This window comes from Peptoniphilus koenoeneniae, assembly GCF_030812875.1.
In the GTDB taxonomy this organism is placed as follows: Bacteria; Bacillota; Clostridia; order Tissierellales; family Peptoniphilaceae; genus Peptoniphilus_B; species Peptoniphilus_B koenoeneniae.
The window spans coordinates 115,343-159,448 of sequence record NZ_JAUSTN010000006.1 but is presented as its reverse complement, the minus strand read 5'-3'; the positions used below and the strand labels follow the sequence as shown (position 1 = coordinate 159,448).

Here is a 44,106-nt window from a genome sequence, read left to right as displayed (position 1 = left end):
ACAACACCAGACACAACAGCACCAGGAGCACCAAAAGTAGAAGCAAAAGATGATGGAAGCGTAACAGTAACACCACCAAAAGATGAAGATACAAAGACAGTAACTGTAAAATACAAAGACAACAATGGAAACGACAAGACAGTTACAGCAACAAAAGATGACGATGGCAAGTGGTCAGTACCAGACGGATCAGACGCAACAGTAGATACAAACACAGGAGTAATTACAATTCCAGCAGACAAAGTTAAAGATGGCACAGAAGTAAGTGCAAAAGCAACCGATAAATCTGGAAACGCATCAACAGAAGAAGGTAAAGACACAGCAAAGACTCCAGGTGAAGATAAAATCAAAGCACCAACTACACCAGTTGAAGTAGCTGACCCATCTAAGTTAACATCAGAAGAAAAGAAGGCTGTTGAAGACGCAGTTAAGAAAGCAAATCCAAATCTACCACAAGGTGCAAACATTGACGTAGCAGATGACGGAACAGTAACAGTAACGGATGCAAATGGCAATAAAATTGGTACAATTCCAGCAGACAAGACTGTTAAGCCAGCACTAAACGCTCCAACTACACCAGTTGAAGTAAAAGACCCATCTAACTTAACACCAGAAGAAAAGAAAGCTGTTGAAGATGCAGTTAAGAAAGCAAATCCAGACTTACCAGCAGATGCAACAATTGAAGTAGGTAATGACGGAACAGTAACTGTAAAAGATGCAAATGGAAAAGTTATTGGAAAATTAAGTCCGGATAAGACCGTTAAGGATATTAATTCCGGTGGACAAACTCCTTATCCAGGAAATACAGACAGAGATATATCTGGATGGTTCTCCTACAAGGATATAGAAGTTAAGAAAGAAGAACAAGAAGTTCACGAAAGAGGATACCACGAAGTTTATATGTACGGTTATCCTGATGGAACATTCCGTCCAAACAATAACATTACTAGAGCTGAAGCAGCTGCTATGATTTCAAGACTTAAAGGCTACAGCTTAAACGACACAAGTGCACCTATGTTTAATGATTCAAAGACCGGTTGGTTCACATCTGCAATCAATGCAGTATTTAAAAATGGAATCATGAAAGGTTACAAGGATGGAAACTTCAGACCTAATGCTAAGATAACAAGGGCAGAGTTTGCACAAATGATCATGAATATAGATAAACCTAATTCAGCAGTTGCAACCTTTAAAGATGTTAAGGGTCATTGGGCAGAAGCTGCTATCAACCAAGCTTTTAGAAATGGCAGAATAAACGGATATCCTGATGGAACATTTAGACCAGATGCTCCTATCACAAGAGCTGAAGCAGTTAAGATTGCAAACAGTCTAATGGAAAGATCAGTTGATATTGTAGGACTTAAAGAAAAATTGGCAAATCCGACTATGATTTCTAGATTCAGTGACTTAGATAGTACTCATTGGGCTTACTATGAAATCATGGAAGCAACTAATGACCATCAATTCGAAAGAAGAGTAAATGGTTTAGTAGATGAAGATTGGCTTCAAATTTATAAAGAAAAATAAGATTTCTAATAAGTTTATAAAATAATTTTTCACCGGAGACATTGATGTCTCCGGTTTTTTATTTTTATTACTTTACTTAAAAATTTAAATAGAAGGGGTATTTTTAAAAGATGAACTTATATTAATTCTTAATGGAAATAGGAAAAAAATTCAGGGTTTTTAAAATGGGTTAATAAAAAATAAAAAGTAATAATAATCTTTCACAGCCTTAAATCTATTGTAAATGTAGATAAATTTGTAAAAGATAAGAAATGCATAAGAAATTTAAATATTAAAAAAACACAGATCTTAAAATCTGTGTTTTTATGTAGCCGTGCACCTTATATCGAATAAAATTCATACACGGTACCCATAGAGTTAGCTCCAACCAGGCACTCCCACGGCACACGAAACTTCTCACTTAGTGCTGCTTCCGTCAAGACCTGACACGGTTCATGAGCATTCGTTGCGTAGGACCCAATCTTCAACACCACTTTTATGGGGCTGACTATACAAAAATTTATCCTCCATAAGGCTTCAATCCTGCTACAGCGAATTGCAGGTTACAAGGCATCGCTAATTCCCCATTTAGCACGGCAAATTTAAAACTGGCGGAGAGAAGGGGATTTGAACCCCTGATACGATTTCTCGTATACACGCTTTCCAGGCGTGCACCTTCAGCCGCTCGGTCATCTCTCCAAACTTCAGAAAACTATTATAACATAAAAAAACTTTATTGACAAAAGCAAAAATAAAAATGCAAAACTTTATAATTTAACATTTTAGTTTTGCATTTTTTAATAAAAAATATTTTATTTAATTTTTTTAAGACCTATACGATTTCTATCTTTATCAATTTCAACAACTTCTACATCAATTATGTCTCCAACACTTACAACTTGGGAAGGATGCCTTATAAATTTTTCAGATAAGTTGGAAATATGAACAAGTCCGTCATCGTGTAAACCTATATCTACAAAACAACCGAAGTCAACTACATTTCTTACAGTACCCTTTAGTTTGTCTCCAATTTTTAAATCTTCAATACTTAAAAGACCACTTTTTAAAAATACTGGCTCAAGTTCATCTCTAGGATCACGGCCTGGTTTTTTAAGCTCCTCTAAAATGTCTCTTAGGGTGTATAAGCCCACGTTTAAACTTTGGGCAAGGTCTTGGTTGGCTTTTTCATTTCCCTTAAGTTTACGGGCAATCTCGTAGCTCTCAGGATGGACTGCGGTCATATCTAAAGGTTCATCTCCACCTAAGATTCTTAAAAAGCCTGCGGACTGTTCATAGGCTTTTGGACCGAGACCTTTTATATTTTTAAGTTCTTTTCTATTTTTAAAAGAACCAAAATCATCTCTGTAAGCAACTATATTTTTAGCTATACTTTTGCTTATGCCGGAAACATATGAAAGAAGGGAAACTGAGGCTGTATTTAAATTTACTCCTACAGTGTTTACACAATCTTCAACAACTCCTGAAAGTTTTTCGTTTAATTTTTTTTGGTTGAGGTCATGTTGATATTGACCGACTCCTATATGTTTGGGTTCAATTTTTACAAGTTCTGCAAGGGGATCTTGAAGTCTTCTTCCTATGCTTATTGCCCCTCTTACAGTTACATCAAGGTCAGGAAATTCTTCAGTCCCTTCTTTGGAAGCTGAATAAATTGAAGCACCTGCTTCATTTACAAAAGTTCTTTTTACATCTGAATTATTTTTTTTAAGTACATCTGCCACAAAACTTTCAACTTCTCTTGAAGCTGTTCCATTTCCTATGGCAATTACTTGAACTTTATATTTTTCAAGGTAGGATAATATTTTATTCTCTTCATTTTTACCTTGATGACCGGCAATATAAAAAACATCATTATCTAAAAATTTTCCATTTTTATCTAAGATTGCCATTTTCGTTCCCGTACGAATACCTGGGTCAAGAGCCATTAGGACTTTATCTTTAAGGGGTCTTATCATAAGTAGATTTTTAAGATTAAGTCCGAATAATTCTATAGATTCATTTTCGGCACTTTCTGTTAAATCGCTTCTAAGCTCTCTTTCTACAGAGGGAAGGATCAATCTTTTTAAAGCATCTTTTAGGATTTCACTTTTAAGATCAGTAAGCTTTCCGTCTAAGAAATCCATGGCTATATTATTAAAGATAAGTTCTTCAGGAAAGACTATATTTACTTTTAAGGCTTCTTCTTTTTCGCCTCTATTTAAGGCAAGGATTCTATGACTTGGGATATTTCTTATAAGTTCTGAAAAATCTTCATACATTTTGTAAATGTCGTTAGGATTTTTGCCTATTTGAGATACTATAGAAGCAAATCTTTTTGATAGAGTTTTTATAGTTTTTCTATACATGGGATTATCAGAAATGTCTTCAGCTATAATATCACAGGCGCCCCGTAAAATTTCATTAGGGTTTTCTATGGAGTTATTTTTTTCAATAAAAGCATCTATTTCTTTAAAGATTTCTTCAAGGTCAAGGCCCTTATAGATCATATCTGAAAAAATTTCATAGCCTTTTTCCTTAGCGATACTTGCACGAGTATTTTTCTTTTTCTTAAAGGGTCTATATATATCTTCAAGACTTGAAAGAACATCTGCATTTTCTATATCATTTTTTATTTCTTGTGTTAATTTTCCCTGCTCATCAATGAGTCTTAAAATTTCTTCTTTTCTGCTGTTTAAATTTCTTAAATAATTTAATCTTTCTTCAAGTTTTCTAAGCTCTTCATCATTTAATCCGCCGGTTATTTCTTTCCTATATCTTGCAATAAAGGGAACACTATTACCTTCATCCAAAAGTTTTATAGTGTCTTCTATTTTTTTCAAATCTATATTCAGTTCTTTTGATAACTGATTTGTTATTTCCATATTTCACCTCAAGTGTTATTATAGCATAAGAGCATAAATCAAATTAAGGAGAAGATATGAAAGATAAAAGAAATATACTATTTTCGGGCTTCGCATTATTTTCAATGTTTTTCGGAGCAGGCAACTTATTGTTTCCACCGGTTTTAGGCAGAAATGTGGGATACCAATTTATCCCGGCAAGTTTGGGTTTTTTAACAACAGGAGTAGGTCTTGTAATGCTTGGAGTAATTGCAACAGTAAGAGCAGGTGGAACTATTGATAACATTGCAAATAAAATAGGAGAAAAATTTTCTTCTGTTTTCGGAACAATTATTTTAATTGCCATAGGACCAGGCCTTGCCATTCCAAGAACTGCAGCAACAACGTATGAGATATTTCAAGGTTCGATTTTAGAAGACTTAAATCCCTTAATTTCATCTCTTATATTTTTTGCAATAGTCTTATTTTTTGTACTAAGACCTAAAAAAATAGTAAATAGTTTGGGCAAATTTTTAACTCCCATTCTGTTAATAGTTTTAGGACTTATAATATTTAAAGCTATTTCAAGCCCTCTTGGACCTTTAAAAAACTTTGAACTTAAATCTGTTTTTACCTCAAGTTTTATTGAAGGCTATCAAACAATGGACGCTCTTGCAGCTTTAGTTTTTACAAAAATAATCATTGACGGATATAGAAACGAAGGTATTAAAGATGAAAAAATAATTTTATCTTCCACAGTTAAATCTGCAATTATTGCAGCAATAGGTCTATCTATAATTTATAGTGGACTTTTATATATGGGAGCAACTGCATCTTCATTGAACCTTGCAGAGATGGGTAGAAGTGAATTTTTAATTTATACAACAAGAGAGCTTCTTGGATATTGGGGTAACTTAATTCTTGCTATTGCTATGAGTTTAGCTTGTCTTACAACGGCAATAGGTCTTACTGCAACAGTTGGAGAATTTTTTAATAATCTTACAAAAGGAAAGCTGCCTTACAGTTTAGTTGTAATAATTTCAAGTTTATTTTCAGGATTTTTTGCAGTAACGGGAGTAGATAGTATTGTGGCTGTTTCAGCTCCAATATTAAGTTCTCTTTATCCTGTAGTAATTGTTTTAATTTTTTCAAGTATTTTTAAAGAAGTTTTAGGAAAAAGATCAACACAAATAGGTGCTGTTATAGGAGCAATAATTCCTTCCTTGGGAATTATTTCAGGAATTTTTGGAAAAGAAATAGAACCTTACTTTTTTATAAGAAGGTTACTACCAGAAAGTTTTGGACCTTTTGTTTGGGTTATACCTTCAATTATCTTGGCAATAATATTTACGATTTTTAAAATTGGAGAAAAAGACATAAAAAAAGAGACGATCTAAAAAGATCGTCTTTTTTTATTTTTTATTACGCTTCAGGTTGAGCTGCTCCTGTTGGGCAAACTGCTGCACAAGCGCCACAATCGATGCATTGATCTTGATCAATTACATAGATGTCGCCTTCAGAAATACATCCTACTGGACATTCAGGTTGGCAAGCGCCACAAGCTATACAAGCGTCTGTAATAATATGAGCCATAAAATACCTCCATTAATTATTTTTTATTTACTTACGGACTAATTATAACATTGCATTATCAAATTTACAATAATTTAAGAATTATTTCAATAATTGATAACAATTACAAATTAGATAAATGGCGATAAATAGAGCTTTAATAAATTAAATGTGATTATTATCACAAATAATGATAATGATATTACCGTACTAGTAATTGTTTTCTTTAAAAAGAATTTGCCTGATGATAAAATGTATTTATGTGTGATAATAATTTATTAAGTTTAGATATTGTGCCAGGGAGCAAATATTTTATATATCAAGGAAAAAATGCCTTTAGATATTGTACAGATTCCATTATTTTGTCAAGTTTTGCTAATGTAAAGGGACTTATCTTAGATGCAGGATGCGGAAATGGAATTTTATCCCTTAGAATTATAGATAGGGTTGAAGAGGTTTACGGAGTTGATAAAGATGAAAATGCCTTGGACTTATTTAAAAAATCAATTTTAAAAAATAAAATAGAAAAAATAAAAATAATTAATTGTGATTTAAAAGACCTGTGGGAAAAATATAATGAGAAATTTGATGCAATTATATTTAATCCTCCATATTTTAGTAAATCTTTAAAATCAAAAGACTCAACTAAAGATGCAAGGCACTCAGATGATCTAAACATGATAGTAGCTTCTCTTGTAAAAACTTTAAAATTTAAGGGTTCAATAAATATGGTATTTCCAGCAAATAGATTAGCTGAACTTATAAGTATTTTAAGGGCAAATAAACTTGAACCTAAGAGGCTTAAACTTGTGAGAAATACTGAAAATGCAGATGCAAAAATATTTTTAATAGAGGCCAAAAAGGGAGCAAATATTTCCTTAAAAATCGAAAGAGATTTAATTTTATATAGAGATGGAAAGATGACTGAAGATTTAATTAGTATTTATGGTGATGAAAGATGATTTATTTTTGTCCTAGCCCAATAGGAAATTTGAAAGATATAACTTTAAGAACATTGGAAGTTTTAAAAAGCGTGGATTATGTTGCCTGTGAAGATACGAGAATAGGCGGCAAACTTTTAAAACATTTTGAAATTGAAAAAAAACTTATACAATATCAAAAATTTAATGAAATAAAACAGTCGGAAAAATTAGTAGAGCTGGCAAAAAAAAGCGACATAGCTTTAATAACAGATGCGGGTATGCCGGGCATAAGTGATCCAGGAGCTATACTTGTTAAAAGACTTATTGAAGAAAATATTGAATTTACAGTTTTACCAGGGCCAAATGCTGCTCTTACAGCTCTTGTTGCTTCAGGTCTTGATACGGAACATTTTTATTTTTATGGTTTTTTAGATTCAAGAGAGGGAAAAAGAGAAAAGGAACTTGAAAGTTTAAAAAGTTTAAGGTCAAGTATTATTTTTTATGAAGCTCCTCACAGAATTATAAAAACTTTAAAATCCATTGAAAAAATTTTAGGGGACAGAAAAATTTCCCTTTCAAGGGAACTTACAAAAATTTATGAGGAAACTTTAAGAGGAAAGGTTTCAGAAATTTTAGAAGGACAAATAAAAGAAAAGGGAGAATTTGTTATAGTAGTTGAAGGCTCTAAGGAAGAAGAGGTTTTTACCCTTGATATAAAAGAAGAGCTTAGAAAATTAATAGATGAGGGAATGACAAATTCTCAAGCAGTAAAAGAAGTTGCTGACAAGTTTAATTTAAAGAAAAATGCAGTTTATAAAGAGAGTTTAGACTTATGACTTATGAAAATTTAAGAGATCAGGTAAAAAATATAAATAGGTCCATTAAAGAAAAATATTCTGCAATTTTTTCAATGGAAAATTTAGAATTTAGAAATTTAATTATTGATAAGGTGGGCCAAATTTTAGATCTTGAAAAAATGAAAGAAGACCAACTTAAAAACTTTGGGAAATTAATTACAGTAGATGGTTCAGTAAACAGGGCAGGGGGCAATTATCCTCATTACATTGAACTTTATAGGGCATTAGGTCTTGGAACGGATAATTCAAGGCTTATAAAAAATATGGTTTATACCCCTATTCTTTCAGAAGAAAAAAATCAAAATGAAGATAAATCCAAAAAGCTTCTTGCAGAGATTGAACTTGAAACTGCAAGGGAAGCTGTGGAAAAATTTAAACCTCAAATCCTTATGATGGATGGAGGTCTTGTAAGATATTATATCTATGGGAAAGAAAAGCTTGAGCTTTTAATAAGTACAGCAAGGGAAAATAATACAGAGGTTTTCGGTCTTATTAAGGATATTAAAACGGATATTATATCTAAAGCCTTAAAATTTTCAAAAGATTTTTATGACAGGGAAATTCTTTTCGGTAGACTAAAGGTTGGAGAGGGAATTTTTATTAAAAATACTGTTAATGAAAAATTTAAAGATTATGGCTTCAGCTCTTGTTTTTTAAGGACTTCAAATTATCCTGGAGCTGTGGGAATAGATTTAGTTGATGGAACTGAAGAAAAGCTTAAAAAAATTGCAAACCTTGTTTATACTTTAACTCCAAAAGATTCAAGGGGAGTCCCTCTTTTAATAGATATAGTGGATAAGGAAGTTAAAATTACAGATGATATTTTAAATAAAATCTTGGAAAGCGAATTGGACAGACAATATTACGAAAGATTTTTTATTTCAGAAAGGGATAAGAGAAATTGAAAGATACTATGAAAGTTCTTGGAACCACCAGTAATACAAGTGTATTTATAGGTTCAAAAGACAGAAATTTTAGAATGAATGAATTTTTAATTGTTGATGATAAGGCTCAAGGACCTTTAATAGGAGAAATTATAGAAGCTCAAACTTACAACAAATTTATTCCCCTTGAAATAGGGGGAGATTTTGTAGATTCTTCAGTTATAGCATCTTTAACCGCCATGGGCTACGATCTTTCAAAAGATACAATTTATATTGGAAGGCTTAGACTTTTAAAAGAAGCCCTCTATCCAATTTTGGCGGGAAGTAGTGTTAGAATTCCTGAATTTGATGAAGTTAAAAATTTACTTACGCCTATCGATGAGGAAAAGGGACTTACTTTAGGAATTATAAAAAATACTGATGACCTATATCTTGGAAGCCCAGATAAATTTAAAAATTTACTTAAAACTTTTGAAGATGGAGAAATACATGAACAAAGGGACCTGCCCTTTATTTTTAATTTCAGATCCATGCATGAATATCCTCACATTGGAATTTTTGGAGGATCAGGCTCTGGAAAGAGTTTCGGTTTAAGAGTTTTACTGGAAGAATTTATGAAAAAATCAATTCCCGGCCTTGTTCTTGATCCCCATTATGAAATGGATTTTTCAAATTTAACTGGAGAAGATTCCTTTGAAGATAAATTTATTTGTCTTACAGTTGGGGTTAATACAGGAATAAAATTTGAAGATTTAAGCCAGGGAGATTTAAAAATTTTACTTTCCAGCGTTTCAGAGCTTTCAGAATCCATGAACAATGCAGTTGATGTTTTGTTTAAAAGGGGAGAAAATATTGAAACTTTTAGAAAGAGACTTGAGTATCTTATAGAAGCTCAAGATTTAGGAAAGGAAAAAATTGAAAAACTTCTTTCTACTGAAAAAGATCCGGACCAATACAACAAATATAACAAAATGCTGGACCTTTTTAATACCTATGATAAAAAAGTAAACAACGCTTCCTTGAGGGGGGTATCTTGGAGACTTAACAGTTTAATTTATTCAGGAATTTTTAACAGAGATATTTCTGAAATTGAAAAGGGTATTAAAAAGGGAAAACTTGTAGTAGTTCAAGGCTCAACAAAGATGATTTCAATTTTTAGCTCCTATGTTTTAAATAAACTTTACAGCCTTAGAAGGGATTATAGAGATTCATTAAATTTTGGAGAGGAAAAAAATTATTTTCCGCCCTTTATTATAGTTACAGATGAAGCTCACAACTTTGCTCCAAAAGCATGGAATCCGCCTTCTAAATCAATTTTAAGGGAAATATCCCAAGAGGGAAGAAAATACGGAGTATTTTTAATTCTTGCAAGCCAAAGGCCAACCCTTCTTGATGAAACTATAACAGCTCAATTAAATTCAAAATTTATTTTTAGAACCGTAAGGGCTTCAGACATTGATACCATAAGAGAAGAAACGGACATTTCTTCAGAAGAAGCAAAAAGACTTCCATATCTTACTAGTGGCGATGTATTTATTTCATCATCGCAACTGGGAAGGACTTCTTATGTGAGAATAAGGTATGCAAATACTGAAAGTCCTCACAAGGAAAATCCTTTTGATGAGTTAAATAAAATGAAAAATAAAGAAGTTGAAGATTTAATGGAAAAGATAAAAAATTATTTTCCAATAGATCTTAATAATATTTCAAATATTTTGGATAATTTGGAAAAACATTATAATTTGACTTTTTCAGAAAAGGATTTTAGAGATAAATTAAATGATTTAGTTGAAAAAGATATTTTGACAAAAGAAACAACTATTTTAGGGGACAGGTACAATCTTAAATAAAATGAATTTTTTTAGGCACCTATGTGCCTTTTTTTTTATAAAAAATTAAAAAAAATAAAAAATTACAGTAACACTTTAAATTGATTTGTGGTAAAATTACTTATAAATTTTTATTGGAGCTATTTTATGTCATATATTTTAAAAATTAACAGTTTTTTAAACTCCCTAGTTTGGGGTTATCCTTCACAAATATTACTTTTGGGAACGGGGATTTTTCTCATGTTTTCCAGTCATTTTATTGTTTTTAGAAAATTTCCTTTTATATTAAAAAATACTTTTGGAAAAATTTTTGAAAAAGTTGATAAAAAAGAGGGCTATATGACTCCCTTTCAAGCCGTTTCAACAGCCCTTGCTGCCACAGTGGGAACAGGTAATATTGCAGGAGTAACCCTTGCTATTACAACTGGAGGACCGGGAGCGATTTTTTGGATGTGGATTGCAGCTCTTGTAGGCATGACAACAAAAATGGCTGAGGTTAGTCTTGCTCTTGCAAGCTCAACAAGAAATTCAAAAAATGAAAAAGTTGGCGGACCTATGTATTATATTGAAAGGGGCCTTGGAAATAAATTTTTGGCAAAAACTTTTGCTTTTTTCGGCATGACTGCATGTTTTGGAATTGGATGCATGACTCAGGCAAACTCCATTGCATGTAACATAAATTCCTATCTTAAGATTAACAAAAGCATAATAGGAATGGTCATTTGTTTTTTGTTAGGCCTTGTTCTTATTGGAGGAGTAAAAAGAATAGGAGAAATTGCTGAAAAAATTGTTCCCTTAATGGCTTTTATTTATATTTTAGGAGGTCTGGTTGTCCTATTTTTTTTAAGAGATAATATTTTAAATTCTTTTAAACTTATTTTTTCATCAGCCTTTACACCTCAAGCAGCTAGTGGAGGTTTTTTGGGATCTAACTTAAAACTTGCCATGAAGTCTGGAATTGCCAGGGGAGTATTTACAAATGAAGCAGGCCTTGGTTCAGCCCCTATTGCTCATGCAACTTCAAGTGCAGATCATCCTATTAAACAAGGTATGTGGGCTGTTTTTGAAGTTTTTATGGATACTATTGTAGTTTGTTCCATAACAGGCCTTGTAGTTATTTCATCTGGACTTTGGAAAACAAGTCAATATGAAGGAGCAGTCCTTACAGCTCAAGCTTTTAACTTAGGGTTTAATGGAGGCCACTATATAGTTAGTTTAGGTCTTATTCTTTTTGCTTTTACAACAATTATTGGTTGGTCTTATTATGGAGAAAAATGCAGCGAATATTTATTTAAGAAAGATATAGCAATACCCTTTAGGATTATATACATCTCAGCGGCTTTTATAGGCTCTGTGGGAGGCTTAAAAGAGATATGGACACTTACGGATACCCTAAATGGAATGATGGCAATACCGAACCTTTTAGGCCTTATATTGTTAAGACGACCTTTTGAAAAATTAGTTAAGGATTTTTTTGATAGCCCAGACAAAAAAAGGGAAGAAAATTTTGACTATATGAAATTTTTTAAATAGTTTTTATAAAAAAAGTCTGTTGAATTTCAACAGACTTTTTTAATTTGTTTTTAAAATTATTTTGCTTCAAAAGGAAGTGGTTTTTCAGCTGTAAGTTCTATGTTATTCCATCCCCAGTGACTTCCGTCATCAGATACTAAGAATTTATATTGTTTAACCCTGTTATTAACAGGAAGATAAACATAAGAGAATAGCATTGGAATCATAGGTGCTTCATCGTTTAAAGCTTTTTCAAATTCATGATAAGCTTCAAGTCTTACCTTATCATCAAGAGATTCATTAGATGCAATTTTCTTTAAAGCACTTTCAAGTTTTTCAGAAGTGTATCTTTGCATATTGAAAGGTGCCTCTGCTCCGTATAAGCTTGAAGGATCTGGGTTTGAAGCCATACCAAAAGCTGCAAAGAATACATCAATTCCTGGATCATCAGCTTCAACTCTGTCATAGAAATTATTTATATCTAAAAGTCTTCCATCAACAAGTTTTGCGTCTAAACCTATTTCTTTAAATTGTTGCAAGTAATATTGAGCAAGAGGTTCAGAAAGTTCATTTCCACTCATAGAAGCTACATTAATTGTAAGTTTTTCTCCCTTTGGATTTTCTCTTAAACCGTCATTGTCAGTATCTTTATATCCTGCATCATCAAGTAATTTTTTAGCCTTATCAAGATCATATTCATATCCTTTTATACTTTCATCATGAAGTTTTCCATATAGAGGAATAACAGGTCCTGTAGCTCTCCCTCTTAATCCATAATAGAATTTTTCGCCTATAGAATCTTTATCGATTGCATAACCCATAGCTTGTCTTAAATTAACATCAGCCATTTTAGCATTAGGATCAACTACAACTTTATTTGCTGCTGAATCCCATTTACCAAGCTTAAAGCCCATGTATGACATATAAAGATCTTGGTGACCTGCAAGCTTAATGTTGGTTAAATCTTTAAGGTCGTTATATACATCTGCGCCTATGTTTAGATATATATCAAAGTCTCCAGCTTTTATTGAAGCTACAGTTTGAGAAACTGGTAAAATTTTAATTTCAAGATTTTTAACTTTAGGAGCACCGTAGATATAGTGTTCATTTGCTACATAAGTAACACTTTCACCAGGAACTACTTTTGTTATTTGATATGGACCGTAAGAAAGTGGTTTTTTTCTTATAGCATCAGATTCAAATAATTTTGCCATAGGAATTCCTTCAACTTGTTTAGCGTTTGAGAATTCACTTATAATTCCACCGCCCCAAAGGATAGATGGAGTAAATTCTTTAAAGTGAATAATAAGCTTTGAATCGCTTACTTTTTCAAGTCCTGAAATTTTATCAGCTTTCTTTTGGTTATATTCTACTATTCCTTCGACATTTTTAAGGTCAGAATCAAATCTTGTTGCTTTTGATGCAATAATAAAATCTTGGTTAGCAGTGATTTCATAAGTTTTAATTATGTCATCAGTTGTTACTGTATCACCATTTGACCATTTGAAATCAGGATTAATTTCAAGAGTGGCAGTTTTTGCTTTTTCATCAAATGAAAGATTAATTGGAGTAGTTTTATCATTTGTTATAAGTTTTAATTCATCATCAATAGGAAATGCTCCTGCCATAGTATTTTGCATAAGCATCCAGTCATTATTATCAGAATATAAGAATGGGTGCAAAATACCCTTAAATGGTGAGTCACTTATTGAAGCAACTTTTAGAGTTTGAGTTGAGCCATCAATAGCATCTCCTTCATTTTCTATAACTTCCGGGAATTTACTTGTGTCTGCAGATTTGCCTTCGCTTGAAGCGGGACCGCAGGCAGTCAGTAACATGGCAAGTCCAAGAAAAAGAGATACTTTCTTTAGGATTTTTTTCATAATATACCTCCTGTTATCCTAATCTTTGTCTTGCATCAGAAGCACGACGCAGTGCTTGACCGATGTAATTTATACACAGCATCATAAACAATATAAGTAAAGATGCGGGTACCCATACAAATAATTTACTTTGAATAATTTCAGGTCTTCTTGCAAGAGCAATAAGAGTTCCAAGTGAAGGAACATTGGCAGGAAGCCCGAAACCTAAAAAGGAAAGTGTTGTTTCTATACCGATATTGCCTGCAAGGGCAAGAGTTGAATCAACAATTATGATTGAAGAAATATTTGGAAGTATTCCATTAAACATAATTTTTAAATCACTTGTTCCCAAAGTCTTTGAAGCATTTACATAATCACGTTTAGCTTCTGAAAGAGCTTTTGATCTTACAAGCCTTGCAGTGCCTATCCAATAGAAGACACTCATAATAAATACAAAAGTAACAACGTTATAAGTTGGAACTATTGTTACAAATACAATAATTATCATTAAAATCGGAAGAAGTGAAATAAAATCTACAATTCTCATAATTATAGAATCTACAATTCCTCCTTTGTAGCCTACAAAAAGACCTACAAAAAGACCTACGATTGTAGTTATTATTGTTACGGCAAATCCTATTAAAATGGAGTTTCTTGCACCAACAATAGTAAGGGCAAGAACACTACGACCGCCGGCTTCTTTTCCGAATATATTCCATATGCTTTGGAAATTTGGATAAGCATATTTTTCAAAAATATCAACCTTAGTTGTTGTTTCCGAATTAATAAAAGCTGATGTGATGAAAATAAAAGCAAAGAATATTACAAATATCCAAAAAGAAAACATGGCAACTTTATCTTTTTTAAATTCTTTTACTATTACTTTAAAACCCATAGGGTTTTCAACTTTATCATCTTTTTCCATTTTTTCACCCGCATTATTAGAAGCAGGAGTTTTTAAAATTTCATCTTTTTGTTTTTTCATGATGTCCTCCTATTCTATTCTTATTCTCGGGTCAACTATGCTCATAATAATATCGGATAATAAAGAACCTAAGAGGTTCAACAAGCCGAAGAGCATAATTAAAGCATTAACTGTAGGAAAATCTCTTGTAACTATGGAATCTATAAAAAGATTGCCCATTCCTGGATAATTAAAAATTGATTCCGCAATTATAGATCCTCCAAGAAGACCTGTTATTTGAAAACCGAAGAAGGCTGCAATAGGTAAAAGGGAGTTTCTGAAAATGTGATGAGTGTAAACCTTATTCATAGGAACACCCTTTGAACGAGCAGTTTTTACATAATCTTCAGTTTTAGCATCTATAATTTCATTTCTCAAATATTGAATGGTTCCTGTTGTAGATAAAATTGCTATACAGGAAGCAGGCATAATTAAGTGATAAAATTTACTTAAAACATAACTTAAAGTTCCCGGATTTAAAGATGAATCAACACTACCCATGGTAGGGAACCATTTTAAAGTATATCCGAAAAATAAAATGGCAAATAAATAAAGTACAAAAGATGGCATAGCGTAGGAAATAAAATTGTAAAGAACAACTCCCTTATCAAATTTTGAACCTTGATATTTTCCTGAAAATATGCCAAGGGGAAGAGCAATTATATACATTAAGATCAAGGCAAATAAAGAAAGATTAAAAGTATTTATAGCTCTTGAACCTATTACTCTTGTTACAGGTTGTTTATACTGAGTACTTATTCCAAAATCACCCTTAAAAGCATTTGTAATCCACCTTCCATATTGAACATGCCAAGGATCATACCAACCGGAATCTCTTCTTAATTGTTCAATTACACTTGCATCAGTGTTTGGACCTATAGATCCTGTAAGGGCATCTCCAGGCATAAACTTTGCAAGAATAAAAATTAAAACGCTTAAAATAAAAAGTTGAGGTATCATTAGCAGAATTCTACGAAGAACTGTTTTCCACATTATTTTTCCCCTCCCTTTCTAAGTGCAACATAATGAGTATCCGTAATTTGCTTTAAGGGATAAACTCTGTTGTTTTCATCATAATATAGGTTGTACTGTTCACTGTATTCTTTTTCAACTTCAGCTCTTTTTTCCTTTAATTCCTCTTTTAGAGTGGGATCTGTTTCTGGAATTGAGGCTATAAGTTTTCTTGTGTAAATATGTTTCGGATTATTATAAATATCTTCACGAGTGCCTGCTTCTACAAATCTTCCTCTGTGCATAATATAAATGTAATCGCACATATGTCTTACAACACCAAGGTCGTGAGAAATAAAAATATAAGTTAAATTAAAATCCTTTTGAATTTTTTTCATGTAATTTAAAACTTGAGCTTGAACTGAAAGGTCAAGGGCACTTACAGGCTCATCTGCAACAATCAATCTGGGATAGCAAGCTATACTTCTTGCAACTCCGATTCTTTGTCTTTGACCGCCTGAAAATTCATGGGGATACTTATAGATAGATTCAGCAGGCATACCTACTATGTGAAGAAGTTCAATTATTCTGTCATACTCTTCTTCTTTTGAAAGATCTTCAAAATTACGAATAGGTTCACCAATAATATCTATAACTCTTTTTTTAGGATCAAGACTGCTCATAGAATCTTGAAAGATCATTTGAACATCTTTATTGTAATTTATACTTTTTCTAACACTTTTTTTTGTTACGTCATTATTTTCATAAATAATTTCACCGCTTGTTACAGGTTCAAGACCTACAATAGCTTTTCCTATAGTAGATTTACCTGAGCCGCTTTCTCCAATAAGACCTATTGTCTTACCTTCATCGATAACCATATTTACACCGTCAACGGCGTAGACGTAATCTATTATTTTATTAAAAAATCCGCCCTTAATGGGGTAGTGAATTTTTAAATCTTTTACTTCAATTAAACTCATATTAGACCTCATAATCAAACTTAAAATGTTTATAGCAAGTGCATCTTACAAAATGTCCTTCACTTACTTCATGTAAGCTTGTATTTTCTTCGTGAGCTTCTTTTGGAATCCAAGGAATACGAGGAGCAAATCTGCAACCATTTCTTGGTAAATTTTTAAGAGTAGGAACCATTCCTTGAATAACATGAAGATCTTCAGACTCAGAATCTTTTTGGGGAATTGAATTTAAAAGAGATCTTGTGTAAGGATGTAAAGGATTTTTAAAAAGTTCTTTAACTTCTGCAAGCTCAACAATTTCGCCAGCATACATAACAGCTACACGATCTGCCATTTGTGCAACAACACCAAGGTCGTGAGTGATTAAAATAATACCTGCATGAATTTCATTTTGAATATCAAGCATAAGGTCCAATATTTGCGCTTGAATCGTTACATCAAGAGCAGTGGTTGGCTCATCAGCAATCATGATCTTAGGTTTACAAGCAAGAGCAATAGAAATAATAACTCTTTGTCTCATACCTCCTGAAAGCTGGTGGGGAAACTGCCTCATAATTCTTTTAGGATTTTCAATTCCTACACGAGTCAGCAACTCTTCAACTCTTTCTAAACGTTGTTTTTCATCTAAATCAGTATGATAAATAAGTGCTTCTTCAATTTGAGCACCTATTCTTTGAAGAGGATTAAGAGCTGAAAGAGGATCTTGAAAGATCATCCCGATTTTTCCGCCACGTATTTTGTTATATTCATCCTCACTATTTTCCAATATGTTTTTACCTTCAAAAATAACTTGCCCGCTTACACGAGTATAGTTAAAATCATGAAGACCCATAATTGTAGTTGCAAGAGTAGATTTACCGCAACCGGATTCTCCTACAATTGCAAGAACTTCATCAGAATATAGGGACAAATTTACATCATCAACAGCATCGTAATACTCATCGCCAATTCTAAAGGCCGTATGAAGGTCTTTGGTTTCCAGTAATACTTCTTTGTCCATTATATAACTCCATTCTGTTTTATATATTGTATCTATTATATCATTTTTACTAAAGGTAAAATATAGCATTAATATGCAAATACTCTGCTATAATGAAATTAATTTCACTTTAGCATGATACACTTTATTTAATTATAAATTTAAATCTATCATTAATCAATTAAGCCTAGTAATAGGTTAAAAGCTTTTTCATAAAAAATTTAAATTATAAATAAATTTTAAATAATATTTTACTTTAAATTGATAGCAATGTTAAGTAGAAATTTGCTAAAAATAAAAAAATATAAAAAAAATTATTTTTTTAAAATTAATAAAATTGCATAATGTTATTTTTGCAAATATAATATTAGAAAAGGAGTGATGAAAATGGAACAAAACATCTACCTTGACAAGGAAAGCCTAAATGAGGCGAAAACCTTAGTGGAAAGTCTTGGTGAATCTCTTTAACTTATCTGAATTAAAAGAAAAAGTTAAAGAATTAAATAAACTTCAAATGGAGCCTGATTTTTGGAATGATGGACAGAAAGCTCAAAAAATAATAAGAGAAAGCAATCACTATAATTCAAAAATTGAAAAGTACAATAAAATTATGAAATTAATAGAAAGTGCCGAAGATTATTTAACTCTTATGGAAATTGAGGAAGATTATTCTGCCTATGATGAATTTAAAAATCAGCTGAATGAAATTGAAAAAGAAGCAAATGAATTTAAACTTGAAACAATTTTAAACGGTGAATATGACGGAAATGATGCAGTTCTTTCAATTCATGCAGGAGCAGGAGGAACAGAAGCTCAAGATTGGGCGGATATGCTTCTTAGAATGTATACAAGATATGCAGAAAGAAAAGGGTTTTCTGTTGAAGTACTGGATATGTTAAAAGAAGATGAAGCTGGAATAAAATCAGCAACTCTTTTAATAAAAGGGGACAATGCCTATGGATATTTCAAAAGTGAAAAGGGAGTCCATAGACTTGTAAGAATATCTCCCTTTGATGCAAATAAAAGAAGGCACACATCTTTTTCATCTGTTGATGTGTTTCCGCAACTTGATGAAGTTAACGACATAGATATAAAGGCGGAAGATTTAAAAATTGACACTTATCGCTCAAGTGGAGCAGGAGGTCAACACGTAAACACAACAGACAGTGCAGTAAGAATTACACACATTCCCACGGGAATTGTAGTTCAGTGTCAAAATGAAAGAAGCCAAATTCAAAATAGGGAAACTGCAATGAATATGTTAAAGGCAAAATTAATTGCCCTTGCAGAAGAGGAACAAAAAGAAAAAATTGACGATCTTCAAGGAAATTATTCGCAAATAGCTTGGGGTTCTCAAATAAGATCTTATGTTTTTCAACCATACACCATGGTAAAAGATCATAGAACATCAACAGAAGTCGGAGACATTAACAGAGTTATGGATGGAGATTTAGACGACTTTATATATAGTTACCTTCAATCAAAGGTAAAATAATAAATTAAACCTTAACATTTTTTGTTAAGGTTTTTTAAATAAAACAAAAATGCTTCACCTAGAGCATAAAAAATATTTATAAAAAATATAAATAAAACATTTGACAAAAAAGAATAAATCGTATATATTAGTTAAGTATTTAAAGAAGAAGTCCGCTTCTCACCTTACGCTTAGGGTTTAAGGTTATTTTAAAATATTCTTTGGATTATTTTTATTTTTGCGGGCTTATATGCCCGTTATTTTTTTATGGAGGTGCTTAGAAATTAAAGAGCTTCAAATTAATGAAGAAATTAGAGATAAGGAAGTACGACTTATTGATGCTGACGGCAATCAATTAGGTGTCGTTGCTACCGGACGTGCTATTGAGATGGCAATTGATAAGAAACTTGATATTGTTAAGGTTGCGCCACAGGCAAAACCACCTGTTTGTAAAATTATGGATTATGGAAAATACAGATACGAGCTTATCAAGAAGGAGAAAGAATCAAGAAAAAAACAACATGTTATAAGTATAAAGGAAATGAGACTTACTCCGAGCATTGAACATCACGACTTGAATACTAAGGCCAACAGAGTAAAAGAATTTCTTTCAAAAGGCGATAGAGTAAAGGTTTCTGTACGTTTTAGAGGTAGAGAAATGGGTCATACTGAAATTGGAAGAGAAGTTCTTGATAAGTTTGTTGAACTTGTTTCTGAGTACGGTGTTGTAGATAAAAAGCCAAAAATGGAAGGCAGAAACATGACTATGTTTTTGTCTCCAATCACAGATAAAGAAAATTAAGGAGGAATATCATGGGTAAGATGAAAACTCACAGAGCGTCTGCTAAGAGATTTAAAAGAACAGGCTCAGGTAAAATAAAAAGATTTTTTGCTTATAAAGGACATTTAACAGGCAAAAAAACACAAAAGAGATTAAGAAAATTAAGAAAGTCCGCAATAATTTCTAAGGGAGACCAAAAGAGAATCAATAATATGATTCCTTAATGATGGAGGTTAAAAATGGCAAGAATTAAAAGAGGCGTAAACGCCAGAAAAAGACATAAAAATATTTTAAAGCAAGCTAAGGGTTATTTCGGTGCAAAATCAAAATTATTCAGACCGGCTAACCAAGCTGTTATGAAATCTTTAAGCTATGCTTATATTGGCAGAAAGCAAAGAAAAAGAGATATGAGAAAACTTTGGATTACAAGAATTAATGCCGCTTGCAGAATTAACGGTATAAGCTATTCAAAGTTTATAAATGGTCTTAAAAAACAAAATGTTGAAATTAACAGAAAAATGTTATCAGAGCTTGCAATCAATGATCCTTCAGGATTTGCAAAGATTGCTGAACTTGCAAAAAATAACTAATAAAAATTACTGCTTAATAGGCAGTTTTTTTATTGTGTTTTTTAATTTAAACAAGTGATAAAATAGGTATATGAAAAAATTTTACGAAAAATTATCAAAAAATCCTCCAATATTATTAGGAATATCTTTTGTCTTTGTAATTTTATTGGGTGCAGTTCTTCTTACTTTGCCGATTTCTACAAAAAACGGAGAGGGAGTCAGTTTTGTAGATGCGCTTTTTACAGCAAGCTCTGCGACGGCGGTAACAGGACTTACAACTTTAAACACTCAGCTAACCTGGTCAGCCTTTGGAAATGTTGTGATAATTTCCTTAATACAAATAGGCGGTCTTGGTACTATGACAATATTTTCCATTGGAGTGGTCCTCTTAGGAAAAAAAGTTTCTTTGCAGCAAAGACTTATAATTCGTGAGCAATTAAATATAAGTTCTATGAAGGGGATTGTAAGATGGCTTTTATATGTTACAAAAATAACCTTTTTAATTGAATTTATAGGAGCAAGTTTACTTTCTTTGGCCCTCGTTCCAATGTATGGATTAAAAAAGGGAATTTTATTTTCACTTTTTCATTCAATTTCAGCCTTTTGTAATGCGGGATTTGACTTGTTTGGTGATAGTTTAGCTCCTTTTTACAACAATTATTATGTAAGTCTTATTATTTGTTTTCTTGTAATATTGGGAGGGCTTGGTTTTTTAGTTTTTCTTGATATTTACGAGACAAGAAATTTTAAATATTTAAAACTTCATTCAAAGGTAGTTATAATATTTTCTATAGGACTTTTAATTTTCGGTACAATAATAACTTTAGTTCTTGAATGGACAAATAAGGATACAATAGCTTTAATGAACTTTCCTCAGAAAATTTTGGCAAGCTTTTTCCAATCAACTGTAACGAGGACAGCGGGTTTTTATTCTGTTGACATAGGAAAGGTTCATGATGCAACGGCTTTTTTATATATAATTCTCATGTTTATAGGAGGAAGCCCTGCATCAACAGCGGGTGGACTTAAAACTACAACATTTGCAATTTTAATTTTTGCAACTTACTTTACTTTAAAAGGAGAAAAGGAAACTGTTGTATTTAAAAGAACCATATCAAGACAGACGGTTATAAGGGCTCTTACTGTAGTAATAGTATCACTTGGAGTAGTTATTATAGTTGCTCTTACAATAACAATAATAGAAACGGACAGATTTAAATTTTTAGATATTTTATTTGAAACGGTATCGGCATTTGGAACTGTAGGAATGTCACGAGGAATAACATCGGATCTTTCTACAGCATCAAAACTTATAATTTCATTTACAATGTTTACAGGAAGAGTTGGGCCGGCAACTCTTGCAATGGGATTATTAAAAACAAAAAAAACTTCAATAAAATATCCTGAAGGAAATATATTAGTAGGGTGAAAAAATGAAATCATATGTTATTTTTGGTTGTGGAAGATTTGGATCGGCAATTGCAAAAACTCTTGTTGATCTTGGAAATGAAGTAATGATAGTTGATGAAGATATGAGTAAACTTGAAACAATAGCAGATAATGTTACAACTGCTATACAAGCGGATCTTTTAGATGAAGCTGAAACATCTTCAATAGGTTTAAATAATTTTGACGGAGCTGTAGTTGCTATAGGCTCAAATTTCGAAGCGGCAATAATGGCAACAGTACTTGCTAAAGAAGCGGGGATTCCATATATTGCAGTAAAAGCTGTAAGTAACAGACAAGGTCTTATACTTAAAAGGGTAGGGGCTACAAAGGTTATTTATCCTGAAAGAGATATGGGAATAAGAGTTGCAAGAGATCTTAGCAAATCAAAATTAGTTGATTATATTGAACTTGGTTCAAATTATTCCATTGCAAAATTTGATTCGCTTCCTGAGTGGTGGAATAAAAGTTTAATAGATTTAAATTTTAGAAAAAAATATAAAGTTACAGTTCTTGCAATGGAAAGAAAAGAAGATGGGAATTTGGTTGATCCAAGTCCTGACACTATAATTAAAAAAAACGATGTTCTTGTTATTATAGGTCATGTTGAAAATTTACAAAAACTTGAAAAAAAAGCAATAAAAGAAGAAGAAAAAATTTAAAACTTGGGTATACTAATAACGAGGTGATTAAATGATAACACTTGAATCAATTGATTATGTAATTAACATGACAGGCGCAAGCTATGATGATGTAAGAGTTGCTCTTCTTGAAGCTGACGGAAATGTAGATAAAGCAATTAAATTAATAAATGAAAGAGGGCAAGGTACAAAGACTAAAGAAGAACAAAAAGAAGAAGAAAAAAGCGGAAAAAGTTGGAGAGAATATACAAGTAAGACAATTGGACACGTTCAACAATCTTTAGATGAAATTCTTGACGGCATTAAAGATATTTTAAAAAAGGGAAATGCAAGGAAACTTTTAATTGAAAAAGATGGAGAAACGGTGCTTTCTCTTTCCTTAACAGTTTCAGCAATAGGATTTGTTATAAATCCTATAGTTGCCATATTAGGAGTTGGAGCAGCCCTAACAAGCGAATATGATTTTAAAATAATAATGGAAGATGGTTCAACAATTGATGTCAAAGAATACATTAAAAACAAAAAAGAGGACATCGAAAATAAAGTTGATGAAAAAGTTGAAGATTTGAAAAAAGAAGAAAACAAAGAAGACGATCAAATAATCATTGATGCTGGAGAAGAAGAATCTCAAAAGAAAGAAAAATAAAATAAAAAAAGATAGTTGCAAATTTTGCAACTATTTTTTTTATTTTATTTTTTATTATCTTTTTTTAATTGATCCTAAAATTCCCCTTGCAATTTCACGACCTATGCTTCTTGTTACAGTTCCTAAAATGGAATCAATACCCTTATCTAAATATGATTTTTTAGGTCTTGAAGAACTTCTATTTTGAGAATTATATTGCCTATCAAGTTCTTTTTCTTTTCTTTCAAATTCTTCTCTTTTCTTTTGAAAGTCTTCTTCTCTTTGTTTTTCCAACTCATCCCTTTTAATTTTCTCGTTTAAAATTTCATAAGCACTTTCTCTATCAAAGGAATCCTTATATTTATTATATAGAGGTGAATTTTTAATTAAATCTTCATATTCAGAATCACTTAAAGTTTCAAAAGAAGAATGAGGAGGCAAAATAATTGCCTTATCTGCAAAGGTGGGGGCTCCGTTTTCATCAGCAAAAGAAACAATAGCTTGGCCTGTTTTTAAAGAGATAAGCTCTTCTTTAATATCTATTGAGCCATCTTGTCTAAAAGTATCTGCAACAGCATTTATAGCCTTTAATTCCTTAGGAGAGTAGGCTCTTAATTGATGTAAAATCCTATTTGCCAGTTGAGAAGAAATTTCTTCAGGTATATCCAAAGGATTTTGGCTTATAAAAAATATTCCAACACCCTTACTTCTTACAAGTCTTACAATTTGGATTATTTTATTTTTTAAAATATCAGGAACATTATTAAATAATAAGTGAGCTTCATCAAAGAAAAATACAAGTTTCGGTTTATCTAAATCACCAACTTCTGGGAAATTTTCATAAATTTCAGAAAGAAGGTATAGAAGGAGCATGGAATATAAAATAGGATTTGAAATTAATTTATCTGCTTGAAGAATATTTACAAAACCTCTACCTTGACTGTCAGTTTTTAAAAAATCATTTATATCTATGGCAGGTTCTGCAAAAAATAAATCTCCGCCGGAATCTTCTATATATAAAAGTTTTCTTTGAATTGCACCAAGGCTTTGACTTGTAACATTTCCAAACTCTTTTGTGATTTCAATTTTATTTTCGTCAACATAATTTATAACTTGTTTTAAATCTTTTAAGTCAATAAGTAAAAGTCCGTTTTTATCAGCAACTTTAAAAACAATATTTAAAACACCCATTTGAGTATCATTAAGACCAAGTATATTTGAAAGCATAAGAGGGCCCATTTCAGAAACGGTAATTCTTAAAGGAATCCCCTTTTTCATATAAATATCCCAAATATTTAAAGGATAATTTTTAAATTCAAAATTTTCAATTTTTAAAGTATTTAATCTTTCTATAATTTTTTCATTATTTTTACCTGCTTTTGCAATATTTGCAAGATCTCCTTTAACATCAGCAAGAATACATGGCACTCCATTATCTGAAAGTCCTTCTGCAAGAACTTTAAGACTTACTGTTTTTCCAGTTCCAGTTGCACCGCTAATAAGCCCATGCCTATTAATTTTATTTAGAAGAATATAGTTTTCTTTCTGACCTTTTCCAATTAAAATTTTATCCATATAAACCCCCTGACCATAATATATCAATATAAGGAGAAGGGAGCAAGTTTTTTTTCCTTGGGATTTCTGTTATAATATTAGAAAATAGAATTAAATTAGGAGGTGAGCTAAATGCCGGCTGTTATAAATAGAGAAATGGGTAGTATAATAATTGAAAATAACGTACTTGCATCAATTGCGGGCATGTCTGCAATGGAAAGTTACGGTATAGTCGGTATGGCATCAAAAAATGCCACGGACGGTTTACTTGAACTTTTAAGATTTGAAAATATTTCCAAAGGTATAAAAGTTATTACTGATGACGATAAATTAGTTATAGAACTTCATGTAGTTTTAGAATACGGAGTAAGAATCTCAACAGTAGGTCAAAATATTATTGATAATGTTAAATTCCGTATAAAAGAACTCACTAATTTAGAACCTGACCAAGTGTCAGTAATTGTTGAAGGGATTAGAATAAAGTAAGAGAGGAAAAATGGATATAGAAAAAATTGACGGTAATTTATTGAAATCAGCTTTTGCAGGAGCAGTAAATTATCTTTTATTAAATAAAGACCATGTCAATGCTCTTAATGTATTCCCTGTGCCCGATGGAGATACAGGTACAAATATGAGTTTGACTTCAAAGTCTGCTATTAAGATGGTTGAAAAGACAGAATCAAAGGATGTTCACGAAATTGCCATGGCGGCTGCAAGGGGTTCACTTATGGGAGCAAGGGGTAACTCAGGAGTTATTCTTTCCCAATTTTTAAGAGGATTTGCAGAAGGACTTACAGATGTAAAAGAAATAGGTATAAGAGAACTTGCCTACGCCCTAAAAAAAGCATCGGATACAACTTATAAGGCTGTTATGAAACCCACTGAAGGAACTATTCTTACAGTAGGTCGTGAAACAAGTGATTTTGCAATTAAAAATTATAAAAAATATAGGGACCTTAAAAGTTTCGGAAGGGACTTAGTAAAAGAAGCTTACATTTCTCTTGAAAAGACTCCTGAAAAACTTAGCGTTTTAAAGGAAGCGGGAGTAGTGGATTCAGGGGGAGCAGGTCTTGTATATTTACTGGAAGGAGCTTATAAAACTCTTTGCGGTGAAAAGATTCAGTCTGTTGAAGAAGATGAACAATTAAAAAATAAAAAGCAAAAAGAAATTCACTTAAATGAAGAATTTAACGAAGAATTAGAATTCGGATATTGCACAGAATTTGTAATTTCTACAAATTATGAAGATATAGATTCTTTTAAAGAAAAACTTTCACCTCTTGGAGACTGCCTTTTAGTAGTAGGAGGCAGCGGAACAGGAGTTATAAAAGTTCACGTTCACACAAATAACCCAGGAAAAGCTCTTGAATATGCAGTGGAACTTGGTCAATTGCAAGATATTAAAATTGACAACATGAGATATCAACATAGGGAAACTTTATTTGATGAAGCTCAAGTTCAAGCAGCAAAAAAAGAAAATAAAGAAGTAAAAATAGATAAAGATTACTCTTTCATTGCAGTTTCCATGGGAGAAAAAATGAATGAAGTTTTCAAAAGCTTAAATATAGATTATATAGTTGAAGGTGGACAAACAATGAATCCTTCAACGGAAGATTTCATGAAAGCAATTGATAAATGTAGTGGAAAAACTATTTTTATAATTCCAAATAATTCAAATATAATTCTTGCTGCAGAACAAGCACAAAAATTATCTGAAAGAAATGTAATAGTTATTCCATCAAAATCAATTCCTGAAGGAATATCTGCAATAGTTGAATTTAATCCGAATTTAAGTCCTGAAGAAAATGAAAAGAACATGAAAGATTATATGGCTACAGTAAAATCAGCTCAAGTAACTTATGCAGTTCGTGATACTGTTTCTGAAGGAAGACAAATAAAGAAAGATGAAATAATAGGAATTACAGGAAAGAGGATAGTATCTTTCGGTAAAGATATAAATGAAGTTGCCTTTAAATTAATTGAAGAAATGGTTGATGAAGATTCATCAGTTATAACTATATATTATGGCAATGGTTTAAAAGAAGAGGACACAAAAGAACTTTTAGAAAGACTTGAAGAAAGTTTTGACGAACAAGACATAGAGTTAGTAGAAGGTTCACAGCCTCTATACTATTATATAATTGCAGTAGAATAAGCGGGTTTTTGCCTGCTTATTTTTTTAGGTGATAAATATGAAATTAGAAGATTCCATAGAAAAAATAAAAGGTGTTGGGCCAAAAAAAGCCCAGGTTTTAAAAAAATTAAAAATAGAAAAAGTAGAAGACCTGGCAAATTATTTTCCCAGATCCTATGAAGATATGAGTCAAATAAAAAACCTTAATCAAGTTTTTGATGGAGAAAAAGCTGCCTTAAAATTAAAAGTCTATGAAGAGCCAAGATTTCTTTATAAAAACAGACTTAAAATGATGACTGTTCCTATGACTGATGGAAAAGATAGGGCAGATGTAACATTTTTTAACTCAAATTTTTTAAAACCTCAATTTCAAATAAATAGGGAATTTTATTTATATGGGAAAATAAAAAAATTCAGAGGAAGCTATCAAATTTCCATGCCAATCTATGAACCCTTAAATAAAAAAAATAAAATAGGAAAAATAGTTCCCTATTACCCGCTGACTAAAGAAATAAGCAACAACGAATTAATAAAACTCACAGACTTAGTCTTAAAAGAATTGAATTTTGAAAATATAATTCCTGAAAATTTAATAGAAAAATATAAGCTTTTAGAAAGAGATAAAGTTATAAGACAGCTACACAGACCCTCTGATGAAAATCTTTTTGATCTTGCAAGAAAGACCTATGCCTTTGAAGAATTTTTAGTTTATTTAACGGGTCTTATGAGCCTAAAAAAAGAAAAAGAAGAAATAACTAGAGAGGCCTTTAAAAACTTTGGCTTGGAAGAACTTTATAAAAAAATTCCCTTTGAACTTACAAATTCACAAAAAAAAGTAGTGGAAGAATCTATAGAAGACCTTTCACAAAAAAGACCTATGTCCAGACTTATACAAGGAGATGTAGGAAGCGGAAAAACTATAGTTGCCATGATTTTAATGTATCTTGCCTTTATTAACGGATGTCAATCAGCCCTAATGGCTCCAACTGAAATACTTGCAAAGCAGCACTATGAAAACTTTAAAAATATTTTAGGGGACTTGGGAGTAAATATAAGCCTTTTAACAGGAAGTGATACTGCAAAAAAAAGACAGGAAAGTCTTCAAGGCTTAAAAGAAGGCACAATAAACATGGTTGTGGGAACTCACGCACTTTTTTATGAAAATGTTGAATTTAAAAACCTAGGGCTCACAGTAATAGATGAGCAACACAGATTTGGAGTTGAACAGAGAAAAAAACTTGCAGAGAAGGGAATAAACACTCTTATTATGACTGCAACGCCTATACCAAGGACTCTTGCTTTAACAATTTACAATGATCTTGATATTTCAACCATAGATACCATGCCTGAAGGAAGACAGAAGATAGAAACTTTCACCATAGGACCTCAAGGACTTATAAAAAGTTTGGAATTTATAAAAACTGAGCTATTAAAAAATCACCAAGCCTATGTAGTTTGTCCCATGATAGATGAAAATGAAAACCTTGATCTTTCCAGTGTAAATAAAGTTTATAGGGAAATTGTAAAATACTATAAAGATTATAAGGTTGGACTTTTGCATGGCCAGATGAAGGCAGAAGAAAAAGAAAAAGTTATGGAAGACTTTGCAAAAAATAAAATAAATATTTTAGTTTCTACAACTGTTGTTGAAGTGGGCGTTAATGTAAAAAATGCAACAGTAATTTTAATAGTTAATGCTGAAAGGTTTGGCCTATCCCAGCTTCACCAACTAAGAGGAAGAGTTGGCAGAGGAAAGGATAAGGGATATTGTATTTTATACAATAAAAGCTCTTCAGATATAGCTCTTGAAAGAATGAAAGTATTAAATTCATCAACAGACGGATTTTATATAGCCAAACAGGATTTGCTTTTAAGGGGAACAGGAGATATATTCGGCCTAAGACAATCGGGAATACCGGAATTTAAATTTGCAGATCCTCTTAATGATAAAGTCATACTGGAAAAAGTCTTAGATGAAAGTTCAAAGATACTAAGGGAAGATCCACAACTAAAATCTGAAAAAAATAAAAATTTAAAAAGAGCAATAGATAAACTTTTGTCTGCAAAAGCTAATTAAATTGTTACTTTTCAACATTTATGTTAAAATGTAAATTATTGGAGGAATATGAGAGTAATTGCCGGAACAGCTAAGGGTTTTAAACTTTTTTCACCTAAAGATGAAAGTATAAGACCTACAGTTGATAGAGTTAAAGAATCAGTTTACAATATATTAGGTCAATATTTTGAAGGTTTGGATGTCCTTGATTTATTTGCAGGCTCAGGTGCCAATGGAATAGAATTTCTATCAAGGGGAGCAAATCTTGCAATCTTTATAGATGCATCTGAAGAAGCTATAAAAATAATAAACAAAAATCTTGAACATACAAAACTTAAAGAAAAAGCTCAAGTTTTTAAGATGGACTACAAAAGATTTTTAAAGACCACAAATGATAAATTCAACTTTATATATTTGGATCCACCCTTTGAAGATTTGCATAAATATAAAACAGCTTTGAGGATAATAAGAGAGCGTTCTCTTTTAAAAGAAAAGGGTCTTGTCATAGCAGAAGTCGAAAAGACAAAAAAAATAGATTCTGAAGGCTATGAGATGGTTCAGAAAAGAGATTACGGTAACACTTCCATATTATTTTTTGAAATTTTATGAAAGCAATATACGCAGGAAGCTTTGACCCTATAACTTACGGTCATTTAGATATAATAAAAAGAGCAAAAAACATATTCGGAGAGGTAATTGTCGCAGTACTTAACAATGTAAACAAAAAGGGACTTTTTACCGTTGAAGAAAGAATGGACCTTATAAGAAAAGTCTTAGGCGACGATCCAGATATAGAAATTGACTCTTTTACAGGTCTTTTAGTAGACTATGCAAAGAAAAAAAACTGTAAAGTAGTAGTAAGAGGTTTAAGAACGGCATCGGATTATGAAAATGAGTATGCCGTAGCTACGGCAAACATGCACTACAAGGGAGGAGTTGAGACCATATTTTTACTTTCATCAAGTAAAAATGTATTTGTAAGCTCAACTTTGGCAAAAGAAGTTGCAATGTTTGACGGTGATTTAAGTTTATTTGTACCTGATATAATAGGTGAAGAAATGAAGAAAAAATTAAGTAGGAGGGTTTAGTATGACACTTATGGAATTAGTTGATGAGTTGGAAGAACTTGTAGAAAAATCAGGAAGTATTCCTTTAACAGGAAAGGCAATGCTTGATAAAGAAGAAGTTCTTGAAATCATACATGATATAAAAAGTGAAATACCAACAGAGGTAAAAGAAGCAAAACAAATTTCATCAGACAGAGATTCAATAATTAATGAAGCCCACGCAGAAGCTGATAAAATTTTAGCAGCTGCAAGATCTCATGCAGAAGAAATAATAAGAGAAGACGAGCTGGTATTAAAAGCAAATGCAAGAGCAGAAGAAATATTAAAAAGCGCAAACGAAGAGTCACAACAAATAAGAGAAGGCGCAAGAGATTATGCTGACGGATTATTGGAAAACACCCAAACAAATCTTTCAGAAATAATAAAAATGTTAAACGATAACAGACAGGAACTTAGGGGCTAACTCAAGTTCCTTTTTTCGAGGTGAAAAATGGATTTTTCGGAAAGATTAAAAACCATTAGAAAAATAAAGGGACTGACACAAAAAGAACTTGCGGAAAAAGTAGGGGTAGAAAGAGCAACAATAGCAGGATATGAAACAAATAGAAGCAACCCAAACTTTGAAATACTTATAAAAATAAGCAAGGTATTAAATATATCAAGTGACTATTTAATAGGAAAAGACGACCATCAAGGAACAAAATCCTATAGGGTGCCAATAATAAAAAACTCTTCCATAGGTCCCCAACAAACCATGGAATATGTAGTAATAGAAGACTCCATAGACAACAACAAGTATTTTGCCGTAAGAAGTGATTTAAACTTAGACGACATACATGGTAAAAAAATCATAATATTTAAATCTGATTTAAAACCTAAAAATGGAGACCTTATAATTTTTGATGAAGAAGATTCCGGAAAAATTGCAAGATATTACAGAGAAAAAAATAAAACCGTTTTAGTATTCGAAGATAAGACAATAAAAATATTGGACCTAGTAAAAATAATAGCAGTAGCAGTAGAAGTGAGGACACAATTATGATAAGCACTTTCTTAAAAATATTAATAGGAGCAGTATTAATAGCAATCCCGGCATTTTTAATGGTGGCATTTGATACGGATAAAAATGAAAAAAATTAAAAGATAAATAAAAAGCTCTGAAGTTTGAAAAATAAAACTTTAGAGCTTTTTAATTTACAATTTATAAAAATCCTAAATCTTAATTTTATTTTCTATAATTGCCTTAATTAAGTCTAGAGAATTTTTATACAGGGTTTTTTTGCCCAGTTTTAAAACAAGTATATTTTCCGGGCTTTCTATTTGACTTTTTAGGAAATTTTCTTTTACGAAAATATAGTTACAGGTGGTATTTTTATTATATAGAGCCTTTTCCGTAAAAATTTTAAGGTAAAAATTATTTTCCAGGGCCTTTATTTCATAGACCTTGTTTGAAAAATATAAATTGTTTGAATTAGTTTTTCCCTCTACATATAAAATATCCTTTTCAAAATTAATTTCTTTTATTAAAAATTTTTTATTTTCATAAAAAAAGCTCATCTTATCTTCAACGTAATCTTTTATCCTATCTAAATAAATAAGACCCTTTACATCAAGGCTATTGTGCTTTCCTATTAAATCCAAATATTTTTCATCTTTTGTCTCCAAATAATTTTTGTAGCAGTCTATTACTTGAGAACCCTTTATATCTTCTTCCCTATAAAGTCCGAAAAATTTTTCCATTGTACTTTGCTTTAAATTTTCACTTTCAAATAAATAAGAATATTTTTTTGCGACTTGATAGTAGTCAAGGCTTTTAAATTCAAAGTTTATATTGTATTTTTCTCCCTTATATTTAAGAAGTTTTAAATCAAACCTGTCTCCGTTGTAGGTAACAATTAATTTATCCCTTGTTTCTTTATAAATTATTTCCATAAGTTCTATTTCTTCTTTTAAATTTGTAAGGACATAGGTTATAATTTGATTTTCTTTAGTAAAACTTGCACTTATTATGGGAGAATTTTTACTTAAACCCAGGGTTTCTAAGTCAAGATATATGACATTTTCATTTAAAATTTTTTCTGTTTTATTAATATATTTTTTCATTTTTTATCCCTTCTTAATTATATCCTAATCTTAATTATTCCAACAGCTATGGTATAATAAATCCATTGAAAGTTTATATGCTTATATTTTTTATAAAATAAAATTTTTTAATGGGGAATGAAATTTAATGATTTATTTAGATAATTGTGCCACTACAAAACCAAGACAAGAAGTGGTTGAAGAAGTGGTAAAGATGCTTAAAAATGATTTTGCAAATCCATCAAGCCTACATAGTTTTGGTTTGAAGGCTGAAAAGGTAAGAGAAGAAGCAAGAAAAAATCTTGCTCAACTTATAAATGTTTTGCCCTCTGAAATTTATTTTACTTCCGGGGGAACTGAAAGCAACAACATTGCAGTAAACGGCTTTGTAAATAAAAATAAGAGATTTAAAAAAATTATAACCAGTAAAATTGAACACGCTTCCTTATATGATAAATTTTTATCTTATAGGGATTTTGGTTATGAAGTAGTTTTTTTAAATGTTGATTTTGATGGCAAGGTTGATTTTAATGAACTTAAAAGGGAAGTTGATGGAAATACTGCCCTTGTTGCTCTTGCCCATGTAAATAATGAAATCGGAACGATTCAAGATATTAAAGAACTTGTAAAAATTGTTAAGGAAAAAAATCCTGAAACTTTTGTCCATGTTGATGGAGTTCAGGCTCTTGGAAAAATAAAATTAGATCTTAAAGATTTGGGAGTTGATTCTTATTCTGTCAGCAGTCACAAAATTTATGGGCCTAAGGGAAGTGGAGCCCTTTATTTAAAAAGTGGCATTTCTATACCTTCTCTTGTCATTGGAGGAGGCCAGGAGAAAAATTTAAGAAGTGGAACTGAAAATATGCCTGGTCTTGCAGGTTTTGGCAAGGCTTGTCAAATTAAAACTGAAAAATTCAATGAGGAACAAGACCATGTAAAAAAGATAAAAGCATATTTTTTGGAAAATTTAAAAAATTATATTGATGATTATAAAATTAATTCTCCCTTATGTTCCTCACCTTATATTGTAAGTTTATCCATAAGAGGTACAAGGGGAGAGGTTATTCTTCACAGTCTTGAAGAATATGAGATTTATATTTCTACAGCATCAGCATGTTCAAGTAACGGAGTTCACAGAAGCCATGTTTTAGAAGCAATTAAATTAAATCCTTCTGAAATGGAAGGGACTATAAGAATTTGCTTTTCAAAAGACATAAGCAAAAATGACATAGATGTATTTTTGGAAAAATTAAATCAAGTTGTAAAAGATATAAGAGAAGTGATGAAAAAATGAGTCAAAGAGTTGTAAGCCTTTCCCTGGGCGAAGTTATTTTAAAGGGAAAAAATAGAAAGAGTTTTATTGATACTTTAATGGGTCAAGTAAAAAAATCTCTTCACGATATAAGCCATGGAAAAATTTATCAAGATACGGGAAAAATTTATATTGACTGCAACAAAGAGGATCAGGAAAAAATTATTAAAAGGGCACAACATATTTTCGGAATAGTTTATTTAAGTCCCTGTATTAAAATTGAAAAAAACATCCCTTCCATAGAAGAGGGCATAAGGGAAATTACAAGGGAAACTTTAGAAGAAAATCCTGAATTTAAAACATTTAAGGGAGATACAAAAAGAGCTGATAAAAACTTTGAGCTTAATAGTATGGAACTTAATAATATAATTGGCGGACAGGTCCTTAAAAATTTTCCAATAAAAGTTGATGTTTATAATCCAGACTTTTATATTTATATGGATATAAGAAGAGAGGTCTACCTATATACTAAGCGTTTTAAGGGCCATGGAGGCCTTCCACTGGGCACAAATGGAAAAGGTCTACTCCTACTATCAGGTGGAATAGATTCTCCTGTAGCGGGCTATATGATGGCTAAAAGAGGGGTTAAAATTGATGGACTTCATTTTCATTCTTTCCCCTTTACTTCACAAAGGGCAGAAGAAAAAGTTGTAAAACTTGGAGAAATAATTTCAACCTATGGGGGACCCATGAAAATTTACTCCATAAATTTACTTCCAATTCAAAAGGAAATAAATAAAAATTGTAGAGAAGATGAAATGACTTTGCTATCCAGGAGATTTATGATGAGAATAGCTGAGAGGATTTCAGAAAAAAATGGGTATAATTCAATTATAACAGGAGAAAACTTAGGGCAAGTTGCAAGTCAAACCATAGATGGTTTAACTGTTACAAATGATATAACAAGAAGACTTATATTTAGACCCTTAATAGGGATGGATAAAGTTGACATTATTGATATTTCCAAAAAAATCGGGACTTATGAAACTTCAATTTTACCCTTTGAAGATTGCTGTACGGTATTTTTACCTAAGCACCCAAAATTAAGGCCGACAATTAAGGAAATGGAAATAAGCGAAGAAAAATTGGACATAGAAAGTTTAGTTGAAGCTGCCCTAAACAATGCAAAAATTATAGAAATTTCATAGGAGGAAATATGAAAAAGAGAAGAGGCGCCTTAGGCGGAGCATTAATTATAGTAATTGCAGTTATAGTATTAGTGGGTTTTGTTTTGATTAAAAATTACAATTCACTTGTAGGAGAAGCACAAGAAGTAGACGGAAAATGGGCTCAAGTACAAAATGTAGTAAAAAGACGTGCAGACCTTATACCCAACTTGGTAAACACAGTTAAGGGATATGCAAGTCATGAAGAAGATGTTTTAACAAAAATAACAGAAGCAAGAAGCAAGGTTGAAAAAGCTAAAACTCCCCAAGAACTTGGAAAAGCAGACGCTGAACTTTCAAGGGCAATAGGAGATATTAACGTAGTTGTTGAAGCATATCCGGAACTTAAAGCCAATGAAGGATTTTTAAATCTTCAATCTCAACTTGAAGGAACTGAAAACAGAATTGCAACGGAAAGAGAAAGATATAACGAAGCCGTTACAGGATTTAATAAAAAAATTAAAAGATTTCCAACTAATTTAATCGGAGGTATTTTAGGATTTAGTCCAAAGGAATATTTCCAAGTTTCTGAAGAAGATCAAAATGCACCAACAGTGGATTTTGGTAAGTAGGTGGTAAAATGAAAAAATTACTATCCCTTTTAATAGTAATAATTTCATTATTCACCGCAGTTTTTGCAGAAGAAGTTTTTGTTCCGGATCCCAAAGATGCTAATGGTTATGTGTATGATGAATTAAATATTTTATCTGAAGAGAGCCTTAAGTATATAAACGGAACAAATAAAGATCTGGAAAATAAAACAAAGGGTCAAGTTGCAATTGCACTTGTAAAGTCTTTGCAAGGTTATGACGATCAAAGCTACGCTGTAAAAATTTTTGACAAATGGAAAATCGGTGGAGAAAATGACAACGGAACATTGATACTGCTTTGTATTCCTGAAGGTAGATTTTTTATAATGACAGGCTATGAAACGGAAGGATTTATTCCAGATTCAATAACTGCTCAAATAAGAAGAAATGCCGCAAAATATTTTCCTGCAGGGGACAGAAGTGGGAAAAATAAAAGAGACTATGAACTTGGAATTCTTGAAGCATACAATGAAATTTTAGACTTATACAAAAAAGAATATAACTTGGAAATAATAAACAGCGTTGAACCTGATTATAGTGTCAATAGTGATGCCTCAGATTTTGGAACAATAGCTATTCTTGTTCAAATAATTCTTCTACTATTATTTATAAATATTATGGCAAAAATAAGTAGATCAAGAGGTTACAGGGGAAGGAGAAGAAGGCATTTTTACGATGACGACGATGACGATTCCTTTGGACCTTTTGGAGGATTTTTCGGTGGCGGAAGCTTTGGCGGCGGCTCTGGTGGAGGATTCGGAGGATTTTCCGGAGGCGGCGGCTCAACAGGCGGCGGCGGATCAGGAGGATCTTGGTAAAATAAAAACTCTGATTCTTATTATATTAAAACTATAATAAGAATCAGAGTTTTTTTTATTAATTAAATTAAAAAAGCCTTCAAAAATTGTGAAGGCTTAAATTATTTTATTGGTTTTTTCCACAGCAGTTTTTATATTTTTTACCGCTGCCACATGGACAGGGATCATTTCTGCCTACTTTTTTAGATTTTCTTACAAAAGGTGCTTGTTTTCCAGTATCTGGATTTACAGTTTCAACTTCTTTTGCAACTCTTACACGTTTAACTTTTTCAGGATTATAAATATGGAAGAGCATTTTTGTTGTATCTTCTTTAATGGATTCATTCATTTCTTCAAACATGTCAAAACCTTCTTGAGCATAAGCACGAACCGGGTCAACTTGACCGACAGCTCTTAAGCCTATACCTTGACGAAGTTGGTCCATAGCATCAATATGATCCATCCACTTTTGGTCTACAACTTGAAGAAGAACAACTCTTTCAATTTCTCTGAATTTTTCTTCTCCAAATTCATTTTCTTTTTCCTTATATTTTTCCCTTGCCAATTCTTTCATTCTTGAAATGACATTTTCAACATTTGCATTTTCAATATCATCTAAGAAATTTTTAGGGAAGTCGAATTGGTCAACTCCGAATTTTACAATATTTTCAAAATCAAGATGTAAAACATTGTTGTGATCCATCTTATTATTAAAGTTGACATTTTTTTCAATAATATCATCAATCATTGAAATCATATCATCATGAAGATTTTCACCTTCAAGAACTTTTCTTCTTTCTGAATATATTACCTCTCTTTGTTTATTCATAACATTGTCATAGTTTAGGACATTTTTACGAATTGAGAAGTTGTTTCCTTCAACTTTTCTTTGAGCTGATTCTATTAATTTAGTTAAAATTTTTGATTCAATGGCTTCATCTTCAGGGCTATTAATTCTTTCCATAGTTTGTTTGAATCTGTCGCCAGCAAAAAGTCTTATTAAATCATCGTCGCCTGAAATATAAAATCTTGTTGAACCTGGATCTCCTTGACGGCCTGAACGACCACGAAGCTGATTGTCAATACGTCTACTTTCGTGACGTTCTGTTCCTATAATATGAAGGCCACCTGCTGCTACAACTTTTTGAGCTTCTTCATCAGTTTCAACTTTAAATTTTTTAACAAGATCTTGATATTCCTTACGAGCATTTAAAATCTCTTCATCACTTGTTTCATTATAAGAATCTACTTGTTCCAGAATTTCTTCTTCAAGACCACGTTTTTTCATTTCTTTTTTTGCCATATATTCAGGATTTCCGCCAAGCATAATATCAGTACCACGACCTGCCATGTTAGTAGCAATGGTAACTGCTCCAAAACGACCTGCTTGGGCTACTATTTCAGATTCCATTTCATGGTTTTTAGCATTTAAAACATTGTGCTTTATTCCCGCACGTTTTAAATACTTTGAAAGTTCTTCTGATTTTTCAATTGAAATTGTACCAACAAGGACAGGTTGTCCACTTTCATGGCATTCAATAATTTCTCTTGTAACTGCACGGAATTTTGCCTCTTCTGATTTGTAAATTGAATCATTGGCATCAGATCTTATAACAGGCTTGTTTGTAGGAATTTCTACAACGTCAATATGATAGATGTCACGGAATTCTGATTCTTCCGTCATAGCAGTACCTGTCATACCTGCAAGTTTTTTATACATTCTGAAATAATTTTGGAAGGTAATAGTTGCAAGAGTTTTACTTTCAGCTTGAACTTCAAGACCTTCTTTAGCTTCTATTGCTTGGTGCAAGCCTTCAGAATAACGTCTTCCGAACATTAGACGACCGGTAAATTCGTCAACTATAATAACTTCTCCATCCTTAACAACATAATCAATATCTTTTTTCATATTTCCCTTAGCTTTTAAAGCTTGGTTAATATGGTGGGAAAGCTCCATGTTGTCAAGATCAGATAAATTGCTAACGCCAAAATATTTTTCAGCCTTGGCAACTCCCTTGTCAGTAAGAGTGGAAGTTTTATCTTTTTCATTTACTACATAATCAACAGTTTCTTCTTCAAATTCTCTGTTAAATCTTTCAAAACTTGTTTCTTCTTCAGTTTTTATTCTATGAGAAAGAGTATTTACAAAATCTCTTGCCCTAACATAAAGTTCAGTAGATTCATCTCCACGACCGGAAATAATAAGAGGAGTCCTTGCTTCATCAATTAAAATTGAGTCAACTTCGTCCACTATACAATAGTTAAGAGGTCTTTGAACCATTTCCTCTTTGTAAATGACCATGTTGTCACGAAGATAATCAAAACCGAATTCATTGTTTGTTCCGTAAGTTATATCACAGTTGTAAGCAACTTGTCTTTCTTTAGGACTCATGTCGTGAATAATGCAACCTACACTTAAGCCTAAAAACTCATAAATTTTACCCATCCAAGTCTTATCACGGCTTGCCAAATAATCATTTACAGTTACAACGTGTACTCCATCTCCTGAAAGAGCATTTAAATATGCAGGTAAAGTTGCAACAAGGGTTTTACCTTCACCTGTTTTCATTTCGGCAATTCTGCCTTGATGCAAAATAATACCGCCGATAAGTTGAACAGGGAAGTGTTTCATACCAAGAACTCTGTAAGCAGCTTCTCTAATATTAGCAAAAGCTTCAGGTAACAATTGGTCCAAACTTTCTCCGTTTTTATATCTATTTTTAAATTCTAAAGTTTTTTCTTTAAGTTGATTGTCAGTTAAGCCTTGGTACTCTTCATCAAGACTTAAAATTCTATCTACTAAAGGTTGTATTTTTTTTATTTCTTTATCACTATATGATCCGAAAATCACATCAAACAATCCCATGAAATCATCCTTTCTATAAATCGCCATTCTTACTTATTATATACCTAATATGAAAAAAATAAAGTATTTTATATATTTAGTAATTATTTATCTTAAATAAAGATACAAATTCAATAAATATTTTATCAAAAACTTAAATTGAAAACTATAAAAATAAGTAAGTTAAATAAAAAAAGTAAAAATGCTTTACCTAGAGCATAAAAAATAAAAAATAAAATGCTTCACGTATAGCATAAAAATAAAAAGTAAAAGATTGAAAAAATGAGGGCTTTTTACATATAATATAAGAAAGATAAAAGATAAGAGATAAAAATTAAAATAATGGAGGTAAAAATGATATTAGTTATAGACTTCGGCGGCCAATACAACCAACTTATAGCAAGAAGAGTACGTGACATGCATGTGTATTGTGAAGTGGTTTCATACGAAAAAGCTTTAGAAGCAGCAAAAGAAAAAAAACCCGGCGGAATAATTTTTACAGGAGGACCAAACTCCGTATATGAAAAAAATGCACCAAAAATAGATGAAAAGATTTTTGACTTAGGAATTCCAATTTTAGGACTTTGCTATGGAATGCAAATAATGGCCCATGAGCTTGGGGGAAAAGTTACAAGTGCAAATTCAAAAGAGTTTGGAAAAACAAAAACTTATGTGGAAAATTCATCAAAGCTATTTGAAGGGCTGAAAAAAGAAGAATTTGTATGGATGAGCCACGTTGATTATGTAGAAGAAATGCCTAAGGGATTTAAAAAAGTTGCATCAACGGACAACACTCCTAATGCAGCAATGGAAAATGTAGAAAGAAATCTTTACGCTATGCAATATCATCCTGAAGTTAATCACACTGAAAACGGATTTAAAATGCTTGAAAATTTTGTTTATGGAATTTGTAAAGAAAAACCCGAATGGACAATGTCAAACTATGCCAAAGAAAAAATAAATGAAATAAAAGAAAAAGTTGGAGACGGAAAAGTTCTTTTGGCTCTTTCAGGAGGAGTGGACTCATCAGTAACCGCAAAACTATTATCAAAAGCTCTAGGAGATAAGCTAACCTGTATATTTGTAGATCACGGTCTAATGAGAAAAAACGAAGGCGACCAAGTAGAAGCGGCCTTTAAAGACAGCGGCATGCATTTTATAAGAGTTAACGCAGAAGAAAGATTTTTAAAAAAGCTTAAAGGAATAACAGATCCCGAAGAAAAACGTAAAGCCATAGGCGAAGAATTTATAAGAGTCTTTGAAGAAGAAGGAAGAAAAATAAAAAGTGTTGACTATTTAGCCCAAGGCACTATTTATCCAGACATAATAGAATCGGGAGCAGGGAATGCAGCAGTAATAAAATCACACCATAACGTTGGAGGCCTTCCTGAAGCAGTAGACTTTAAAGAAATAATAGAGCCTCTAAGATTATTGTTTAAAGATGAAGTAAGAGAACTTGGAAGAGAACTTGGACTTGCAGACTATTTAGTAGACAGACAACCATTTCCAGGACCAGGACTTGGAATAAGAGTAATAGGAGAGCTAACAAAAGAAAAATTAGATATCTTAAGAGATGCGGACTTTATATTTAGGCAAGAATTAGAAAAATCAGGCATAGAAAAATTGCCAGACCAATACTTTGCAGTCCTGACAAACAACAGAAGCGTAGGAGTAATGGGAGACTTTAGAACCTATGACTATACACTTGCATTAAGAGCAGTCCAAACAACAGATTTTATGACAGCAGACTGGTATAGAATCCCTTTTGAACTTTTAGACAAAATCTCAAACAGAATAGTAAACGAAGTAGGACATATAAACAGAATCGTTTACGACATAACATCAAAACCACCAGCAACCATTGAATGGGAATAAATAAAAAAAGCTTATAGTTAGCTATATCAAGCCATTTAAAAATCGAAGTGTAACAATATCGTAACAATAATTAAAGGTATGTAAATGATTAATCATTTACATACCTTTAATTAAACTGTGTACTGTTTCTATTAATAAGCTTTTATCTTTATCAATTTTTTTTAATGCTATATTTTCTACTGGAGAATAGATTTTATTTGTAGAACTTGTCCTGGTATTATCTAAATCAAATTTAGGATAATATGATATATAATATTCAGCTTTTAAAGATCTAAATAATTTTGTTTTTTTAATTTTTGTTTCCGCTTTTTTTCTGATTTTTTTTACTTCTGAAATATCCATATTAAGATCTTCAGCTATTTTTTTAAAAGTTTCAGGCTCTTGATCAATACCATAAAAAGATTTTATAACTTTAAGTTCTAAAGGATCAAGGCAATTATTTATATTATAATTAACCTCTTTGTATAACTGACTATTTATAACTTCAGCTTCAATGTTTACATTTTCATCTTTTATAGTATCTTGTAATGTTGTCATACTATCATCATCGTTATATAATTTTTGATCTAATGAAGCTTCTTTATTATACTCTAATCTATTTCTAGTTAGCGATATAATGCAACTAATAGCATAACTTGAGAATGTATAACCTAAAGTATTATCATATGTTTCTACAGCTTTTATTAATGCTATATAACCATCTTGTAACATTTCTTGATAATCATGTATACCCTCAATATAAAGTTTATTTAAATTAATTGTGTAGGGTACTAACTTTAGGTTATTCATTACTATTTCATTTCTTAATTCTATGTTTTTTTTATTTTTTGAATATTCTTTAAATAGTTCTTCATTATTCATAGCTTTGTAAAATATTTTCTATTGAATATTTATGTAATTTTCTAGCTTTTGTTTGTGAGAAGCCTAATTTTTGACCGATCTCTTTAAACGAATACCCGTTCATATATCTATACTCTAGTATTACTCTACTAGAAACATCATCAAGTGATAATAATATTTCTTGAAAGTCATTTACTAATAATAACAATCTATAAAGATCAATATTATATTTTTTTGATAACTTGCTAAATTCATGTAATAGTTCAAAATCGTTATTAGTCATAAGATCACCTTTTAATTAAGATCATCAATAATTAAAACACTATCTTCAGGAATACTGTTGAGCCATTTATTATATTCATTTATATTATACTTTTTATCATTTACATAATAGAATCCATCTTCAACACCAATAATAAATATAGGGGAGAGGTTAGTTTTTAACTCTAACTTTTTTATTCTTGATCTAATACTCATCGTTGAACCTCTTTTCTAAATCCGTAAGCCTTTGTTCAATATCTTCTTTTTCGAAACCTACCAATCTAATATTACATAAATAGCCTAATGCTCTAGCTTTGCTCTCAGTTATATTATCATTAGCTAAATCAATTATTATTCTTTGAAGAAATCTATTAACACCCTTTATTGTGTTTAGTCTGTAATTATATTTTTTTTGCATAAAATCACTCCAAAACATTGAAATTATCAGGATAATAAAAAACATAAGGGTACAAAATTAAAGCTTATATTATGCTTAATTATACAAAATAAGTAGGAGAATTATTCTCCTACTTTACTGTAATATATACCAAAACTCTTATTATCTAGTACAAAACCATCATATGCAATTCTTCCTTCAACTAATTCACCACTAATTCCTGGTGGGTCTTGGTGAACTCTGTATTCTTGTAATTTAATAGGGGCAACGGTAGCAGATGGATGAACTAACAAGAATCCAAATTCCTTTGGAACAATTTTTTTTGATACTTTTATTACAGTTAATCCGTCAACCATTGCTATAACACCTTTAATTTTTAATTCTTGTGCTATATCAGTTGACATCAAGAAGTCTTTATTTTGTTTTAATAACAAATAAACATCAGGGGTAACTAATAAACATCTTCCAATTTCAGGTACAGCCCAATTATCTAGTTCAGTATTTGCTTTTAAAATATTTTCATAAATATTCTCTTTAGTTAATTGAACTGGTTGAGCAGTTGAAATTCCTGCTTTTTCAATCATTTTACCTATTACATACTTATCAATTTCAGGTATAACTACCTCTCTAATCTGTCTAGCCAATGCAGTAGCACCTGATAAAGCTTGAAGTGTTTCGTCTTTGTCTAGCTTGTCAATAGCAAATGTAAAAGATCTATCTTTGGATAATGTAAATTCTTCAGTAGATCCAGTTAAATTTGAAATGTTACCATATCTTGAGTTTTGAAATGATCCTACACCTGATCTATCATAATCATTCATAGGACTTGTATTAACCTTATATATTTTTACAGTTTTAGCACCTGTGAAACCAAAATCTTGGTTAGTTATCAAGGATAATTTACTTTCGTTAGTAAATTGTTCATCGACATAAGGTAAATATTTAGTTGCTAAATCTATGCTCATGTTTTAATCTCCTAGTTATTTATTTAATCCAGGATACTTAAAAGCCTCTTTAATTGGATTAAAATTAGATTCAACACCATTAGGGGGTACATGAGAATTAAATCTACCCTCCATGTTTCTTTTTGATTCTTCACTAAGGCTTTCAGTGATCCCTTTTGCTATATTTATAAAATCTTCTAAATCTTCACTTGAATTACCCTTAAAAAGCTTGATAAATTCAGAATTTAATCCGTTTTCATTTAATGCTTCTCTACAATCAAGAAGTAACTCACGTTTATTTAAATTATTTTCTTTTTCCTCTAGGCTATCAATAGAATCATTAGTGTTTTTATCTTTTTCTCTTTTTAAACGTTCTTGTACTATTCTATTAACATCATCTTGAGTAAATGTTTTTTCCTCATCTTGTGAGTTTGTTTCCATTTTTAGATCTTGTAAATCGTTCATGTTTTAATCTCCTTAAAATAAGTATTTCCATATATAATATGTATAACTACATTATACTATATATTGTGCTAAAATGCTAATAAGAAGATAAAGCCACTATATGCAGTATGTATAAATAAATAAAAATAGAAGTGTAATATATAATTATATAAAATAAAGAAGCTATGTAAAATTAAATAGCATAGCTTCTAAGATTGATAATTATATTATTTTTGATTATAATTAGATTAAGGCATGTATATTTACAAATAAAGAGGTTAACCCCTATATAGGCTTAAATAAGGCTTTATATAAAGTAGTTGACCTCTTTATTTTATATTTATTGAAAATAATAAAGATATTTAGTATAATATACTTAATGAGTAGATACGGTGCCCCCACAAGGCTTTTAGCTGGGTACCGCCGTCTACTCATTTTATAATTATTGTAATTATTTAAAACATTTGGTATAATATATGTAACTTCAGTAATATTAATTGTAAATAAAAGAACGGCAGGTTGACCCCACAAACTTTATAGTTTGGTTGAC

Annotated in this window: 42 protein-coding genes, 1 tRNA gene and 1 other RNA gene; 26 read left to right on the top strand and 18 right to left on the bottom strand. The window is 31.3% G+C overall.

Features of this window, described 5'->3' with window-relative positions; genetic code table 11:
- Nucleotides 1–1,527: S-layer homology domain-containing protein (locus J2S72_RS06910; RefSeq protein WP_307495236.1), on the top strand; the 1,527-nt coding region annotated here is incomplete at its 5' end.
- A gap of 311 nt (nt 1,528–1,838) precedes the next feature.
- Here J2S72_RS06910 and ffs read toward each other — a convergent pair.
- The 3 genes from ffs to J2S72_RS06895 form a co-directional block, all read right to left on the bottom strand.
- Nucleotides 1,839–2,103, bottom strand: an RNA gene (gene ffs / locus J2S72_RS06905) — signal recognition particle sRNA large type.
- Between the two features lie 12 nt (nt 2,104–2,115).
- A tRNA-Ser gene (locus J2S72_RS06900) sits at nt 2,116–2,205 on the bottom strand.
- A gap of 113 nt (nt 2,206–2,318) precedes the next feature.
- The gene (locus tag J2S72_RS06895; protein ID WP_307495235.1) at nt 2,319–4,385 is read right to left on the bottom strand and encodes a Tex family protein; all 2,067 of its coding nucleotides are present in this window, start codon (nt 4,383–4,385) and stop codon (nt 2,319–2,321) included.
- Nucleotides 4,386–4,441: 56 nt separating this feature from the next.
- Here J2S72_RS06895 and brnQ point away from each other — a divergent pair, with 56 nt between their 5' ends.
- Nucleotides 4,442–5,740, top strand: a complete 1,299-nt coding sequence (gene brnQ, locus J2S72_RS06890; RefSeq protein WP_307495234.1) for a branched-chain amino acid transport system II carrier protein — start codon at nt 4,442–4,444, stop codon at nt 5,738–5,740.
- 25 nt (nt 5,741–5,765) lie between these two features.
- Here the strand turns inward: brnQ and fdxA are convergent, their stop codons facing one another.
- Nucleotides 5,766–5,936, bottom strand: coding sequence for a 4Fe-4S ferredoxin (gene fdxA, locus J2S72_RS06885; RefSeq protein ID WP_023055678.1), 171 nt, complete (start codon nt 5,934–5,936; stop codon nt 5,766–5,768).
- Between the two features lie 239 nt (nt 5,937–6,175).
- Between fdxA and J2S72_RS06880 the strand changes: the two genes are divergently transcribed.
- From J2S72_RS06880 to J2S72_RS06860, 5 genes are all read left to right on the top strand, one after another.
- Nucleotides 6,176–6,877 (top strand): tRNA1(Val) (adenine(37)-N6)-methyltransferase, encoded by a 702-nt coding sequence (locus J2S72_RS06880; protein WP_307495233.1) that lies wholly within the window; start codon nt 6,176–6,178, stop codon nt 6,875–6,877.
- Nucleotides 6,874–7,674 (top strand): 16S rRNA (cytidine(1402)-2'-O)-methyltransferase, encoded by an 801-nt coding sequence (gene rsmI / locus J2S72_RS06875; RefSeq protein ID WP_307495232.1) that lies wholly within the window; start codon nt 6,874–6,876, stop codon nt 7,672–7,674. Before J2S72_RS06880 ends, rsmI begins: the two co-directional genes overlap by 4 nt.
- Nucleotides 7,671–8,600 carry a DNA double-strand break repair nuclease NurA gene (locus J2S72_RS06870; protein WP_307495231.1) on the top strand — a complete coding sequence of 310 codons (930 nt, stop codon included), beginning with the start codon at nt 7,671–7,673 and terminating at the stop codon, nt 8,598–8,600. The genes rsmI and J2S72_RS06870 overlap by 4 nt, the downstream gene beginning before the upstream one ends.
- Nucleotides 8,601–8,608: 8 nt before the next feature.
- On the top strand, nt 8,609–10,429 hold the full coding sequence (locus J2S72_RS06865; RefSeq protein WP_307495239.1) for an ATP-binding protein: 1,821 nt from the start codon (nt 8,609–8,611) through the stop codon (nt 10,427–10,429).
- 126 nt (nt 10,430–10,555) lie between these two features.
- Entirely contained in the window at nt 10,556–11,941 is a 1,386-nt protein-coding gene (locus J2S72_RS06860; RefSeq protein ID WP_307495230.1) for an alanine/glycine:cation symporter family protein, read from the top strand.
- Nucleotides 11,942–11,997: 56 nt separating this feature from the next.
- Here J2S72_RS06860 and J2S72_RS06855 read toward each other — a convergent pair whose 3' ends face one another.
- The 5 genes from J2S72_RS06855 to J2S72_RS06835 are packed head-to-tail and all read right to left on the bottom strand — an operon-like array spanning nt 11,998 to nt 17,677.
- On the bottom strand, nt 11,998–13,803 hold the full coding sequence (locus tag J2S72_RS06855) for an oligopeptide ABC transporter substrate-binding protein (protein ID WP_307495229.1): 1,806 nt from the start codon (nt 13,801–13,803) through the stop codon (nt 11,998–12,000).
- 13 nt (nt 13,804–13,816) lie between these two features.
- Nucleotides 13,817–14,767, bottom strand: a complete 951-nt coding sequence (locus J2S72_RS06850; RefSeq protein WP_307495228.1) for an ABC transporter permease — start codon at nt 14,765–14,767, stop codon at nt 13,817–13,819.
- A gap of 9 nt (nt 14,768–14,776) precedes the next feature.
- A complete protein-coding gene (opp4B, locus tag J2S72_RS06845) occupies nt 14,777–15,739 on the bottom strand; it encodes an oligopeptide ABC transporter permease (RefSeq protein ID WP_307495227.1) in 963 nt (320 codons plus the stop codon).
- Entirely contained in the window at nt 15,739–16,680 is a 942-nt protein-coding gene (locus tag J2S72_RS06840; RefSeq protein WP_307495226.1) for an ATP-binding cassette domain-containing protein, read from the bottom strand. The genes opp4B and J2S72_RS06840 overlap by 1 nt, the downstream gene beginning before the upstream one ends.
- A 1-nt stretch (nt 16,681) precedes the next feature.
- On the bottom strand, nt 16,682–17,677 hold the full coding sequence (locus J2S72_RS06835; protein WP_023055680.1) for an ABC transporter ATP-binding protein: 996 nt from the start codon (nt 17,675–17,677) through the stop codon (nt 16,682–16,684).
- A gap of 366 nt (nt 17,678–18,043) precedes the next feature.
- Here J2S72_RS06835 and prfB point away from each other — a divergent pair.
- The 7 genes from prfB (at nt 18,044) to J2S72_RS06800 (ending at nt 23,213) form a co-directional block, all read left to right on the top strand.
- Nucleotides 18,044–19,151, top strand: a protein-coding gene (prfB, locus tag J2S72_RS06830; RefSeq protein ID WP_307495225.1) for a peptide chain release factor 2 whose coding sequence is annotated in 2 segments (ribosomal slippage) — nt 18,044–18,121 and nt 18,123–19,151 — 1,107 coding nt in all. Because the reading frame shifts where the segments join, the coding sequence is not laid out codon by codon here.
- A 229-nt stretch (nt 19,152–19,380) separates the two neighbouring features.
- Complete coding sequence (gene infC / locus J2S72_RS06825) at nt 19,381–19,932, top strand: translation initiation factor IF-3 (protein WP_307495224.1); 552 nt, start codon at nt 19,381–19,383, stop codon at nt 19,930–19,932.
- Nucleotides 19,933–19,943: 11 nt separating this feature from the next.
- A complete protein-coding gene (gene rpmI / locus J2S72_RS06820; protein WP_023055682.1) occupies nt 19,944–20,135 on the top strand; it encodes a 50S ribosomal protein L35 in 192 nt (63 codons plus the stop codon).
- A 15-nt stretch (nt 20,136–20,150) separates the two neighbouring features.
- Nucleotides 20,151–20,501, top strand: a complete 351-nt coding sequence (rplT, locus tag J2S72_RS06815; protein WP_023055688.1) for a 50S ribosomal protein L20 — start codon at nt 20,151–20,153, stop codon at nt 20,499–20,501.
- Between the two features lie 70 nt (nt 20,502–20,571).
- Nucleotides 20,572–21,909, top strand: a complete 1,338-nt coding sequence (locus J2S72_RS06810) for a TrkH family potassium uptake protein (protein ID WP_023055674.1) — start codon at nt 20,572–20,574, stop codon at nt 21,907–21,909.
- Between the two features lie 4 nt (nt 21,910–21,913).
- A complete protein-coding gene (locus J2S72_RS06805; protein ID WP_023055685.1) occupies nt 21,914–22,588 on the top strand; it encodes a potassium channel family protein in 675 nt (224 codons plus the stop codon).
- A gap of 31 nt (nt 22,589–22,619) precedes the next feature.
- Nucleotides 22,620–23,213 (top strand): DUF4342 domain-containing protein, encoded by a 594-nt coding sequence (locus J2S72_RS06800; RefSeq protein WP_307495222.1) that lies wholly within the window; start codon nt 22,620–22,622, stop codon nt 23,211–23,213.
- Nucleotides 23,214–23,267: 54 nt separating this feature from the next.
- Here J2S72_RS06800 and J2S72_RS06795 read toward each other — a convergent pair whose 3' ends face one another.
- Entirely contained in the window at nt 23,268–24,767 is a 1,500-nt protein-coding gene (locus J2S72_RS06795; protein ID WP_307495221.1) for a helicase HerA-like domain-containing protein, read from the bottom strand.
- A 111-nt stretch (nt 24,768–24,878) separates the two neighbouring features.
- Here J2S72_RS06795 and J2S72_RS06790 point away from each other — a divergent pair, with 111 nt between their 5' ends.
- The 7 genes from J2S72_RS06790 to J2S72_RS06760 are packed head-to-tail and all read left to right on the top strand — an operon-like array spanning nt 24,879 to nt 31,045.
- Nucleotides 24,879–25,232 (top strand): Asp23/Gls24 family envelope stress response protein, encoded by a 354-nt coding sequence (locus J2S72_RS06790; RefSeq protein ID WP_023056515.1) that lies wholly within the window; start codon nt 24,879–24,881, stop codon nt 25,230–25,232.
- Nucleotides 25,233–25,242: 10 nt separating this feature from the next.
- Nucleotides 25,243–26,901: a DAK2 domain-containing protein gene (locus J2S72_RS06785; protein WP_307495220.1), complete on the top strand. Its 1,659-nt coding sequence runs from the start codon at nt 25,243–25,245 to the stop codon at nt 26,899–26,901.
- 37 nt (nt 26,902–26,938) lie between these two features.
- Nucleotides 26,939–28,957 carry an ATP-dependent DNA helicase RecG gene (gene recG, locus J2S72_RS06780; RefSeq protein ID WP_307495219.1) on the top strand — a complete coding sequence of 673 codons (2,019 nt, stop codon included), beginning with the start codon at nt 26,939–26,941 and terminating at the stop codon, nt 28,955–28,957.
- A gap of 48 nt (nt 28,958–29,005) precedes the next feature.
- On the top strand, nt 29,006–29,545 hold the full coding sequence (gene rsmD, locus J2S72_RS06775) for a 16S rRNA (guanine(966)-N(2))-methyltransferase RsmD (RefSeq protein ID WP_023056483.1): 540 nt from the start codon (nt 29,006–29,008) through the stop codon (nt 29,543–29,545).
- A complete protein-coding gene (gene coaD, locus J2S72_RS06770; protein ID WP_023056493.1) occupies nt 29,542–30,024 on the top strand; it encodes a pantetheine-phosphate adenylyltransferase in 483 nt (160 codons plus the stop codon). The genes rsmD and coaD overlap by 4 nt, the downstream gene beginning before the upstream one ends.
- Nucleotide 30,025: 1 nt before the next feature.
- On the top strand, nt 30,026–30,466 hold the full coding sequence (locus J2S72_RS06765) for an SPFH domain-containing protein (RefSeq protein WP_023056514.1): 441 nt from the start codon (nt 30,026–30,028) through the stop codon (nt 30,464–30,466).
- A gap of 27 nt (nt 30,467–30,493) precedes the next feature.
- Nucleotides 30,494–31,045: a helix-turn-helix domain-containing protein gene (locus tag J2S72_RS06760; protein WP_307495218.1), complete on the top strand. Its 552-nt coding sequence runs from the start codon at nt 30,494–30,496 to the stop codon at nt 31,043–31,045.
- 170 nt (nt 31,046–31,215) lie between these two features.
- Here J2S72_RS06760 and J2S72_RS06755 read toward each other — a convergent pair whose 3' ends face one another.
- Entirely contained in the window at nt 31,216–32,106 is an 891-nt protein-coding gene (locus tag J2S72_RS06755) for a ribonuclease H-like domain-containing protein (protein WP_023056475.1), read from the bottom strand.
- A 127-nt stretch (nt 32,107–32,233) separates the two neighbouring features.
- Here J2S72_RS06755 and J2S72_RS06750 point away from each other — a divergent pair, with 127 nt between their 5' ends.
- From J2S72_RS06750 to J2S72_RS06735, 4 genes are read left to right on the top strand one after another with little or no spacing between them, the layout of a single operon-like run.
- Complete coding sequence (locus tag J2S72_RS06750; protein WP_307495217.1) at nt 32,234–33,379, top strand: cysteine desulfurase family protein; 1,146 nt, start codon at nt 32,234–32,236, stop codon at nt 33,377–33,379.
- A complete protein-coding gene (thiI, locus tag J2S72_RS06745) occupies nt 33,376–34,545 on the top strand; it encodes a tRNA uracil 4-sulfurtransferase ThiI (RefSeq protein WP_307495216.1) in 1,170 nt (389 codons plus the stop codon). The genes J2S72_RS06750 and thiI overlap by 4 nt, the downstream gene beginning before the upstream one ends.
- Before the next feature lie 8 nt (nt 34,546–34,553).
- Entirely contained in the window at nt 34,554–35,135 is a 582-nt protein-coding gene (locus J2S72_RS06740) for a LemA family protein (RefSeq protein WP_023056563.1), read from the top strand.
- A gap of 8 nt (nt 35,136–35,143) precedes the next feature.
- Nucleotides 35,144–35,971 (top strand): TPM domain-containing protein, encoded by an 828-nt coding sequence (locus J2S72_RS06735; protein ID WP_023056529.1) that lies wholly within the window; start codon nt 35,144–35,146, stop codon nt 35,969–35,971.
- 106 nt (nt 35,972–36,077) lie between these two features.
- Here J2S72_RS06735 and secA read toward each other — a convergent pair whose 3' ends face one another.
- Nucleotides 36,078–38,816 carry a preprotein translocase subunit SecA gene (gene secA / locus J2S72_RS06730; protein ID WP_307495238.1) on the bottom strand — a complete coding sequence of 913 codons (2,739 nt, stop codon included), beginning with the start codon at nt 38,814–38,816 and terminating at the stop codon, nt 36,078–36,080.
- A 321-nt stretch (nt 38,817–39,137) separates the two neighbouring features.
- Here secA and guaA point away from each other — a divergent pair, with 321 nt between their 5' ends.
- The gene (gene guaA, locus J2S72_RS06725) at nt 39,138–40,670 is read left to right on the top strand and encodes a glutamine-hydrolyzing GMP synthase (RefSeq protein WP_442417717.1); all 1,533 of its coding nucleotides are present in this window, start codon (nt 39,138–39,140) and stop codon (nt 40,668–40,670) included.
- Nucleotides 40,671–40,766: 96 nt separating this feature from the next.
- Here guaA and J2S72_RS06720 read toward each other — a convergent pair whose 3' ends face one another.
- The 6 genes from J2S72_RS06720 to J2S72_RS06695 all read right to left on the bottom strand — a co-directional run bounded on the left by J2S72_RS06720 (nt 40,767) and on the right by J2S72_RS06695 (nt 43,577).
- Nucleotides 40,767–41,531, bottom strand: a complete 765-nt coding sequence (locus tag J2S72_RS06720; RefSeq protein WP_036740028.1) for a sigma-70 family RNA polymerase sigma factor — start codon at nt 41,529–41,531, stop codon at nt 40,767–40,769.
- The gene (locus J2S72_RS06715; protein ID WP_036740025.1) at nt 41,524–41,793 is read right to left on the bottom strand and encodes a sigma factor-like helix-turn-helix DNA-binding protein; all 270 of its coding nucleotides are present in this window, start codon (nt 41,791–41,793) and stop codon (nt 41,524–41,526) included. Before J2S72_RS06715 ends, J2S72_RS06720 begins: the two co-directional genes overlap by 8 nt.
- Before the next feature lie 11 nt (nt 41,794–41,804).
- Nucleotides 41,805–41,987, bottom strand: a complete 183-nt coding sequence (locus tag J2S72_RS06710) for a hypothetical protein (protein WP_023056532.1) — start codon at nt 41,985–41,987, stop codon at nt 41,805–41,807.
- The gene (locus J2S72_RS06705; protein ID WP_023056552.1) at nt 41,977–42,189 is read right to left on the bottom strand and encodes a hypothetical protein; all 213 of its coding nucleotides are present in this window, start codon (nt 42,187–42,189) and stop codon (nt 41,977–41,979) included. Before J2S72_RS06705 ends, J2S72_RS06710 begins: the two co-directional genes overlap by 11 nt.
- A 101-nt stretch (nt 42,190–42,290) precedes the next feature.
- Nucleotides 42,291–43,133, bottom strand: a complete 843-nt coding sequence (locus J2S72_RS06700) for a hypothetical protein (RefSeq protein ID WP_023056569.1) — start codon at nt 43,131–43,133, stop codon at nt 42,291–42,293.
- A 15-nt stretch (nt 43,134–43,148) separates the two neighbouring features.
- On the bottom strand, nt 43,149–43,577 hold the full coding sequence (locus J2S72_RS06695) for a hypothetical protein (RefSeq protein WP_023056564.1): 429 nt from the start codon (nt 43,575–43,577) through the stop codon (nt 43,149–43,151).
- Nucleotides 43,578–44,106 lie beyond the last annotated feature (529 nt).

Coding starts and splice junctions, on each gene's coding strand:
- J2S72_RS06850 (WP_307495228.1), bottom strand. CDS start 14,767: ATGAAAAAACAAAAAGATGAAATTTTAAAAACTCCTGCTTCTAATAAT.
- rplT (WP_023055688.1), top strand. CDS start 20,151: ATGGCAAGAATTAAAAGAGGCGTAAACGCCAGAAAAAGACATAAAAAT.
- J2S72_RS06765 (WP_023056514.1), top strand. CDS start 30,026: ATGACACTTATGGAATTAGTTGATGAGTTGGAAGAACTTGTAGAAAAA.
- J2S72_RS06715 (WP_036740025.1), bottom strand. CDS start 41,793: ATGACTAATAACGATTTTGAACTATTACATGAATTTAGCAAGTTATCA.
- opp4B (WP_307495227.1), bottom strand. CDS start 15,739: ATGTGGAAAACAGTTCTTCGTAGAATTCTGCTAATGATACCTCAACTT.
- infC (WP_307495224.1), top strand. CDS start 19,381: ATGCCCGTTATTTTTTTATGGAGGTGCTTAGAAATTAAAGAGCTTCAA.
- J2S72_RS06795 (WP_307495221.1), bottom strand. CDS start 24,767: ATGGATAAAATTTTAATTGGAAAAGGTCAGAAAGAAAACTATATTCTT.
- J2S72_RS06760 (WP_307495218.1), top strand. CDS start 30,494: ATGGATTTTTCGGAAAGATTAAAAACCATTAGAAAAATAAAGGGACTG.
- guaA (WP_442417717.1), top strand. CDS start 39,138: ATGGAGGTAAAAATGATATTAGTTATAGACTTCGGCGGCCAATACAAC.
- J2S72_RS06710 (WP_023056532.1), bottom strand. CDS start 41,987: ATGAGTATTAGATCAAGAATAAAAAAGTTAGAGTTAAAAACTAACCTC.
- J2S72_RS06880 (WP_307495233.1), top strand. CDS start 6,176: ATGTGTGATAATAATTTATTAAGTTTAGATATTGTGCCAGGGAGCAAA.
- J2S72_RS06750 (WP_307495217.1), top strand. CDS start 32,234: ATGATTTATTTAGATAATTGTGCCACTACAAAACCAAGACAAGAAGTG.
- J2S72_RS06695 (WP_023056564.1), bottom strand. CDS start 43,577: ATGAACGATTTACAAGATCTAAAAATGGAAACAAACTCACAAGATGAG.
- J2S72_RS06835 (WP_023055680.1), bottom strand. CDS start 17,677: ATGGACAAAGAAGTATTACTGGAAACCAAAGACCTTCATACGGCCTTT.
- J2S72_RS06700 (WP_023056569.1), bottom strand. CDS start 43,133: ATGAGCATAGATTTAGCAACTAAATATTTACCTTATGTCGATGAACAA.
- rsmD (WP_023056483.1), top strand. CDS start 29,006: ATGAGAGTAATTGCCGGAACAGCTAAGGGTTTTAAACTTTTTTCACCT.
- secA (WP_307495238.1), bottom strand. CDS start 38,816: ATGGGATTGTTTGATGTGATTTTCGGATCATATAGTGATAAAGAAATA.
- J2S72_RS06860 (WP_307495230.1), top strand. CDS start 10,556: ATGTCATATATTTTAAAAATTAACAGTTTTTTAAACTCCCTAGTTTGG.
- thiI (WP_307495216.1), top strand. CDS start 33,376: ATGAGTCAAAGAGTTGTAAGCCTTTCCCTGGGCGAAGTTATTTTAAAG.
- J2S72_RS06790 (WP_023056515.1), top strand. CDS start 24,879: ATGCCGGCTGTTATAAATAGAGAAATGGGTAGTATAATAATTGAAAAT.
- recG (WP_307495219.1), top strand. CDS start 26,939: ATGAAATTAGAAGATTCCATAGAAAAAATAAAAGGTGTTGGGCCAAAA.
- J2S72_RS06755 (WP_023056475.1), bottom strand. CDS start 32,106: ATGAAAAAATATATTAATAAAACAGAAAAAATTTTAAATGAAAATGTC.
- J2S72_RS06740 (WP_023056563.1), top strand. CDS start 34,554: ATGAAAAAGAGAAGAGGCGCCTTAGGCGGAGCATTAATTATAGTAATT.
- coaD (WP_023056493.1), top strand. CDS start 29,542: ATGAAAGCAATATACGCAGGAAGCTTTGACCCTATAACTTACGGTCAT.
- brnQ (WP_307495234.1), top strand. CDS start 4,442: ATGAAAGATAAAAGAAATATACTATTTTCGGGCTTCGCATTATTTTCA.
- J2S72_RS06895 (WP_307495235.1), bottom strand. CDS start 4,385: ATGGAAATAACAAATCAGTTATCAAAAGAACTGAATATAGATTTGAAA.
- J2S72_RS06840 (WP_307495226.1), bottom strand. CDS start 16,680: ATGAGTTTAATTGAAGTAAAAGATTTAAAAATTCACTACCCCATTAAG.
- J2S72_RS06735 (WP_023056529.1), top strand. CDS start 35,144: ATGAAAAAATTACTATCCCTTTTAATAGTAATAATTTCATTATTCACC.
- rsmI (WP_307495232.1), top strand. CDS start 6,874: ATGATTTATTTTTGTCCTAGCCCAATAGGAAATTTGAAAGATATAACT.
- J2S72_RS06785 (WP_307495220.1), top strand. CDS start 25,243: ATGGATATAGAAAAAATTGACGGTAATTTATTGAAATCAGCTTTTGCA.
- J2S72_RS06855 (WP_307495229.1), bottom strand. CDS start 13,803: ATGAAAAAAATCCTAAAGAAAGTATCTCTTTTTCTTGGACTTGCCATG.
- J2S72_RS06805 (WP_023055685.1), top strand. CDS start 21,914: ATGAAATCATATGTTATTTTTGGTTGTGGAAGATTTGGATCGGCAATT.
- fdxA (WP_023055678.1), bottom strand. CDS start 5,936: ATGGCTCATATTATTACAGACGCTTGTATAGCTTGTGGCGCTTGCCAA.
- J2S72_RS06810 (WP_023055674.1), top strand. CDS start 20,572: ATGAAAAAATTTTACGAAAAATTATCAAAAAATCCTCCAATATTATTA.
- J2S72_RS06720 (WP_036740028.1), bottom strand. CDS start 41,531: ATGAATAATGAAGAACTATTTAAAGAATATTCAAAAAATAAAAAAAAC.
- J2S72_RS06865 (WP_307495239.1), top strand. CDS start 8,609: ATGAAAGTTCTTGGAACCACCAGTAATACAAGTGTATTTATAGGTTCA.
- J2S72_RS06870 (WP_307495231.1), top strand. CDS start 7,671: ATGACTTATGAAAATTTAAGAGATCAGGTAAAAAATATAAATAGGTCC.
- rpmI (WP_023055682.1), top strand. CDS start 19,944: ATGGGTAAGATGAAAACTCACAGAGCGTCTGCTAAGAGATTTAAAAGA.
- J2S72_RS06705 (WP_023056552.1), bottom strand. CDS start 42,189: ATGCAAAAAAAATATAATTACAGACTAAACACAATAAAGGGTGTTAAT.
- J2S72_RS06800 (WP_307495222.1), top strand. CDS start 22,620: ATGATAACACTTGAATCAATTGATTATGTAATTAACATGACAGGCGCA.